Genomic DNA, 54445 nt, shown 5'->3' on the forward strand with positions numbered 1-54445 from the left:
TTCGCGCAGGCATTCGTCGATCAGGCTCTTGGCGGCCTGCAGTTCCGGGCCGAGTTCAAGCTGGTCCGCGACGGCGACCTGCACCTTGGCGCGCCCGTCGTATGCCGGCAGCGTGATGTTGCCCTTCTTGCCGCCAATGGCGGCGCCATAGTCTTGCGCCAGCAGCGCCTGCAGCTCGCCGACACGTTCGAAGGTGCGCTGCTTGAATGCGGAGAGGGCTGCCGACACGGCGTGGGCCTCATCCAGCGTCGTGCAGACTAGTTCGTCGATGAGGAGGTCGATCGGCTTCACCAGCTCGATCGGGACGAGCGCTCCCTTGGCATCGCGCAGGTACCAAGCACCATTGACGTCGATCGCGGCGGGATGGGGCTTGCCGGTCATGCCTGGACTGCCTGTTCCGGCAGGATGAGGCTTAGCCCCGCCAACGCCAACGCGGCCGATTGCCCCACCTCGACCACATCAAGGAGCCTGCGCACGTGGTCTTTCTCCATCGCCACCCTGTTGCCAGGTGCGGCTTCGAGCAATTTGCGCATGCTCTTGGTGTCGATGGTCATGTTGATCCCAATCAGTGTACGCCGGGATCTTCCACGATAAGCGGCAGCAACGGCAGCTGCTCAATTGTACAGTGGGGAGGCTGCAGGGCACCGAGCGGCTGCGCGATCCAACAGCCACGCTGCCCAAGTGCTTCGCCAATGACTTGGCGGCAGCGTGCGAGATCGCGGATACGGATACCTCGGCGGGAGGCGGGCGGCCGCTCTATCAGGCCGAGCTCGACTAGTTGGTCAACCAGCTGCCGCGCCCGTGTACGGACTACGCGAGGCTCAAGCGCCAACCCGATTTCGCCGTAGCTCGGACTGGTGCCAGATCGCTGGATCCGCTCGACAATATAGGCAAGCGCCTCAACCCGCCGCGGTGGCGCTGCAACAACCCCCGTCATGCTGCGGAACATAGAGGGAATTGCTCTGGGGCGCTAGAGTCCCGTGTGACATCGGCGCTTAGGCTGTGAGTTCTGCAAAGCGTGGATATTTGTCCGGAACGATGCGGCTTTTTGGATGTTTCGCGTCGCCCTCCCCTCTGCGCGCATTCGCGCTTTGTGGGTCTGGCCTAATGTCGAGCGATCAGGCAACGCGACGCCATGTCGGACATCTCTCTTCCTCCACGTGACCAGTTCCTACGCGAGGAAACGATCCGCGGCGGGATGGACCTGCTCTTCTTCGCTCATACGCGCCATCTGAAGCACGCGGACGAGACGCTCGCAGCACTGGGCCTCGGCCGTGCTCACCATCGCGTCCTGTACTTCGTAGCACGGCGTCCAGGGATTAATGTGTCTGAACTGCTCGCGGTCCTGGATATTTCCAAGCAGTCATTCGGACGCGTGTGTCAGTACCTGGTCTCCAAGGGCTTGATGGAACAGCAGCCCAACGAGCGTGACCGCCGCCAGCGTCTGCTCCGGCTTACCCCCGAGGGCGCTGAGTTGGAAAAGACGATCTTCGATGGCCTGCATGACAACATTGCACGCGCGTATAAGGCTTCGGGTAGCAACGCCGTGACAGGATTTTGGACTGTTCTGCAGCACCTGATGGGGGAAGACGCCCGGGCCCATTTTCGCTTTGTGCAGGGGATCTAAAGCACCCTGCGACTGATTGTCGATTGTGAAGCAGTCTATACTCCATCCCGCCGTTGCCAAGCTTTTTGCGTCTTTTAAGCCCCTAATGCTTCCAAGTACTTCAACAAATACCCCGCCGACCAGTCATTGGCATTCGCTCCCAGCACGTGCTCCGCACTCCACTGGCACTAGCGGGATCTGTTCCAGATACTCCCGCATGGCGGCAACGCCGCTTGGCGCCAAGCTTAGAAAGACACGCCTTCGATCCACGGTATCAGCAACACGGGTGACGTAGCCGTGCTGCTCGCAAATCTGGATATGTCTGATCGCTGTAGCTCTTGGCGCCAATGTACCGTTGCAGGCCTGGATAACCGTCGCTCGTTCACCCCGCCCCTGCGCGATGAACAGGAAGAGGAGAATATCCCAGGAGGGGTCGACAACCACGTTAGCCAACTTGGTGAAGGCGACAGCGCGCGCGTGACTCGCTGCCTGCACCGCTTCCGCTAGCGACAGAAGATCAGCCGCGCCGGTAGGCAGCTTAACGCGCGAAGACTTACTCATCACGCTTCGTAAATCCGAGACTGTGAGCGGTGCAAGGCCCTTTGCCGCTAGGGAGCAGGTCTGCGCCCTCCGCACAGCGGGTAAGCTCGATCGCTCTGTCGATCAGATCAGCCGCGAGCGGCGGCGACGTCACCACCGCCAGCACCACGCAATTGGAAGCATGCACCCGCGCCCGCTCAGCCTGATCCGCCCTCGCCTCATCAGGCCCGAAAGCTGAGCTTACACGCTCGGTCAATGTACGTTCGGGAATGAAATTTATGTTAGAATTGGTCATGAACGCCGCATGGCAGGCAATTGGTAAAAGGAGCTTACCGGCCCTGCCAAGCGACTGAAAAGAAGACGACTTGTGAGATTTAGCCGATCGATGAAGATAGCTAGCTCGGTGAGCCTGCCGGTACATTGGCTGGGCCTGCTACCGCCAGAGACAGCTTACTCGCGGAGGACGCGGAGATACCCGCCGTCGGCGGATACCACATCCCCCGCGGTCACGCATTTCTGCCGCTTTCGTGCCCTCAATACCCTGTATTTTCTCAGATTGTACCCAGTCGACTGAACCAGCAAATGCCCCAGCTCGTCTAGTAAGCCAGCCTGGCGGCGCATCCCCCGCACCGTCCGCTCGTACCTCTCAGCTCATGCGAGAGACGAACGGAGCGACCTTGGCTGAATGTCTTAATTACGCCGATTACGAAGAACTAGTTGAAGCCCAGCTTGAAGCCGCGGCAAGTGCATCGACTCCGGAGCAGCGCGACGCACATTTAAATCGGGCTGCAGTGTTGGCAACGGAAGGCGAAGCTTCCCAGCGCGAAGGCGGAGAGTAGGGCAGCTAATTTGCAGGGTGGCAAGAGGCGGGCTTCCCCCCCAATTGCGCAAACCAGACATGACAGGCTGATTTCCGCCGGCCGTAAGGGAGTGCACGGCATGACCATGCAGCCCCTCCCGCAGATAACACTGCTTGTAGCATCGGGCTCTGCCGTGCCAGGAGGCGTTATGAAAAAGATGACGCTGGTCGCATTGACGTTCGGGCTGGCCGTATGCGCCTGTTCTTCGTCAAAGACCGTAGAATATTATAAAGGTCATCAGGACGCTCTCCAAAAGCGGCTCGATGAGTGCGTCGCTTATGGCGAAGATTCGCAGGATTGCCGCAACGTAAGACAAGCTTACTCTGAGTTGCATCACCTGCCTGCTCGCTAACTAAAGCGTTAGAAAGGCGGCGGAGATACCCTCCGCCGTAGTCACGCATCTTCGGGCTTGGCGAGAGCAGCGATACCCGATGTGGAGGATCTGATACCCATCCGCTACAGCCTAAATCATCATGCGCCGCTTACCTTAACGATCGGCCGCGCGTTCATATGCGTCCAATATTGCAATTGCCGTCTTGCATACGGTTTCGACATGGCGTTCCAGATCAACGCTAACTAGAGCAAGACGCTGCCCCACATCGGCCTTCTCACCAGTTTTCTTCAGGTAGTCATGATCGATAACGCCGCGCCGGTGCACCACCAAGTGTCGGCGTTGATTTAAAAGCCATAGGTCTGGCCCTTTAAAGCATTGCTGCACGTCATCGTCCTCAACTAGCGAACATATCAAATCAGCTAGACTCGATAGGCTATCTAGTCTCTTGCCCTCGAGAAGAACGTATCCCATGGAAGAAGCGACGTTAAACCCGAAGCGCTCCAACGCCTCTACGGCCACGCCGCTCTTTGGAAAAATTCGTTTACCGATTTCGCTGCGCAATATCCTCCCGACCCATTCAGGTCGATCGTTTAGAGCTGCCGTGGCGAACGACGAGGCGAACACCTCAAACGCGCCCCAGACGCCAACCAAAGATTGCAGCAGCAATTCTTCCGAGGTCCGGACCACGTCGTCAGACATGAGACCTCGACCTAACTCTGCCAGAATCCTGTCACGGAGGTAATCTGCTCCCTCAGCCGATTTCACAAAGTCGTGCATTCGTATGGACGCCGAGGCGAATGCAGCCGCCTCATCCACCTCATGATCACCCCCGCTAGAGGTGCGCGCAAGCGACCTAATGCGCTCTGCTGAGAGAACCTGCTGAAACCGCATGTCTTGGACAAAAGAGCAGGTCAGCTTGAACGGGACGCTGGCGGCGTCCAACACGCTTGAAAGCGCTGAATGCAGGTCCTCTCGGAGGCTTTTGCATGTCGAGGAGGACCACCTCTCCGGGCTTAGAGGCGCCAAGATCTCGTCCTTGTTCAGGATCAAATACGCGTTGGTCACCGCTGCCGCTGCGGCCAACTGCTCGGAATTCAAGGCTGCCATAGCGTCTACTAAACACTTCTCGGGATCTTCGACATCCACCAGGAGACATCGGCAGCGGATTCGATGCCGTTTAAGAGGCAACGCAGCGGAGCTGCCCTTCGCCATGGTGGCATCAGCATGGCCGCTCCCGCCAGTTCAGGCGCTGATCGGCGATACCCAGCTGATACTCTAGCGGCATGCTCATCCCACTGCTCAGTGCCGTGGATCGCCCGACCTTCTCCTGACTTGCCGACAGTCAAAGAGCATGTTCTGTCAGCAACCTCGGTTGATGCGAGCAGGCTGACAGCGAACCGGCTTGATGATAAAAAGGACGCCATTTCTGTTGCCAAGCCACTTTGTCGTCAGTAGGCAACGACCAACACCCGTTGGTGACAAAGCGAGCCCCTAAATGAGCATCAAACCGTACGATCTCTCGGATGCCGTCTCCTACCACACGGGCGCCTTCCCTCCAGAAGCTTTCGACTACGCAGCTCTGCTGGGCCCGTTAGAAGAGGCTGCGGCGTCGTTGGCCCGGTATGATGCCAAGATGGCGAACATGGTGAATAGCGAGCTGTTTCTTGCGCCATTACGCCGGCAGGACGCCGTGAGTTCATCTAGGATGGAAGGGACGATCTCTACGATCGAGGAGCTGTATCGCCTTGAGGCAGAGGAAGATGCAGGCGCAAGTGACCCGTACCGAGAAGCTCGTAACGACGACGTCGAAACATACTTGTACTCTCGCGCGCTCCGCAACGCACAGCAGGCGCTTGCCGAGGGGGCGCCCCTAAGCGAGCATCTAATCAGGACGGCTCACCAGCAGCTGCTTTTCTTAGGGCGGGGTGCAAGAAAGCGCCCAGGGTCGTACAAAGTAGAGCAAAACTATATCGGCGATGATCGTCGTGGCAAAATTTACTACGTGCCAATAGCGCCTGAGCAGCTCGCTCCTGCTATGAGCGGACTACTACAGTTCATTAACGGCAGCACAATGCGTCCATTAATTAAGACTGCCCTAACTCATGTAGAATTTGAGGCACTTCACCCGTTTGAGGATGGGAATGGAAGAATTGGACGAATGCTTATCACCCTGATGCTCTGGAAGCTCGGGATCATCTGCCAACCAAATTTCTTCGTGTCCGGATATTTTGAGAACCACAAAGACGAATATATAGAAAGGATGCGAGCTGTCTCAGCTAGAGGCGATTGGACAGGATGGGTCGTCTTTTTCCTTCAAGCGATGCATGCTCAGGCATCCGTGAACATTGAAACTGCCGACAAGATCTTTGCACTCCACAGCGACATGAGAGAACGGTTCCGCGTGGCCCTAAACTCGCAGTTTCATGATCAAGCACTCGATTTTGTGTTTGCCAGTCCGATTTTCCGAAATGACCGGTTTGTAGATCGGTCCGGCATCCCGGCATCATCGGCGCGATCCCTTTCGCGGCGTCTCTCAGAGACAGGGATGCTTCGCACAATTGAACCTGCGGCCGGGCGTCGCGCTGCTCTTTACGCCTTTGATCCTCTACTCGAAATCTTGAAGGTGTAGGTCGGAGGACGTGGCGGAGACACCCTCCGCCGTCGCTCCCGGTAAAAGCGATATCGGCCGCTCCCGTACCACACGATACCCATAAGCTGATCCACGAAGACATGGTGACCTGGTTGCTCCTGGCGTGGTAAGCTCCAGTCAATCGGATGAACGGGAAATTGCCTATGGACCGCAGTGAACAACAGGACCTAGCTGCCGAGGCGCTTCCTCTGCTCCGAAAGGCTCTTGCACTCCTAGACGAAGCGGGTCGCGCAGTGGAAGCAGCGAACTTAGATTATGTAATTCAGGCGCTCGAGAGCGATTTCGGTGGGTAGGATGCAGGCCGAATAGCTGCGGTCAGCAAGGCCTCCATTTTCAATACCCCCTCGGCGGTAAGCTGCACCGTTCTAGCCCCTTCATCGGACACACACAAAAGCCCGCGTTTATCCAGGGCAGTGGCCCACCGTTCGGTGGTGCGAATGCTGATGCCAACTCCCTTGGCGATATCTTCGATGCGAACGATGCGCCCCTCTGCCTCTGCTAAATAAGCGTGAAGTAGTATTGCGCCGATGAAATCCCCGAACAGGTCGGCCCCGAGTTCCTGCATCCTGCATGAGTAGAGGTGTCGCACGTGGACGGCCACACTCCACAAAGCTCTAGGTGAGGCAAGAAAGCGATCATCGTCATTCCACCACAAGGTGGTGACTATCCGTCCCTCCTTGTCGAACTTGGATACCAGGATTTCGGCTCGAACAACGCTTCTATCTGGGCGGACATATCGCTTGCTCATTCTAGTCGGCGCGTCGCGATCGGCTAGGCCGCTCAGCATCTTGGCACTCTTGTCGATGTCCGACGCGAAGGTAAGTGCTTTGTAGGACATGCCGATCAGGTCCGCCTCAGCCCGCCCCATCAGTAAACAGAAATTGTGGTCGACATGTAGTATGGTTCCGTCGGGCGTACCGACGCAGTGAGCAGTTGGCATGGTCGCTCCTTCGATTTGCCATATGCCAGTGTATGTAATCCAGTGTCTTCTATGATGGGCCCACTTACCGCACCTTTGACATTTGAGCCCGCAAATGTGGCACGAACGATCGTGCCCTACTCAAATTTGGGGAGACCGCAGGGCGGATACCCCATCCGCCGCGGGCCACCGAGACCCGCAGAAATGCTAGGGTTTGGGCACGCGATCGGCGCCCGATACCCCTGCGATACCCCCGTATTTGTTACCCCCTGTAACTGCGCCGGGTAGCGGCTGTTAAGTGGCGCCGTCAGGCGCCCTTAATGCAAATGAGTTCGGCTGGCGCGGCCAGCACCCTGACTATCAAGGTAGCGGTTCATCAAAGTCCGACCAGCAGCCTGAAGTGCCACCACGGGTCCGAAAGTTTCGTCGTTGTCACTCATGAGCGCGAGGCCGACGGACACCATCCACTGAACGTATGGAGTGGCGATTTCCGCATCCACGCCGGCCGCTCTAACCAACTCCGTCAGCGGGATCTTCTGCTGCACCGCATCTGCGACATACAGGCGCAGAAGCATATCCCAGCCCGGTTCACCGAACCCTGTTCGGGCCGGTCCGAAGATCTTATCGCGTTCCCGACGTGCGGCGTAGAGTTCGGCTGCGAGCTGCGCCCGTTCCTTCTTCATCGACGGGATCCCATGGTTAGGCGAGAGCCGGTTTCCAGGCTGGTTCGATCACACCAGCTCGCAGACGCCGCCGAAAGCGCCAGGCGCCGATCGCTGCCAACGGCACCATGGGATACGCCCAGATCTGCGCTTGAATCGCATAGCCGGTCGCCTGCATGGCAGGATCGACTAGCTTCACGATATGGCTCAGCACAGCCGTCAGTTGGCAAGCGGCCATCCATAGCGGCCAGAACCGTGTCGATCGCCAAGCCAGCACGATCAGCGCGCCGAGGAGCAGGACGTCGATCGCCACCGCGCTCAGCGCGGCCGATCGATAGCCGGCCGCTCCGAACGCCATGTGCACGGGGATCCCGGCTGCAAACGCCGCCACCATCAATCCCGCAGCTACCCGCTCGGGCGGGCCGCCGCGGGTTAGCGCGTAGCCACAGCCGAGCGTCAGCCACAGGAGGAAGAACAGAAAGCTCACGGTTCCTTCCGTCCTCCTGTGGAAGCATGTCCGTCAAGCCCGAGCTATCAGGCGGCACGAACGACGGTCAGCGCCGGCAGTTCGGCCGGCTCGGTCAAGGTCGCCTCGCGAGGCGTGTCGCCATAGTCGCCGAACGACACCGGTCCGACGCGCATACCGTCCTGGACGTCGCGGAACGACAGGTGGGCATCGTGGATCGCCTTCCGTGCCGCAATGAGGCTCGCGGCCGCTACGGCGAGCTTCTCGAGCCCTTCCTGGCCGGCATGGAGCGGCAGCTTTGCCTGGCGACGGCCCTCAATAGCCGCGGCCTGCAGCCCGGCGAGGTTGACCAGGGCCGTGTCGACCTGTGCCTCGAGTTCGATGTGCTTAAAGCCAACGCGCTGGACGACGTTGCGGCGGGTGTTGAGCATGGAAGTCCCCTTTGCGGGGCTTCCCCCGCGGCTAGTGTGTCAGCCGGTCGAAGGCATGCAGCATCGGCAAGGCGATGGGCGGGAGCCCGTTACCTATCGCCATCACCAGCGCCAGCGCAGCGAGGAGGCCGATCGCGATGATCGAGACCCAACCTAGCGTCTGCACAAACGACAGCGTGTTCAGCGGTCGGCCCCGTGTCCTCCAGGGACGCGACGCCGGCATTGCCTCCGTCGACGGAGCCGCTGGTGGCTCAGCCGAGGCCGGCGCCGTAACCCGAGGCGAGTACCCCCCCGATCCCGCACGGGGGCTGTTCGCGAACGCCAAGGCGGCAGCATCGCGCCGATCGCGCGCGCCCAGCTCCTCAACCGCTTCGCGGATGTACCCGTCGACGGTCGACTTGCTGATGCCCAGCTCGACCGCAATTTCCTTGGAGGTGGCTTGGCGCTCCCAAACCAGGCGCAGGCAGTCGCGCTGGCGCGGGCTCAGCCGCGCAACCATAGCTTCATTCATGCGCGAGGGCCGACCGTGAGCGTCGAGGTGTACCGATCAACGCCAGGCTGCCTCGACGCATGCCCGGCCTGCGATCCCGCTTGTGCCGTCACAGTCGCGATCCGCGATCACCGGTGGCGAGCGCTACGTCGGCTTCTGCTGACGCCTCGATCGGGAGTGGAGGCGTCGCCGTCACGAAGCGCAGATCTCGCAGCTGCGACAGCCCTATGGGAAGCAGCTCTGCGAGCTGCTGAGCAAGCTCGTCCCGCGTCATTGCCGGATCTAGAGTCGCCAGGAGGCCAGAGAACATCCGTTCTAGGGCCACCGTAGGGGGTAGCTTCACCTCCAGCAGGATCCGGGGCGGTGGTGGAGGCGGAAGTGGCGGCGCATTCTCGTCGGGATCGTCGACTTCGCCGGCCAGGTAGGCGGGAGTTGTGCGCAGTTCGCGAGCGATCTTGTGGAGGTATGTGGTTGTACGCGATCGGCCTGCGATCAGGTTGACCATGCCGCTCTGGCTCATGCCGACACGGCGAGCGACTTCCGCCTGGCTCAGCTCAGGCATCTCCGACTGCAATGCCGCTAGGCGGGCTTTGATGCGTTGGCCGACGATCACAGGTTGAGGTCTATCTCAATTGAAATAGCGCACCATGCTTCGATTAGGCTTGCACGGTTATTTGTATTAAAATAGGCAATGGGTATGGCCATCGAGCACACCCTCGAATCACCCCTCGCCCGCGCGGTCCGCGCTGCGAAAGGCCAATCGGCGTTTGCCCGCGTCATCGGTCGCAGCCAGTCGTACGTTCACAGCCTTATGCGAGATGGCAAACCGCTCCCGGCCGAGGAAGCAATCCTCGCTGAAGCCGCCACCGGCATCCCGCGGGGAGTGTTGCGACCAGATATCTTTGGTCCGCCTCAGAGCACCGGCGCATCCGAGGTTCCGCCCCAAGGCGGCCTGGAACCGGCACGATGAACGCGCCGGCTTCAGCAGCTGTGCTACGCGTTACCGCCGAACCCGGAAGCGGCAGGGCCGTTATAGTTCTTGAGGGCTTCTTCTGCGTTCCAGGTACCGTCCGGCACGAGATTGTACCTGCGGCCCATGATCTCGACGTAACCGAGCGCGCGACCAAAGTAGTCGAGCAGTTTGACAGTGCTCTCGCCGCCGCCAAGATCAAACTTGACGCTGCCGCGCAGACCGAAGTTCTCGAAGGTGACGGGGCCACCCTCATGCACGAGGGTACAGTTCTCGAAGGTGCAGTTCTTGAACGTATTACCGTCGAGCGCAACGCGCTCGTCAGTAAAGGTATGGTCAACGTAGTCCATTCATCAGTTCCGGTGGTTGTTCGCACCAACACCGTAGCCGACGCCACCGGGGAGTCTATCCCCGGTGTCCAAGGCCTCACGGGCGGCACCCATGAGCGTTGATTCTTCTTTGCACCAGTTCGGCTGCTCGCAGACCGGCCGGAGTCCGATTCAGTGCCACGATCGGACACGCAGTCTGCTCGCCTCCCAAGCGACGATCGGCGTCGGCTTTTCTCTCCCTTTAGCCGGCGCCGATTACTCGCGCGGGGATCCATTCGCTCGATCGCTGGCAGGCCGGTCGAGCGCACGTTGTATGATGTTCGGGGCGCCCGGGGCTGCCGGCACACGGCACGTGAACCAGTCTGCCACCTATTCTGATCGGGCGGCGGGTCGCCCTGGGCTGCAGTGCGTTCCCGCGCGCTCGTCCGAAGCTGGTGTGGAGCAAACGTCAGCAGCAACCCGTCCCCTTTCCCTGCGATCACGGCGCGACCTTCTCACCGATCGGGCAATCATGATGCAGCCAACGTCATCTCGTTTTCAGGCAGGTGCCGCATGACCAAGCTGCGTGACCCGATCACGGTAGAAAACACGCTCCTGATTGTGATGGGGACGATCACGGTCGAGCGCGCCGCCGAGGTGACGGAACGATCGCCTGGTTATATTCGGGCGCTGTCCAACCCTGACACCCGCGAGCGGCTGGCTTTCGAGGACGCGATCAAGCTCGACCTTGAGTGGCGCGCCCAGGGCCAGGAGGGCTATCCCCTCCTCGAGACCTACGAGCGGATCCTGCAGTCGCAGGCCGAAACCCGCTTCGCCAGCGCCGCGGCGATCGGCCGCCTCGCGTGCATCGTCGCAAAGGAAGCCGGAGAGGCCACGGCCGCTCTGGTGGAAGCCTCCATGCCAGGCGCGACGCGCGCGACGTGGAAAGCAGCACTCCGCGAGCTGGAGGAAGCCGACCAGGCCAACGGGCCGGCGATGGCCCTGCTGCGCGAGCTTATCGATCCGCCCCACGTAAGCGCACTGGACCAGCCCCCCTGATCTAGCCCCCTCGCCCATCTGCAATCGCCAACGTTCTGCCGCCCCACAGCTCCATCGCAGTGGGAACGGTAAATTGCTGCCTGAGAGAGCCGCGATGCCGTCGCCATCTGACGCCCAGCCAACCTACTCGATCGGCGAGTATCTCCGCGCGCGCCGCGCAGCCGCGGGCCTGTCGCTCGACGAGCTAGCGCTGCGGCTGGAGACCTCGCCGCCGGTTTGTGCGCGTGAGCGCGCAGAGCTTCTCGGCGAGGTCGAGGCGGGCACAGCGCAGATCTCTCTCACCGACGCCGCCGTCATCGATGACGCGATCAACATCGATCTGCTGACCTTTGCATGGCTGAGCGCGGCGCCGCCCTCCCCTTCGGAGAACGATCAATGATCCAGCCGACCATCACCCGCGCCTACCGCCTCGCAGCACCGAAGCCGCTGTTGGTTGAATTCCACGCCATGGGCTGCCGCTGCGACGCTTGTGAGCCGTATGCCCCGAGCGTCGCGCCAGAGTTCGACGCGGTCGTGATGGGCAAGCTCGCCGTCGCCGCGTTCGTGGTGACGAGCCTCGCCGTGTTCCTGGTCGATCCCGCCGGCGCCGCCCACGCGCTCGCCGGCATGTTCACGGTGGGCCGGTAGATGGCTGAAGATCGCGCCGAGGGCATGGGTGGTGGCCACGTCGCCGCCGACGAGCTGCGCCTGCTCATCGAGCGCGCGGAGCGCCTCGAGGAGGAGAAGGCCGGCATCACTGACGACATCAAGGACGTGATGGCTGAAGCCAAGGGGCGCGGATATGATCCCAAGGCCATCCGCAAGATCCTGTCGATCCGCAAAAAGAAGAAGGAAGAGTACCAAGAAGAGGAAGCCATCCTCGAGGTCTACATGCAAGCGCTGGGGATGGTGTGATGATCACGGCGAGCGCGCTCACCTTACTTGTGATCGCCGGTCTATTTGCATGGGCTGGAGTCGACCCCGTGTGGCGATCAGGCCTGGAAGACGCTGCCGCTGCTCGTGCGGATCTGCGCGGCGCACACGTGTTGGCGCTGTGCGGGCTCGCCACCGCCTTCGCTGCCGGATTGATGCTGTGATCCGCCTGACAACCCTGGTCACCCTGGTTGGCATCCTCGGCTGCGCGCTGGTGATCGCTGCTGCCATAACGGCCGCTGTCACCAATCGCCGCCGCAGGCAGCGTCTCGTCGACTCACGGCGCTATCGCACCCTGGATCGTCACCGGTGAAGCCGAACCCCGGCTATCCACTGCGCTGGCCAGAGGGGCGACCGCGGTCGCGGGAGCATCATTCTGCTCTCTTCCGCGACAACGGAAGCCGTATGACGCTAACCACTGCACGGCGCTGGCTTGTCCGCGAGGTCGAGGCGATGACCAAGCGTGGTCACAACTGGCGGGTCACCAACATGGTGCTCTCGCTCAATATCCGGTTCACCGCGTCTGGTGCCCGAGACCAGAACGTCAGCCGACGAGATCCTGCGGATCCTGGCGTCGCGTTCTACTTCGATCTCGATCGTCGGCCTCACGTCCTGGCGTGCGACCGGTGGGACACCGTCGCCGACAACATCGCGGCGATCGCGGCGCATGTGGACGCGTTGCGAGGCCAGGAGCGCTGGGGTGTCGCGGATTTGAGCCAGGCTTTCGCCGGTCACCTGGCGCTGCCGTCCCGCAGCTTGCCGGCCGCGCGGCCGTGGTGGTCTGTACTTGAGGTCAGCGCCTCAGCGTCGATCGACGAGATCGACCGCGCGTACCGGTCCAAGGCCAAGGCCGCTCATCCCGACGCTGGCGGCGGCCGTGAAGCCTGGGACGATCTCGTTGCCGCCTACGACCAAGCCAAGAAGGAGCGCACGCAGTGAACGCCCCCTCCGTTGTCCACCTGGACAAGCGGGTCAGCCGCGCTGCCGAGGTTGGCCGCGGCGTCGACCTTACCGCCGCCGACCTCGATCTGCTTGTCAGCCTCGGCCTCATCGATCTTCTACACGAGGCCAAAGTCAAATTTCTCAAGGAACAGACCCAATGCAGGGTGATGCGGCGCCAGTGTATCGACGGGGGAAATACTGGCTCGACAAGCTCCGCCGGGAGGACGGCGCCGAGCGTTCGCCTCGCTGGTACGTCTTCTGGTACGATCCCACCGCGCGACGCGAAGCAAGCGCGAGCACGGGCACAGAGGACGTCGATCAAGCCATCCTCGCGCTCGATCGGCGGTACCTGAGTGACAAGGATGAAGCCCCGGCCTTCTGCTACGCGTGCGGCCAGCCGCTCGCGTCTGCCGAGGCATATCTGCTGACCGACGCGATCGCCGACTATCGCCTCGAGCACGGGGATCTGAAGGACTCGTCCGACAGCATCCAGGCGCGGCTGAAGCACGTCCTCGACTTCCTCGACGCCGAGGAAGAGCGCGGCGGCACCTTCGGCATCGAGACGAGCTGCGCGGTCTCATGCGGCACGCCGTTCATCGCCGCGTTCCGCGCCTGGTCGAAGGATCAGCCGGTCACCTGGAAGAACAAGAAGGGGGAGATCACCGCCTCGCGCCCGCGCGCCGCGGCGACGACCGAGGAGTCGGTGCTGCAGGTGGCGGCCGCGCTCAACCACGCCGCCGATGCGGATCCGCCGCGCTCCGAGCGCCGGCCGATCTACAGGCCACTGCCGCGCAAGCAGGTGTCCCGCCCGCGCCGGGTGCGCGTCGATGTGCCGGTGCTGGCCGACATGGTCGCCTATGCGGCCGAGGCGGACAAGAAGCGCGGCTCGCTGCACGCGTTCATTGTGGCATCGCTCTGCACCGTCGCGCGTCCTGACAGCGTCGTCGACATCTGCGTCGCTCCCGATCGGGAGCAATGGTATCCGGGCGCGGCCGAGCTGGACCTCAACCCGTTCGGCCGCGCGCAGACGAACAAGTATCGGCCGATCATCCCGGTCGTGCCAGTGCTGGGGGAGTGGTTGGCGGCTGAGTTCGCCGCCTATCAGCGCCTAGACCAATCCGCGCGCATCGGCGCCGGCTACCTGGTCAACTATTACGGCCGCTCGGTCCTCGACGTCGATCGTGCCTGGAGCACGATGCTGGCGGGGCTGAAGCTGCCGAAGGGGCGCGAGTGGAAGCCCTACCTGATGCGTCACAGCCTGGCGACGATCCTGCGGAACCGCGGCGTCGCCAAATGGGACCTCGAGGGCTTCATGGGTCACGACGTGACCGGCTCGACAGAAGTGTACGCGATCGGCCGCTTTGCGACCGTGGCGCGCGCGCTCACTGACATTCTGGGGGAGATTGAGCTGCGCGCTCCAGGCGCTTTGCGCCGAAAGTGCGCCGAAGTGGCTCTACCCGGTTCTCTACCTCAGGAGGTAAAAATGACCGGATAGAGCCATTTATCTGGTGGGCGTGGCAAGGATTGAACTTGCGACCCCTGCGATGTCAACACAGTGCTCTACCACTGAGCTACACGCCCACGAGAGATGGGCCGATTAGCCGGGGTGCCCCGGGTGCGCAAGCCCTCAATTCAATTCGGTGATGCTTCCCATCGCGAACAGGCGATCGATCTCCATCACCAGCTCGCGCAGGTGGAAGGGTTTGGAGAGTACGCGGGCGTTGGGCATCTCGCGTTCCACCTTCAGCGTCACCGCGGCGAAGCCGGTGATGAACATCACCCGCAGCCCCGGCACCATCTCGGCGGCACGGCGCGCCAGCTCGATGCCGTCCATCTCCGGCATGACGATGTCGGTGAGCAACAGGTCGAAGCGCTCGCTCTCCAGCAGCGGGATCGCCGCAGTGCCGCGATCCACCGCGCTGACGCCATAGCCGGCACGCTCCAGCGCGCGGGTGAGGTACTCGCGCATCACCTGGTCATCTTCGGCGAGCAGGATTCGGATCATGACGCAACAGTCCCTTCAGTCATGCTCCCTATGGCTGGCGCCCCAGCATTTTTCCAGCGCGCGCGCGGCCTGATGCGGCTAAGACGTGCCATAGATGGACGGATCGTTCGAGCTCCTGGGGAGTGCCCCCCCGGCCAGCCCTCTGGTGCTGTCGGTGCCGCACGCCGGCCGCGACTATCCGGCGGCGCTGTTCGCGGCGCTGCGGGTACCGATCGCGGCGTTGCTGCCGCTGGAGGATCGCCATGTGGACGCGGTGGCGCTGGCGGCGCGGGGAGTCGAGACGATGCTGGTCCAGCGGCGTCCGCGCGCCTGGATCGATCTCAACCGCAGCGAGGCCGAGCGCGACCCGCGCATCGACGAGGGTGCGCTGCCGAGCGCGCAGCCGAACCAATCCGCCAAGCTGCGCGGCGGCCTCGGCCTGGTGCCGCGCCGTACCGGCGGGTCGAGCGAATTGTGGCGGCGCCGGTTCGGCGCGGACGAGATCGCCGCGCGGATTGCCGAGGATTACCGGCCCTATCATGATCGGCTCGCCGGGCTGCTGGCGGCGGCGCGCGCGCGCTTCGGCATCGCCGTGTTGCTCGACGTGCATTCGATGCCGCCGCTCGCGAGCGGCGCGCAATTGGTGTTTGGCGACCGGTTCGGCCGCGCCGCCGCGTCGCGCTTCGTCGGCCGGCTGGAGGCAGAGGCGATGGCGTTCGGGATCAGGAGCGCGATCAACACGCCTTATGCCGGCGGCCATATCCTCGAGGCCCAGGCCGCGCCCGCGCGCGGAATCCACGCGATCCAGCTCGAGATCGATCGCAGCCTGTATCTCGATGGCATGCTCGAGGCGCTCGGCCCGGGCTTCGCGCGCACCGTGGCGGTGCTGCAGCGGATGCTGGCGGCGCTGGAAGACGAGGCGCTCGGCGCCGGCGAGGCGCTCGCCGCCGAATAAAAAAACCACCCCGTGTTGGAAGCACGGAGTGGCCAAGGTTCAGGGAGGAGGCACACCCGGAGGTGCGCCATACAGGCTCGCGAAAGGGGGGACACGAGCGCTGTACGAACAGTAAATAGGTGAGCCCTCGATTGGTTCAACCCAAACGCCGCGCCGCCCCAGTTTTTTTGATTCGCGCTGGCCGAGCCGCTCGTGCGCGCAACGACAACCGCCGGCGAGGGCCCTCGCCGGCGGCCATGATCCCGACAATACGGGCCGGAGACCGGTTTAGTTGAACTGCTGCTGGATCTGCGGCTGCGGCGCCTTGCCCTGCTGCACCTGGCGCGCGAAGATGTCGCGCATCAGCGACAGCGAGAACAGGTGGGCGTAGAGCAGCGGCAGCATGCCCGACTGCGACATCTTGCGCAGCTGGTCGCCGCGCAGCCCGGCGAGCTTCTCCTCGTTGACCATCTGGAAGCCGCGATAGATGAACGGCGGCTGCCCTTCCTGCACCTGGATGCTGACCTCGCCTTCCATCAGCAGCTCCGCCTCGCGCAGCTCCTTCATGAAGTTCTGGGTGCGGGCACCGGCCTGCTCGAACTGCTCGGCGAAGCCGAGGATCGACTTGGTGAGCTCGCTCGGCTGACCGTTCTCGAACAAGGGATCGCCGTCGTCGAACGCACCGATCGTCTGAGACGTCGGATCGAAGCACAGCGACAGCTCCTCGGCGTCGGGGCGCAGCCGGGCGAGCATGTACGGGTAACGGCGGACATAGGCCGGCACGTAGAAGTTGTTCTCGGTGAGCTTGCCCTCGTCGTCCATGAACACGTTGACGCCCTCGTTGAGGCCCATCAGCGCGAGCGGGATGGCATCGTCGCCGACCGAGAAGACGATCGGCATGAATCGCTGAACCAGCGGGAATTCGTCAACCGTGATCGGGATCGCATGCTGGCCGATCAGGAACGGCGCGGTCTGCTGCTGGCGGACCTTCCAAGTGCCGTGGGTATCGCTCGAGAGCGGCTCGAGGCCGTTGTAGAAAAGCGGAAGCGGCGCGCTGGCCATGAGGAAACTCTCCCATCGGGTGGATCGCGGCGCTGCTCGCCGATTGGCGCGAGGCTCTATTGCGCGCCGAGCGAGGGCGCAAGCGTCACGAGCTTGCCGGGGTTGAGGATGCCGAGTGGATCCATCGCCGATTTGACCGCGCGCAGCGCCGTCATCCGCGCCGGCGACGCCAGCCGCTCGAGCTCGGCGCGCTTCATCTGGCCGATGCCATGCTCAGCGGCGATTGAGCCGCCGGCGGCGACCACCAGATCGTCGACGAAGCGGGTCACCACCGGCACGTCCTCGGCATACCAATGCGCCGGATCGGTGCCGGGCGCGGCGCGGACATGGAAGTGGACGTTGCCGTCGCCGAGATGGCCGAAGCCGCTGGCATGGGTACCCGGGAAGCGCGCCTCGCACGCCGCCGCCGCGTCGATCATGAACCCGGGCATGCTGTCCACCGGTACCGAGATGTCGTGCTGCGACGCCGGGCCCAGCGCACGCTCCGAATCGGAGATCGATTCGCGGATCCGCCAGAACGCCTCGGCCTGGCCGTCGCTGGCGGCGATCGTCGCATCGGCGATGAGGCCGTCGGCGAGCGCGGCGGCGAGCAGTTCCTCGAGCAGCGGCTGCCCGCGCGCATCGGTCAGCTCGATCAGCAGGTGCCAGCTGTGGTCGCCCGCCAGCGGCGCGCGCGCGCCGGGAACATGCGCAAGCACCGCGGCCAGCGTCTCGCGCGGCAGGATCTCGAAGCTCTCCAGCGCGTCGGTCCGCGCCTGGATGCGCCGCAACAGCCGCAGCGCCGCGGCAGGATCGCCGGTTCCCGCCCAAGCCGTCGCCCGCGCCGCCGGCAGCGGCACCAGCCGTAGCGTTGCCGCGGTGATCACCGCCAGCGTGCCTTCGGCGCCGACCAGCAGCTGGGTGAGATCATAGCCGCGATTGTCCTTGCGCAGCGGCGACAGCCCGTCGTGGATCGCGCCATCGGCCAGCACCGCTTCCACCCCCGCCACCAGCCCGCGCATCGAGCCGAACCGCAGCACCTGGGTGCCGCCGGCGTTGGTCGAGACCAGCCCGCCGACCGTGGCATTGCCCTTGGCGCCGAGCGTCAGCGGGAAGCGGCGCTCGACGCCGAGCGCGGCGGCGTGGAGATCGGCGAGGATCACCCCCGCGTCGGCGACCGCAAGATGGGCCTCGGCATCGATCGCGCGGATCCGGTTCATCCGCCGCAGCGACAGGATCAGCGCCGAGCCGTCCGCCGGCGGCGTTGCGCCGCCCACCATCGAGCTGTTGCCACCCTGCGGCACCAGCGCCACGCGATGATGGGCCGCCGCGGCGACGATCGCCGCCACCTCGCGCGTGCTCTCCGGCGCCAGCAGCGCCGGCGCGCAGCCATGGAAGCGCTGCCGCCAATCGGTTTCCCAAGGCGTGATGTCGCCGCGCTCAGTGACGATCGTGCGCGGCCCCACCGTGCCGGCGAGCGCGTCGAGCAGCGCGCGCTGGGCGGCGGTCAGGTCGGATGGCGGCGGATCGATCACGGCCATCGCCGCTAGAACAAGTTCATCGCCCGTTCAACGATCGGCCCTACCAAGGTGGACGCCCGTGATGATCCACCCTGCCCTCCCCGTCCTGCTGCTCGCGCTGGCGGTGCCCGTCGCCGCGGCGCCGGAGGGGACGTTGGACCAGGAGCAGCTGGCGCAGCTGACCATCCACGAGCGGATCGTCATCCGCGTCCCGCGGATGCTCGGCCGCCGCGCGCCGGCGCCTGCCGCCACCGCGTGGAAGGAGAAGAAGGGCCCCAAGTGCATCGCCATCGCCGACCTCGGTGGGGCGATGGTGTCGCAGCCCGGCAGCGTCGACCTGGTGCTGACCGGCAACCGCCGCCTGCGCGCCAAGTTCGACGGCGATTGCGGGCCGATCGACTTCTATTCAGGCTTCTACCTGCGGCCTGCCGCCGACGGCCAGGTCTGCGCCAAGCGCGACGTGATCAGGATGCGATCGGGCACCAGTTGCCAGATCGATGCGTTCAAGATCCTCCGCCCCGAGCCATAACAGCGGCGGGATTTCGCGTTTTCTTGACTTTTGTGGCTAAATCCGCGAGCGCCGCAGGCGGTGCAGCGCGCTAGACGCTGCCATTTTTCGGACATTTGCATGAACTTCGCCGATCTCGGCCTTTCCGACGAACTCCTCAGCGCCGTCACGGAGGCTGGCTATTCAGAGCCGACTCCGATCCAGGCGAGCGCTATCCCCTCCGTGCTGATGATGCGCGACATCATCGGCATCGCCCAGACCGGCACCGGCAAGACCGCCGCCTTCGTGCTGCCGATGATCGACATCCTTGCCCACGGCCGCAGCCGCGCGCGGATGCCGCGCTCGCTGATCCTCGAGCCGACCCGCGAGCTTGCCGCACAGGTCGCCGAGAATTTCGAGAAATATGGCGCCGGCCACAAGCTGTCGATGGCGCTGCTGATCGGCGGCGTCTCGATGGGTGACCAGATCAAGGCGCTGGAAAAGGGCGTCGACGTGCTGATCGCGACACCCGGCCGGTTGATGGACCTGTTCGGCCGCGGCAACATCCTGCTCACCGGCTGCTCGATGCTGGTGATCGACGAGGCCGATCGCATGCTCGACATGGGGTTCATCCCCGATATCGAGGAAATCTGCACCAAGCTGCCCAAGCAGCGCCAGACCTTGCTCTTTTCGGCGACGATGCCGCCGCCGATCAAGAAGCTCGCCGACAAGTTCCTCGACAATCCCAAGACCGTCGAGGTGTCGCGTCCCGCCTCGACCAATCTCAGCATCAAGCAGGTGCTGGTGCCGGTCTCCGCCGTCGCCGCCAAGAAGCGCGACGCGCTGCGTCAGCTGCTCGGCCGCGAGGATGTGCGCAACGCGATCATCTTCTGCAACCGCAAGACCACCGTGCGCGAGCTCAACAAGAGCCTCAAGCAGCATGGCTTCAAGTCCGGCGAGATCCATGGCGACATGGAGCAGGCCCAGCGGATCGCCGAGCTCGACCTGTTCAAGGACGGCAAGATCAACATGCTGGTGGCGTCCGACGTCGCCGCGCGCGGGCTCGACATCAAGGGCGTCAGCCACGTCTTCAATTTCGACGCCCCCTGGCACCCTGACGACTACGTCCATCGCATCGGCCGCACCGGCCGCGGCGGTGCGACCGGGACCGCCTATACACTGATCACGCCCGACGACGCCGAGAATATCGCCAATATCGAAAAGCTCACCGGTCAGAAGATCGAGCGGCTGACGCTTGGCGACGATGCGCCCGAGGCCACCTCAGCCGCCACCGGCGCCGACGAGTGCCGCCGCGGCCGCCGCGAGCGCACGCCGCGCGGCGACGCGGGCCGTGCCGCGCCCGTCCCTGCCGAGGCCGCCGCCCCGGCCGCCGACGCCGCGCCTGCCAAGCCCGGCCGTGCGCGTCGCCGTCCCCGCCAGGCCGACGCCGAGGCGCCTGCTGAGATGGTCGCCGCCGCCGTGCCCGAGATCGATGATCGCGCCGAGGCACCCGCGCCGGTCGCCCGCGTGCCTGAGCGCGCTCCCGAACGCACAGCGGCACGCATGCCTGATCGAGTCGCCGCCCCGCGCCACGACGAACCACGCCGCCGCCCGCGCCGCGACGAGCGCGATGACGGGCCGGATGTCGGCTGGAACGGGCCGATCCCGGACTTCCTCAACGCGATCATCAACCCTTAAGCGATCGGCAGTGGTTGCGCGCGCCGCCTGACGATGCCGCAACCACCGTCCCCCCGGGCCGTGGCCGCCCCCTATCGCTAAACTTCGCCGGTTATCGGGTGCACATTCTCTTTGTCGACACGCCCGCGCGCAGGGCTATCTAGCCTGATGGCTGCAAAGGAATTCTGCTTGATGCGCTCGATCTTCTCTCGCCCTGCCCTGATCGCGGCGGCATGTGCCGCGGTGGCGGTCCCCAGCCTCGGCGCCGATGCCGCCGTACGGGCGCCCAAGGTAGCGGCCAGCTTCGACCAGCTCGCCAAGCCGCTGCCGCTGCCCTATGACGAGGCCGCCAACGCCGATGCCAAGATCGCCGCCGCGCGCGCGCGGGCGATCCGCGGCCACAAGCGGCTGCTGATCGATCTTGGCGGCAACTGGTGTCTCGATTGCCGGCTGCTCGCCGGCGTGATCGACCTGCCCGCCGTCCACCGCTTCGTTGCCCAGCATTATGAGGTCGTCACCGTCGATGTCGGCCGGTTCGACAAGAACGGCCAGGTGCCCGCGCGCTATGGCATCACCGGGCGGCTTGCCGGCGTGCCGGCAGTGCTTATCGTCGATCCGCGCACCGATCGGCTGGTCAACAAGGGTCATGAGACCGCGCTTGCCGATGCCCGGTCGATGACGCCGCAGGCGCTTGCTGACTGGCTGGCACAATGGGCCGCCTGATCGACGGCTCGCGGGCTCGTTGATCGCGCCGTGGCGCCCCCATCAACGGGGGCGCCACGCCATCGCCCCGTGGTTACGCCGTCGTTATGCCGCCGCGGCGATGGCGGCATCGTCCAGGCCGGACGCACGCTGATAGGCGGCGCGCGCCGTTAGTCGCTCGGCATAAGCGGCAAATGTGTCGCGGCTCGGCAGCGAGCCGAACTGGAGCCCCCAGATCACCTGGGCGCCGACATAGACATCGGCGGCGGTGAACCGGTCGCCGGCAATGAATGGATGGGCCGCCACCGCGGCCTCCAGCACGTCGACCACCGAGTCATAGGAGCCATAGCCGACGAACCGCTGCTGCCGGTCGTCCGGCACCACCCCGAGCGAGCGGTTGGTGACCGCCGCCTCGACCGGCCCTGCGGCGTAGAACAGCCAACGGAAGTAATCGGCCCGCTCGTCGTCGCGCGGCGCGAGTTCGGCGTCGGGGAAACTCTCGGCGAGATAGGCGCAGATCGCGGCACATTCGGTGACGACCTTGCCCCGGTGGACCAGCGCCGGCACCTTGCCCATCGGGTTGATCGACAGATACGACGGCTGTTTCATCGCCTCGGCATAATTGAGCAGCACCACCTCATACGGCGCGCTGACCTCTTCGAGCATCCAGCGTGCGATCCGGCCCCGCGATTGCGGGTTGGTGTAGAGGGTAAGGTCCGTCGCCATCATCCGTTTCCCCGAGTCGATGGAACGAAGGTGGAACGGAACGGCGTCAGCCGTCAAGCCGCTGGTGGAGGAAAGCGATCGTTCGCTGCCAGGCCAATGCCGCCGCGGCCGCGTTGTAGCGATCCGCCGACGTGTCGTTGTTGAACGCGTGATCGACATCCGGATAGGTGAAGGCTTCCACCGATTTGCCGGCTGCCTTGAGCGCTGCGGTCCACGGCACCCCGCCCGCATTCACCCGGGCGTCCTTGCCGGCATAATGAAGCATCAGCGCCGCCTGCACCTTGGCGGCCTCCGACGGCGCCGGCGCCGGGCCATAATAAGCGACACCGGCGGTGAGCGCGGTGCCCGCCGCCACGGCGAGGCGGTCGACGAACGCCCCGCCCCAGCAGAAGCCCACCGCGCCCACCTTGCCCGAGCTGCGCTGCCGGCTGCCCATCTTGGCCATCATCGACTGCACCTGCGCGAGCGCGAGATCATAGTCGGCGGTGCCGATCAGCGTCCGCGCGCGATCCTCGTCGACGGGGGTGCCGCCCTGCGGCGCGAGCAGGTCGGGCGCGACGGCGATGAAGCCGGCCAGCGCGATCCGCCGCGCGACATCCTGGATATGCGGGGTGAGGCCGCGATTCTCGTGGATTACCAGCACCAGGCCGCGCTTGGTCGCTGCCCCCTGGCGCGCCATTGCCAGATAGGCGCGGCTCGGTTTGCCAGCATCGGTGCCGGTGAGCATCCGTGTCTTGAGCCGCGGATCGGCGGGATCGATCAGCGCCGCCGCGGCCGGCGAGGCGGCGATGCCGGCGATCAGCGCCTCGGCCGCTACCGCCGAGCCGGCGAGCGCGGTCATCTGCTTGAGCAGGGTCCGGCGATCGTGATGCTCATGGGTAAAGGCATCGTACAGCTGGACGGCGGCATCGTGCAGGTCGGACATGGCGGCTCCCGTTCGTGCAAAGGCACGCGGAGGCTAGATCAGCCGGGCGGTGGGAGCCACCCCGTTTGTCGGCCGAGCGGCCATTTCCACTCGGCCGGCGCCAATCAGCGCTTGAACGGGTCCTCGAACAGCGCCCGTGCCTCGGCGGCGGGGTCCTGCGGGCCGGCCTCGGGATCGCGCAACGCCGCTTCGCGCTCGGCGCGCAGCTGGGTGAGCAGCGCCTCGCGATCGCCTTCGAGGCGGGTGTCGGTCGGCGCCGCCTCGATGCCCGCCGACTTGGCGGCCTTGGCAACGGCCGCGTCGAGCTCGCGCTGGGTGGTGAGGCCCAGTGTCACCGGATCCTTGGGGGTAATGTTGGCGATGTTCCAATGGCTGCGGTCGCGGATCGCCGCGATCGTCGTCCGCGTGGTGCCGATCAGATTGCCGATCGCGCCGTCGGTGATCTCCGGATGGTTGCGGATGATCCAGGAGATGCCGTCGGGCTTGTCCTGCCGCTTGGATACCGGCGTGTAGCGCGGGCCCTTGGTACGGCGGACCTGCTCGGGGCCCTTGATGATCTTGAGCCGGTAATCGGGGTCGGCCTGACCTTTGTCGATCTCTTCCTGCGCCAGCTCGTGCGCGCGCACCGGATCGCGCCCGGTCAGCTTGGCACCCGCGGTATCGTCGGCGATCGCCTGCACCTCGAGGATGTGCAGCCCGCAGAATTCCGCGATCTGCTCGAACGAGAGCGAGGTATTGTCGACCAGCCAGGAGGCGGTCGCATGAGGCATGAGCGGCTGGGCCACGGGCGAACTCCGTCAGAAATAAATAGGGCCGCCCCATTCGGAGCGGCCTCGCATGGCACCCGATGTACCGCGGGCGTTGCCCAAGAGCAACCCGTGGCAAGATTCGTCGGCGATTGATGCAACTGTCACAAAACTGATTTAAGCGGTCTCATCTCGTTACAGGGGAATAGTATATGACGATCATCAAGGGCGCTGCTGCCGCCATCACCGGGCTCGCGCTCCTCGCCGCCCCCGTTGCCGCCGTCGCCGCCTCGGCCAACCCAGCCGCCAGCCTGTCGGTCGCGCGCACCCGCGCCGCTGCTCCAAGCGCCCATGCCAGCAAGCTTGGCGCCTCGGTGCCGACCACCACGCTGATCAGCATCGGCATCCTCGCCGCGCTGACCGGCATCGTGCTCGCGGTCACCGGCGGTGACGACGACGATTCGGCCGACAGCAACTAAGCGCGCGGCGCTGCCGCACGGCAGCCCCGCCTCGACGGTCACGGCCCCGCATTCCGCCGGATGTCGGGGCCGCTGTTTCGTCGGTGTCAGATCACCTGCAGCACGATCTTGCCGACATGGTCGCCGGCCTCCATCCGGGCATGCGCCGCCGCCGCCTCGCCCAGCGGGTAGACCTGGTCGATCACCGGTCGCAATCGCCCGCCCTCGACATGCGGCCACACGGTGCGCACCAGTTCGTCGGCGACCAGCGACTTGAACGCACTGTCACGCGCGCGCAGCGTCGAGCCGGTCAGGGTGAGCCGCCGCGCCATTACCTGCCACAGCGGGATCGTCGCCTCGGCGCCGCGTTGCACCGCGATCGAGACGTGGCGGCCATCGTCGGCGAGGCACTGGAGGTTGCGCGGCACATAGTCGCCGCCGACCATGTCGAGCACCGCGGCGACTCCCTTGCCCTCGGTGATCGCCTTTACCCGCTCGACGAAATCCTCCGTCTTGTAGTTGATCGCATGCGCGGCGCCGAGCTCGAGCGCGATCTGCGCCTTGGCATCGGAGCCGACGGTGACGATCACCGTCACGCCGAACAAGGCGCCGAGCGCGATCGCCATGGTGCCGATGCCGCTGGTGCCGCCATGCACCAGCACGGTATCGCCCTCGGTGGCGAAGGCGCGCTCGAACAAGTTGGTCCACACCGTGAACAGCGTTTCCGGGATCGCCGCCGCCTCCACCATCGACATGCCCTCGGGGATCGGCAGGCACTGGCCGAACGGCACCGCGACATATTGCGCATAGCCGCCGCCGGCGAGCAGCGCGCACACCGGCTGGCCGATCAGTTCGGCCATCATGTCCTCGCCGACTGCGACGACGGTGCCGGCGACCTCCAGCCCGGGGATCGAGGGCGCGCCGGGCGGCGGCGGATATTTACCCTCGCGCTGGATCACGTCGGGGCGGTTCACCCCGGCGGCGGCGACGCGGATCAGCACCTCGCCCGCCGCGGGCTGCGGCACCGGCCGCTCAACAAGGCGGAGTACTTCGGAGCCGCCGTTCTCCTCCGGATCAATCGCGTGCATCGTCTGGGGCATCGCATTCATCCGGTCGCATCCTGGATTTGAGGGCTGTCGGCTTATTGACATCACCGGGGCGAGGGTCAACGTAGTAAGGTAATGGAATTGGACGACGCCCGCCCGCGTCCCGACGACGCTTTGACCGAGCTGATCCGCCAGGACCTCGATCCGCTGTCGGTCGCCGAACTCGAATCGCGCATCACCGTGCTGGAGGGCGAAATCGCCCGCTCTCGCCTCAAGCTCGAACATGCCGTTAAGCATCGCGCAAGCGCCGACGCGCTATTCAGACAGTGACGCTGCGGGGCACCTCGTCGCGACTCGCAACGGTGCCGTGTGACGCCCGATCAGGGGCCCGGATTGCCTGCTTTCAAGTGCTTGATGCGCGTGACCATCGTCCCGACATTGCAGAAAAGGGCCCGGCCGCTGCTAGGACCCGACTGGAGTAGATTGAATGCCCTCATTCGCCCCCGCGCTCGAGACGACGCTGCACAAGGCGCTCGAAGCCGCATCGTCCCGACGCCACGAATATGCCACGCTGGAGCATCTGCTGCTCGCGCTGATCGATGACGATCATGCCTCCAAGGTGATGGAGGCCTGCAAGGTCGATCTCGGCGAGCTCAAGACCACCGTTGCCCATTATCTCGACACCGAGCTCGATGCGCTCAAGGTCGATGCCGCCACCGATCCCTCGCCCACCAGCGGCTTCCAGCGCGTCGTGCAGCGCGCGATCCTCCACGTCCAGTCGTCGGGCCGCGACGAGGTGACCGGCGCCAACGTGCTGGTGGCGCTGTTCAGCGAGCGCGAGAGCTACGCCGTCTATTTCCTGCAGCAGCAGGACATGAGCCGCCTCGACGCGGTGAGCTTCATCAGCCACGGCGTCGGCAAGGGCGCCACCACGGGCGAGACCTCGACGCCCAAGGGCGCCGATGACGAAAAACCCGCCAAGGGACAGGAGAAGGGCAAGACGGAAAGCGCGCTCAAGCAATTCACCGTCGATCTCAATGAGAAGGCCAAGATCGGCAAGGTCGATCCGCTGATCGGCCGCGGGCCGGAGGTGGATCGCACGATCCAAATCCTGTGCCGTCGCTCCAAGAACAACCCGCTGTATGTCGGCGATCCCGGCGTCGGCAAGACCGCGATCGCCGAAGGCTTGGCGCGCAAGATCGTCGAGGGCGAGGTTCCCGATGTGCTCAAGGAGGCGGTGATCTACAGCCTCGACATGGGCGCGCTGCTGGCCGGCACGCGCTATCGCGGCGATTTCGAGGAGCGGTTGAAGGCGGTCGTCAACGAGCTCGAGAAGATGCCGCATGCGGTGTTGTTCATCGACGAAATCCACACCGTGATCGGTGCCGGCGCCACCAGCGGCGGGGCGATGGACGCCTCCAACCTGCTCAAGCCCGCGCTCAGCGGCGGCTCGATCCGCTGCATCGGCTCGACCACCTACAAGGAGTTCCGCAACCACTTCGAAAAGGATCGCGCGCTGCTGCGCCGCTTCCAGAAGATCGACGTCAACGAGCCGACGATCGAGGATACGATCAAGATCCTCGCCGGCTTGCGCTCGGCGTTCGAGGATCACCACAAGGTGAAGTACACGCCCGAGGCGATCAAATCGGCGGTGGAGCTTTCCGCGCGCTACATCAACGACCGCAAGCTGCCGGACAAGGCGATCGACGTGATCGACGAGGTTGGCGCGATGCAGATGCTGGTGCCCGCCAACAAGCGCAAGAAGACGATCACCGCCAAGGAGATCGAGGCTGTCATCGCCACCATGGCGCGGATCCCGCCGAAATCGGTCTCGACCGACGACAAGGCGCAGCTCGAGAGCCTGGAGACCGATCTCAAGCGCGTGGTGTTCGGCCAGAACAGCGCGATCGAGAAGCTCGCCTCGGCGATCAAGCTCGCCCGCGCCGGCCTGCGCGAACCCGAAAAGCCGATCGGCAACTATCTGTTCACCGGCCCCACCGGCGTCGGCAAGACGGAGGTCGCCAAGCAGCTGTCATCAATCCTCGGCATTCCGCTGCAGCGGTTCGACATGTCCGAATATATGGAGCGTCACTCGGTCAGCCGGCTGATCGGCGCGCCTCCGGGCTATGTCGGGTTCGACCAGGGCGGCCTGCTCACCGATGCGGTCGACCAGAACCCGCATTGCGTGCTGCTGCTCGACGAGATCGAAAAGGCGCATCCGGACCTGTTCAACATCCTGCTGCAGGTGATGGACAACGGCCGGCTCACCGACCAGCACGGCAAGACGGTCGATTTCAGGAACGTCATCCTGATCATGACCACCAATGCCGGCGCGTCCGACATGGCCCGCGAGACGGTCGGCTTCGGCAATCTCACCCGCGAGGGCGAGGACGAGCAGGCGGTGCAGAAGATGTTCACGCCGGAGTTCCGCAACCGGCTCGATGCCATCGTGCCGTTCGGTTACCTGCCGACCGAGGTGGTCGCGCGAGTGGTGGACAAGTTCATCCTCCAGCTCGAGCTCCAGCTTGCCGATCGCAACGTCCACATCAACCTGGACGATGCCGCCAAGAGCTGGCTGACCGAAAAGGGCTATGACAAGCTGTACGGCGCACGCCCGATGGGCCGCCTGATCCAGGAGAAGATCAAGCAGCCGCTCGCCGAGGAACTGCTGTTCGGCAAGCTGGTCCATGGCGGCGAGGTGACGGTGAGAATGAAAGACGGTGCGCTGTCGTTCGCGATCGAGCCGGCCGCCCCCAAGAAGCCCAAGAAAAAGGGCAAGGCGGAGCCCGTCGACGCCAAGTAAAGCGCCGGCGCTCCCTCGATTGTTGCCTCCGAAACGGATCGGTCCCAGCGGGACCGGTCCGTTTTCGTGTTAATTCGCCTGGGTGTCTCGTTCAGACGATCCCGATCAGCCACATGCCATCGGCGGCGATGCGCCGGGCGTGTTCGGCCACCCGGCGGCGATCGCTGCGGCCGATGCGCGCGCGTTTGCCGAGATAGCCGCGGCCCGCGTGATCAGCGATGCCGCGGTCCGCTTCTGGATCGGCGGCTGGGGTGGTGCCGTGCCGAGCCGACCGACCGTCGAGCCCAGCCGGCCCGGGCCCGCGCCGTCGCTGGTGTGGAGCGAGGGCGCAATCGCCGATCTCGAGCATATCCGCCGCTACCTTACCGCCTTCGATCCCGCGGCAGCATGCCGCTTCGCCGATCGGGTGACGGCGATGGCCGCGGCGCTGGAGCGGGACGCGGCAGTGCTGCCGCCCGGCATCGGCCGGCGCGACACGCTCCGCCCCTTTACCTTACGCTATCACCTTGCCCACGGCGCCTTGGCGGTCATGTGGATCAGGCAGACTCACGATGGCAGTCGCTAGGTCGACCGCGGTCCAACGTGACCCGAATGGTGCGGCGCCGACGTGACCAGCAAATATTTCTCAAGCGGCTTAACGCGCTGATTCGGTCCAGCAGCGCTAAGACGTTGAACTTGCGAGCGCCCGCAACAAGTCGCGCCGCTGCCACGGTTAACAATTACCCTGCGGTTTTTACCATTGATTGGGAACCGTTGCGCTAGAAGCGCGGCATGCCGGATGCGGGATGGGTACGGGCGATTGCCACAATAGCCTTGGTGCTGCTGGGATTTGTCGTCGCGCCGGCTGCATGGGCCCGGGGCGGCACGCCGCTCGCGACCTGCATCGCACGGGTACAGCCCGGCGACGCGGCACGGGCGATGTTCGCCAGCCCGGCCCGGTTCGATTGCCGCACGCCGCAAACGTCATTCGGCGGCGGTGATTATTGGGTGCTCGCCCCCCGCCTGCCTCAAATGGCAAGCGCCGGCACCAGCGTGCGCACCGGCAGCGTTTGGCAGCATCGCGTCACTCTCTACATCCGCTATGCCGATGGCGCGGTCCGGCAAACCGGCTTTACCAGTCGGACCACCGGGCGGCACCTGCGGCTCGGCGCGATCATCCAACTTCCCCTGCCTGCCCATGCCGCGCCGCCGGTGCAGTTGCTGTGGCATGTCGAGCGCTCGCTCAACCTGCGCGGCATCGTTATCGGCGCAACCCTGGTCGACGATGCCGATGCGGCCCGCGGCGAGGTGGTCACGGCGGCGCTATACGCCACCTTCGCCGGCATGTGCCTGGCGCTGCTGATCTACAATCTCGCGCTCTGGGCGGCGCTGCGCCAGCGCTTCCAGCCAGCCTATTGCCTGATGGTGCTCTGCCTGCTCGCCTATACCTCCACATCGTCGGGGCTGGTCGGGCAACTGACCGGCATCGACAACAACGATCGGCTGCGGCTCAACTACCTGTTCCTCGCCATGTCGGCGGCAACGGCGCTGGTCTTCGCCCGCGCCTTCTTCGAACGACGCGTATTCGACGGCTGGCTGCGGCCGACGAGCGATGCGGTGATCGCGCTGCTGCTCGGCACCGCCGGCGCCTATGCGCTGTGCGCGCCCCGCTTCGCGGCCATCATCGATCCGCTCGCGACCAGCAGCTATCTCGCGCTCGTCCTGCTGGTGGTCCCGATCCTGTGGCGCGCCGCACGCCAGCGCAGCAACTATCTGTGGATCTTCGCCCTGGCCTGGGGCGGGCCGGTGATCCTCGCCATCTTCCGCATCGCCGCGGCGTTCAACCTGATTCACTGGAACTTCTGGATCGACAATTCGACGCTTGGCTCGATGGCGATGGAGGCGGTGCTGTCGTCGCTCGGCGTCGCTTATCGTATCCGCCTGCTCAGCCTCGAGCGTGACGACTGGCGCCAGCAGGAGAGCGCGGCACGGACCCTGGCCGACACCGACCCGCTCACTGGCCTGCTCAACCGCCGCGCCTTCCTCGATCGCGCGATCGGCCGCGAGGGCGAGCAGATGCTGCTGATCGCGGACATCGATCATTTCAAGGCGATCAACGAGACGATCGGGCATGACGGCGGCGACGAGGTGCTGCGCACCATCGCCCGCGCGTTGCGCGCCGCGGTGCCGCCTGACGCGTTGGTCGCCCGCATCGGCGGCGAGGAGTTCGCCATCGTCGCACCGCTTCCGTCCGGCCTCAAGGCTGCCGCCGTGCTCGAGCGGTTGCGCCGCGAGCGGATGCCGCATGATGTCGCCGTCACCGCCAGCATCGGCGCCTGTTTCGGCGCGCTGCTGCGCGAGGCGGACTGGCAGGCAATGTACCGCTGCGCCGATCAGGCGTTGTTCGAGGCCAAGGCCAAGGGTCGTGATCGTGCGCATGATGTCGGCGCGCTCGCCCGGGCCGCCTGAATCGCTGGATAGATCGGCAATGTTCTGTTAAAGTCCTTGCCAGGAAGGCGGTGTGGCTGATGAACGATCGACGGAAGATTGCGTTGGCGGTCATCGCGGCCGTTGCAGTGCTGGCGGCGCGCCATCCTACCGCCAACATCAGCCTGGTCACGCATGACATCGGCGACCCCACGCCGCATCGCATGCAGGCGGCGGTCGACCTTGGGCTGGTCGGCGTCTCCGTCCTTTATACCTGGACCAGCCGCCAGCTGCACTGATGGCCGTCAGGCAAGCAAGGGCGATCGGCTGGGCAGGCTGTGCCAATTAGGCGAGGATTTCAGCCATTCCGCATCCTTGCCTCCCCGCCGCCCCTGCCCCATAGCGTCTGCCATGGACACGCCCATCGACACCCTGTCGTTCGAAGACGCCCTCAAGGAACTCGAACGAATCGTATCGCGCCTGGAAAGCGGCGAGGCGACCCTCGACGAATCGATCGGGCTCTACGAGCGCGGCGATCGTCTGCGCCAGCGCTGCGCCGAGCGGCTCGATGCCGCCCAGGCTCGGATCGAGGCGATCCGGCTTGACGCCGATGGCAAAGCCGCCGGCACCCGGCCCTTTGCTGCAGCCTGAGCCGCGCATGACCAAGCTCGCCGCCGCGCTGGAAGAGGTCTCCGCGGAGATCGATCGCCGTTTCGACCTGCTGTTGCCGGTACCCGACGACGCTCGCGCGACGCTGTACCAGGCGATGCGCCATGCGGCGATCGGCGGCGGCAAGCGGCTGCGTCCGCTGCTGATCTACGCCACGGCCGATCTGTTCGGCGTCGATCGCGATTGCACCGGCCGCGCCGCCACGGCGCTGGAGGCCATCCACGTCTATTCGCTGATCCATGATGATCTGCCGGCGATGGACGATGACGATCTGCGCCGCGGCAAGCCGACCGTCCACAAGGCGTTCGACGAGGCGACCGCGATTCTCGCCGGTGACAGCCTGCATGCCTTGGCGTTCGAGTGGCTGGCCCAGCCCACCACCCACCCCGATCCGTTCGTCCGCGCCGAACTGGTGATGGAGATCGCGCGTGCCGCCGGTCCTGCCGGGATGGCCGGCGGGCAGATGATGGACATCGTCGCGGAAAGCTCGCGATTCGATCTCGCCACGGTGACGCGGCTTCAGCAGATGAAGACGGGCGCGCTGATCTCGGTCGCGGTGGAGGTGGGCGCGATCCTCGGCCGCTTGCCGATCGAGGGGCGCACCGGCCTGCGCGGCTATGCCCACGATCTCGGCCTCGCCTTCCAGATCGCCGACGATCTGCTCGATGCCGAGGGTGACGAGGAACTCGCCGGCAAGAAGCTGCGCAAGGACGGTGATGCCGGCAAGGAGACCTTCCTGTCGCTGCTCGGGGTGGACCGCGCACGCGCGCAATGCCTGATGCTGGTCGAGCAGGCGATCGAGCATCTTCACAGCTTCGGAGAGCAGGCGGACCTGCTGCGCGAGATCGCGCGCTACGTCGTCGAGCGCGACCGCTAGAGCCCGCGGGAGGAACAGCAGCGATGAGCCAGCGCATCGGCGTCTATCCCGGCACCTTCGATCCGGTCACGCTCGGCCACATGGACATCATCCGTCGCGGCGCCAAGCTGGTTGACCGGCTGGTGATCGGGGTGACCACCAACCCGTCCAAATCGCCGATGTTCAGCATCGAGGAGCGGCTGGCGATGGTCCGTCGCGAGGTGGAAGGGATCGACGGCGACATCGAGGTGGTGGCGTTCGATTCGCTGCTGATGGATTTCGCCGAACGCGAGGGCGCGCGGGTGATCGTGCGTGGGCTGCGCGCCGTCGCCGATTTCGAATATGAGTATCAGATGGCCGGGATGAATCAGCAGATCAATCCGCGGGTCGAGACGGTGTTCCTGATGGCGGATGTCGCGCTGCAACCGATCGCCAGCCGGCTGGTCAAGGAGATCGCGCTGTTCGGCGGCGCAATCGCCAAGTTCGTGCCGCCGCGGGTGTGCGAGGAAGTGGTCGCGCGGGTCGCGGTGCTCGGGCGCAAGGGCTCCTAAGCACGCGCTCGCCACGTTCAGTTTGGCGACACGGCGGATTTGCTCTAAGCCGCCATCGTTCCAGCTCGGTTGGGGATTCCATGCGCTTTTTTGCCCGTTTGTTTGCGCTCGTCGCTTGTCTCGCCGCCGTGCCCGCCGCCGCGCAGGTCGTTACGCCTGCCATCCCCGGCCGTGCCGCGCCGCCGGCGACCACCGACAAGGAAAATCTCTGGCTGCTCGACCTGTCGGATGGCGGGCGCGTGCAGATCTGGCTGCGCCCCGATGTCGCCCCCAAGATGGTCGAGCGGGTCAAGACCCTCACCCGCCAGCATTTCTACGACGGGCTCGCGTTTCATCGCGTGATCGATGGCTTCATGGCGCAGGGCGGCGATCCCAAGGGTGACGGCACCGGCGGCTCGACGCTGCCCAACGTCACCGCCGAATTCAACTATCTGCCCCACGTCCGCGGTGCTGTCTCGGCGGCCCGCGCCGATGACGAGAACAGCGCCAACAGCCAGTTCTTCATCGTCTTCCAGCCGCGGCTCAGCCTCGACAAGAAATATACGGTGTTTGGCCGGGTGCTTGACGGCATGCAATATGTCGACGCCATCGAGCGCGGCGAGCCGCCGGCGAACCCGACCAAGATCGTCCACGCCTATATCGCCGCCGACAATCCTCCCGCTTATGCGCCGATGGTCGCCCCGGCGCCTGTGACGCTCGGTGCGCCGGTGACGCTGCCCGGCGCCACCCCCACGGCCAAGCGCAAGCCCGCCGGCACCGCCGCGCCCAAGAAGGCGTCCGCGCCCGCCCAATAATGAAGGTCGACCTGTTCGATTTCGTGTTGCCGCCGGAGCGCATTGCGCTGCGCCCGGCGGCACCGCGCGATGCGGCGCGGCTGCTGGTGCTCGATGGCGCCGGCAGCCGCGACTTGGTCGTGCGCGATCTGCCCGGCCAGTTGCGCCGCGGCGATTGCCTGGTGTTCAATGATACCAAGGTGATCCCGGCGCAGCTCGAAGGCCGTCGCGGCGAGGCAACGGTTGGCGCGACGCTGCACAAGCGCGAGGGTCTGCGCCGCTGGCGCGCGTTCATCCGCAACGCCAAGCGGCTGCGCGAAGGCGACACGATCGATTTCGGCCATGGCGTCGCGGCCGTTGCGCGCGACCGTGCCGATGATGGCAGCTTCGCGCTCGACTTCGTCGGCGACGAGCCGGTGGAGGTGCTGCTCGAGCGCGCCGGGCGGATGCCGCTACCCCCGTACATCGCCGCCAAGCGCCCGACCGATTCGCGCGATGCCGACGATTACCAGACGATGTTCGCAACCGAGGCCGGCGCCGTTGCCGCCCCCACCGCGGCGCTGCATTTCACCCCGGCGCTGATGGCGAGCCTTGCCGAGGCAGGCATCGCTCATGAAACGCTGACGCTCCATGTCGGCGCCGGCACCTTCCTGCCGGTCAAGGCGGACGACACGAACGCGCATCGCATGCACGCCGAATGGGGCCGCATCGACGCCGCCACCGCCGATCGCCTCAACGCGGTGCGCGCCGCCGGCGGCCGCGTAATCGCCGTCGGCACCACCTCGCTGCGGCTGATCGAAAGCGCCGCAGACGAGGATGGTACGATCCGCGCCTTCGATGGCGATACCGCGATCTTCATCACCCCGGGCTACCGCTTCCGCGGCATCAATGGGCTAATGACCAACTTCCACCTGCCGCGATCGACCCTGTTCATGCTGGTATCGGCGCTGATGGGACGGGAGCGGATGAAAGACGCTTACGCTTATGCCATCGAGAATGGCTATCGTTTCTACTCTTACGGGGATGCCTCGCTGCTCCTTCCATAGAGCGCTTTGCGATGGCCTCGATCTCGCGACAAGCCGACCAGCGTTCCTAAGAGAGCTTACCGGTTAGCTTCCGCTGGTGACGATCAATCGCCGTTCGCAGCAGCTTCCGCAGTCGACCTGCCTCAGTGACGATTTTCGCCTTATCAAAACAGGCTACCGCACCGAGCCTCAAGGCTTCTGCCACTACATCTGACCCCAACGTGGCGGATGATGACAGCACGATCACTGGAGCATGGGGTGCCGCGCTGAGTTCGCTAAGGAACTCGAGTCCGCCCATGCCCGGCATATTCAGATCAAGCGTGATGAGGTTCGGTCGGCGATCGCGGATGAGGACCCGAGCCGTTGGAACGTCGGGCGCTACCCCGACGACCTGGCAATCAGGATCAGCATCAGCGATCTGCTCCACCAATGCCCGGATGGTCGCAGAGTCGTCGATGACGAGAAGACGTATCATGTGCACGGCGGTCGGGCTTTCGCTTCAGCGCGGACCGCGCAAAACCAATATAGGGTGATCTACCGCGCGGCCAATGGGCTGAACCGGTTGAGCAGCCAACGCGAGCGGTGAAGCGCCTACTACTCCGTCGATCGCGCCAGGCCGAGCGGACTAAGATGATAAGCCGAGCAAGCCTGCTCGCGGCTGGAGCGTGCTGCCTGGCCAAGCGGCGAGCGTTTGCTGCACTGCTCGCCGTTCTGCGCTGCGCCTTTAGGCTGCGTCTATGCTGATCATGACCCTTGCCATTGTGGCTGCCCAGTATGTTCCGCCACCGACAGTAGTCGGCCAACCGAGCCTCCCCCGCCAATCAGCGCAGGAGGCGTTCTACCAGTATGAGATGTGCGTCAGGAATTACTCGGCACGCTTGGGGCGCAGCAGCAGCGATCCAGTAGGTGTTGTCGTCGCCGCTGCCGAAGCGGCTTGCGATGATAAATGGAGGCAAGCCCGCACCACCTGGTGGGCATCTGACGAGACGGTATTTGTCGGTATGCGGGCGAGGATTGAAGATCAGGCTCGCCGGGATCTCACATCCACGCGGGACCGAGTTTGGCGACCAGGCACCACGCCGGGTCGTCGCTAGCACTTCTTGTCAGGAGCAGGCCTATCGTCCGTTCCGGCGTTCAACGCGTCCAACGCGTCGGCAATAAGCGCTGCGGCGAGCGGATGCTCCATTGCATCGGCTTCAGCCAAGGCGTCCTCGAGATGCTCTCGGAGGCGCTGTCGTGGGCTAAGAGCGCTCTGGGGCATGGTCGTAGGAGAACACGGACGGGCCATGCCCGCAAGCGGCAGGTGTTGCCGGCATCACCGTCATGTTCATGGCCAGCCTGCACTGCCAACACACAGGCGAGCGGAACCGCGCGATTACCTTTATCGGCGGATCGCCGCAAAGCTTTCGAACGTGGCCTGCACGCCCGGTGCGCAGTTTTTGACGAGGCGCGAGACGCGGTCCATGAAGTGCCGCTCGTCCTCGCCGGGCAGGCGTTGCGCCATCGCCCAATCGCCGAATTCACGTTCCTCGACCTTACGGCTTGAAAGCGTCACAACTGCTTGGTGCCTCGGATCCGTCTTGATGCGGGCATAGGCACCAGACACAGCCTCCTCAGGCCCTTCGAGCGCTTGAAGAAAACGCTTTCCGTCGGTGTACAGCGCTCCTGTCACGCCATCACGGCTGTTGTTGATCCTCGACACGTGGAGGATGCGCGCAACCGTACTGGGATCCGCACCGCTCTCACCGCGCGCGCTGCTGACATAAACTAATTGAAGCATGGTCCTCTCCTAAACGTCAGTATCGGACCAAATCGTTGCTGAAGCGTTGCAAGCGCGGAGGGTTATAGAGCGAAGGAGGGTGTCCAGCACAGCTGGATGTTAACGGTTCAAGCGGTAGGAACAGCTTGAGGCATAAGGCCCCGGCGCCCCGCCAGCTTCTGTGTCACTACGGATGGCGGGGCGTCACTTTTATCAAGAACCCCGTAGAACCGCGGCATTGACGTTAACGGCTATACACGTGAGCTTGCATATGCGGCCGAAGTCGGATGACCTCCGCTGTTTTCCCGCCCGATCCACATAAGGGCGGGGACCTTCTCAAACCAACATCGTTTAGGGTGTTTCAAGCGGCGCCGCTGCCGTCAGCATTATTGCGCCATCATCCTGGCGACGTTCTGGATCGCCTTAGCCTCTGCTGCTTCTCTCGCTGATGACGGAACGTCGTCGATCTGCGCCGCAGCGTAGGCTTTGGCAGCAGCCTCATATGATCCGGTGCACTTGGATCGTGCTGCTTGGACGAGCGAATCGGCCTTCTGAGACGATCCTTTCCCAAGAAGGATCGCCTGGCTGGTCAGGCAGTCCGTATGTGCATTCAGCGCAGCCACAATCTTTTCGCGCTGCTGCTCGGTGAGCGCCTCCAAGAGAACGGGTGCCGCCGTCAGCAGAGCAATCGCAGCAAGGCAGTGTATGGCCCCTCCATCGGCCAGAACGTGGCTTCAACCGCTTACCATCCGCAACAGCGTCTTAGAAGCCGGGCTGGCGACTGGTGAAGCCTCGTTCCAGGAGCCCGCGATTTGATTGCCGTCGGCGGACTGGGAAACTGTGTTGATCCAGGTTGAGCAGAAATCTCGACGCGTGCTTATCCGCTTGCCAAGGATAGATCCGCGACGGCACATCGCGGCATGAGCGATCCCAATCTCGTCAGCGTCACCGAGCGCGCTTTCCAGCTTGCGCGGACGGGCACTTGCCGCACGGTGGACGACATCCGGCGCCATCTTGTCCGTGAACGCTACGACGGGATCGGCCAGCATCTGGCCGGCCCAAGCATAAAGGCGCAACTCAAGAGATTGCTGGCGGAGCGAGCCAACCTGTCGGATGTGTAACCGAGCCCGCAACCTCGGGAGCCTGAAACCCTGTTCGCGCGCTTCGGCGCCGACGCGGGCTGGTTGAACCCCAAGCCCGAGGACAACCGGTTCAACCCGGTCGAGCTGACGCCGCGATCGCGCGCTTGCGTGGTGCGTGAGGAGGGCGGCCGGCGCAAGCTCGACGTGATGAGCTGGGACGTGCTGGGCGGGGCCGCGGCCTGGCCGATGACCAACGTCCGAAACCTCGGGCTCAGGCAGTGGCAGGCGCTCGCGGCCATGCCCGCGAACCGTTGCCTGATCCCGCTGATCCAGCTTTGCGAGTGGACGCCCGAGGCGCATGACTCGGTGGTGGCAAGAAGCCGGTGAAGGGCGAGATGTGGTTCGACGTTACGGACCAGGACGTGTTCGCCATCGCCGGGTTCTGGCAGCACACGACGAAGAAGCCGGGCTTTGCCATGGTCACTTGCGATCCGAACGAGCTAGTCGCCCCGATCCACCCAAAAGCGATGATCACGATCCTGCATGAGAGCGACTGGGACACGTAGCTGCGGGAGACCTATCACAACGTGCTCGCGCTGCAGGAGCCTTACCCTGCGAACAAGATGACGGTGCGGGGGCCTGAATTCCCCACAAGGGCAGCCAAGCCTAAGCGCCCGCCGCTCGGGCCGGAACTGCCCCAATACCACGCAGCGCCCCCGACATCAGCTGATAACACCGCACAGGATCGTCAACGTGCCCAATCCAACCGACAGCGGTACCCGGAGCGACATCCAGCTAGTTGGTGTGAGCTCCCAGGCGACAAGCTGCCGATCAACGAGCAATGTCGTCAGTATCACCGAACCCAGCGCCACGAGCCCCCAATTCAGGGGGATCGTCCCTGCAATGAGCAGCAGGATCAGCAATGCGGCGACCAGCGACGGTACCACTGCAATCGATGACACGGCGGTTTGCGGATGACTGTCTTCCTCCGCCGGTGGCGTGCGCATGGCGAAGCCCCACCAGATGCCGCCGATAAAGCTCAGGATCAGCACGCCATAGCCAAAGGCGAACCTGGCTCCTACCGACGCGCCCGAGTCGAAAAAGCATGTGGCCAAAGCGGCGATCTGCGGCAGCAGGCCGGCATATCCCAGTATGAGCGGCACTTCGCCAACCCTGCCCCGACGATCAAGCATCAGGACCACCAGCGTTTTGGATTGTCTGAGAGCATCATAGCTTGAACAACGGACTTTTGTTGTTGAGGAAGCGACCGAAGCGCCTCGGAAGGGCCGCTGTTCCGATGGCCGCAGAATTTCTATCGCGATCGTTCGCACCGATACGTCCCTGCCAATTTACAGGGACCCCTCCAGCTCTGGGCAGCGGGCGAGCGTCGGGTGTAGAGGCGCCATATGCAGCCGATGCCCTGACGCAGTCTTAACCTTGTTATCCGTCGTGGCACCGACCCATGTCTCAGCGGTTCAACCCTCAAGGCCCACCGCGCCTGAGGACAACATCATGCAATTGACAGCGAAATTCGACACACGGCGCGAAGCCGAGATGACCGTCGAGCGGCTTGTTCAGCAGTTCGAGATCGATCGTAAGGCCGTGTCGGTCACGGCGGATGGCGACATCAACACCGCCGGAACCGAAGAAGCAGGCTCTGACAACGAGGCAGGCGAGCCCAGTCCAGATGCACGCGGCGACGCCGCCTTGAACGGCAAGGTAGTCGTCACCGTTGATATTGCGGACGCAGTCGCCGCCGACGAAGTGCGCGCCGCCTTCAGCGAATTCGATGCGTCCGAACAGGAGGCGATTTGATGACTGGCGACACTGCTACTCAGGCGAGGCAGCGCGAGATCGCCACCGAGCATCTGCTGTTCAAGCTCATGGAGTACGTCGAGGATCGCCATAGCGGGCTGCTCGACTTCATGGAGCGCAGCCTGGATCACCTCGGCGACCCCGCGGCGGATGAGACTAAGGACGACGAAGCCGTTCGAACGATCGCCAGAAAGATGATCGCTGGCGCGCGGAAGCAGGGCGTCGCCTAAGCGCGAACCGTCGGCACCTGCGAGATGTCGGTCGTCCACGCTGGCGACCGCATCACCGACCGGGCTTTCCACTCGCGCTTAAACCCCTGCGACGCCGTCACGGCGGTCCATGTCCCGAAACGGCCGTTGATGTCGTCGAGAGCGGCCATCAGCCGATCCCGCTTGTTCGTATTCACCCCGAACAGCGTCCGCGGTCGCTGATCCTCGAGGAGTAGATCGTCGAGCATGATCCAGGCCTTGGTGTAGGCGTAGCCGTCCAGCCATACCTTGGTCGCGCCACGTCGGGCGGCTTCCTCGCGATGTCCATGGCAACGCGCGGGATCCTCTCAGTCAGCTGCGGCCAGTCTGCGTCGTAAGTCGCGATCTCCCGGCGGCAATGGCTCCGATGTCGCTGCTCCTTTCTTGCGCACAAAAGAGCGCCGCTTTTTGGCTCGGGAGTCGAACAGCGTAGCAGTTGTGAACGTGACCAAAAGGGTGATGAGGGCTGATGCGAGGTACGTACGATACCCCCCTCCGAAACGGCCCCACGCCTCTGCCAGGACGTATGTCAACCAAGCGCTGGCCAAGTAGCAGTACAGAGTCTGCCTTCCGACACAGGCGAGTGCGCGCATTGGAGGCAACATCGGCAGTTTTGGAGAAATAGCAAGAACGCCGCAGTAGAACGTGACAATAACATATGAATGTATGAGGTGCAGTGCCCCCATGTCGCCCTTGGAAGTAAATAACCAGTAGCGTGGAATGCCGTGCTCAACGTGCAGCAGCTTAGTGATAGAAAAAAGGGCGACGACCACGGCTAGTAGAGCCGTGATCCATCTGTTTTTCCCAAGAACGTCGAAGATGCGTTCGTGGCCCCGAACGGCTCCAATAATAAGCGGGATGAAGAATAGGATCTGCCAGGATGCAGGGTTGAACCAGAAAGAGGGATGCGGCTGGTCGCCTCGCACTATCCAGACCGCGATCTGGCTGGCAAGCCAAACTAAGAATGAAAGCGCTCCCAGTGCGAGTGAAGATCGACGATACACCCATAATGCGGCCGGCGTGAGCAGCATTAAGATGACATATAGCTGGAGCACGTCCAGCAAGGGTGGCGCTTTCAGCAGCAGAAGAAACTTCGGAATTCCCGACAGCGGACTGCCCATGATGAACCGCGCTTCCCAAGCAGTCTGCTCAGCCGACGACATCACATACAAGATTGGTAGCACGGCCAGTAATAAGAGCACATTGCATAGGTAGAGGCGACGGGCACGAGACAGGACGGCCTTAGTGGGGCGCGGCTTGTGCAGGTAAACCATGCCAACCATGTAGCCAGACATCATAACGAATACGGATGCCGACGTGGAATATCCCAGGGCAGTCGGCGTGAGTATCGACGCGCCTTTCAAGCCGTAGAGTCGGAAGGACACGGTTATGTGGTTTATCGCTATGACCACCATCGCTAAACCGCGAACGATGTCCAACCGTGTTTCCCGTTGGCTGGCTTCCGAGCTCATCGTCGCCCACTTCTCCAATACTCGGATTACACGACGTTAGCGTCCGTTGATTGATGAGGTGTCGCATAACGGGGGTCTTTCGACCCGTCACCCATCACGTAAGGGTGTCTGCCGTTCATTACGGGACTCAAGGATGAGCTGGCCGATCCTTGCGACATGCGGTCTGTGATGATGCATCCGCGAGCCAGTCGGTCGTGTAGTGCCGATCATGGCACGTGAGCCTCCCGCGGGGACCATGAAAGCGACCCACCTGAAGGTGATTTACGCGATGCTGCATATTGACCCTTGGGGTCGCCGCGAGCTGGTCCTGCAACGCAGTCAAGAAGTTGAGCTGGTATCGGCATCCCTTTTCCCAATTTAACCGGGCACTTTGGCAAAAATCGGGAGGAGGATTTGCTACCAGGCCTCCGTGCTGCTCACGATCCCGCTCAGCACGGCCGATTTGAGGAAGGCGCGCGTGGTCAGTACGCAAGCTGCAGGGGACCTATCACAACATGCTGGTGCCTCAGGTGCCTTGCTCGCCAATCGCGGGCGGGAGTTTCCGACCAGAAGCGCTAAATTATAACCCATGTATGAACGATTGTCTGGGCCGATCCAAGTTGAGATCTGTTGTCCTAGCATGACGATTTACGGATTTATAATTCACGACGGATCTAACGCCGTTCAGCCCGACGAGATCGATCTTAACAACATCATTGAAGCGCAGTCCCACGCGGTGAACCTTGCAGGACAAATGCTGAAAGAGGGCAAGGCAGGATTTTGGACGAGGGTCCTTGGAAGTTTCAAGTCACCGACGCGAGCGACTTGCTCCTTTTTTTAAAAACATTAGCGGAACGATCGAGCCGCACATTTGAAGTAGCTCTCTGACAGCGCAGACCACGACGTTTAACGCACGATGCGCGAATGAATATGCGGCCGCGATTTACTACAGATGTCGTGCACGCGATTGATACAGGCATCCTCTCGCCTTTTCGTTGGCGCTCACGACCGATACCGCGAGACCAGCTTCCTCCAAGTTCTCTGATCCGGGTACGGCGGCCGCTTCTCATCGGGCTGTTCCCGAGTGATCTCCACCTCGGGACGGACAACCTTGCCGGCGCTGGCTCGGCACGCTTCGCAATACAGCCGCCGCAACGCACCCGGCAGTCGATCATTCCAGCCCTTGCACTCGTACATCCACCACAGCGCCACGGCATCGAACCGTCGCTCGCGCTGGCAGGCGGAGCATGTCAGCTTAATGGTGCGCCGGTGCAGGGCGCAGTGCTGCAACGTACGCAGCCGCTGGCCCACGTGGGTCAGCTCGTCGCCGGGCGCCACCGTCAGTCGACCACGACGGTGCTGTCGCCAATCGACGCGATCAGATCACCAGCGCTGATGCTCCAGGCTCGGGCGAGCGCATCCAGTTCGGCGCGAGACAGGCGGTCGCCGGCCGCGATGGTCATCAGCCGGGCGCCCGTGATGCCGGTCCGCTTTGACAGCAGCGCGATCGGCGTCGCCTTCTGCCCCAGCCATGCGTCAAACCAAGGCGTGCCCGACGCGATGACATCAGCCACAGGATGATCGGCAGACCACGTGTCCAGCAGCACCGCGACCGCGCGCTCGCCCTTTCGATATGTCAAAGCGCGGCGACCAGTAGCAGCCGCTCCTTGGTGGTGAGCACTCGCGCTGCTTGTTGGGCGGCACCGATGGCTTGGCGGTAGTGAACCGTTCCGAACCGCTCGGCCTCGTCGAACGTGCAAGGCGCCCATTCCTCGTTCGAATAGCAGGCGTCGTAGATCGCGCGCGCAGCCGCACGCAGCTGGAGATCATGCTCCATGCTCAGCTCCATCCATGTCGAGGCACCGTCAGCGGCGCCCGCATAGCTAGGCGCATGGCTCCATGATTCGCAAGAACATTGCGAGAACAAACCGAACGAGGCATGGAGCGCGTTCAACGATTTAGCGGGTGCTCGATGGCCGATTACGACGATGATGTGGAACAGCCCAAGGTGGCGTTCGGGCGCTGGTTGCTGACCCAGAAGGACCGTGGCGATTGGGTCGACGACATTGCCGATGCCGCTCGAGCTGACCGCACGTTTCCGCGGGACGGTGACCCGGAAGCCGTGCGGGCTCACCTGCGCAAGCAGCAGGCCGACGGCGACGCCTTCGCGGCGGTTGACGACGCCGAGGGCGACTGGATGGCCGCCTAGTCCATGCTCCTGGCAATGATGCTCGCTGTCGGTGCCGGGCACCCATTCTCCTGTACCGTCACCCACGTCCACGATTGCGACGGCCCGCTGTGGTGTTCAACCGGCATCAAGGTACGGGTAGCCGGCGTCCGGGCGTCGGACTTCACCAGCGCCGAGCCATGCCGGCGAACTGATGGGCGGCGGGTGAACTATACCTGCGACGATTGGGCGGCAGCGCGCAGCCAGCAAATCGTCGAGCGGCTGTGCTCAACCGGACGCTGAGCTGCCAGCCTGTGGGCAAGGGCTACAGGCGGGTGGTTGCTCGCTGTACCTTGCTGGACGGGCGTTCACTCTCGTGCGCCACCATCGCGGCCGGCGCAGCCGTGCGGTGGGATCGGTACTGGCGGCAGTATGGGTTGGGAGAGTGCCGCTAGCGAGCCGTCGTACTACCGCCGGAAAGCGCCTCTTCGCGTGAGTTGACTAGAAGCAGAGATCGGTCAAGTTGTTGTCGCGAAGCCGCGGCAAGAGGCAGACATGGTTCAGACGCTGAACATGTGATTGAAGGACAACACCGCCGCAGCAGCCGCCGCAAAGGGCTCGATTGGCAAGAGGCTTTCAGCAAGCGTGACCGCGTTCATGCGGGGTGCAAGCCCGAGGTGAACTTACGAACCGTTGCCATGGGGGAGCATCCGAAGCGAGTGGCCGATGGTAGGCGACTTCGCGTGATTCAATTGAGCCAGAGTGCTTTGGCTTGGACCTCCACGATAAGGCTACTCGCTTTGATTAGGTCGTTCGTGGGTTATGTGAAAAGCCAGGGCCCGATTGAACCATAAACGCATGTAATATATGCCGAAAGCCACGATCGTGACTGAATCTGTTCATACTGGTATCGGCGCTGATGGGCCGGGAGCGGATGCAGGCGGCCTACGCCCATGCAATCGCCAGCGGCTACCGCTTCTATTCCTACGGGGACGCCTCGCTGCTGCTGCCATGACGATGGATGACAAGGTCTTCATTTGACGCGAGACTTTTGGCCGATCAGCTTGGCCGGCCCCCTCCCGACCAAGGACAAGAGTTCATGCGCAAGATGTTGTTCACGGCGGCCTCGCTCGCCCTGGTGGCCGTGACTGCCCCCTCGATCGCCGCGCCATGCAAGGATGCCAAAGGCAAGTTCGTCAAATGCCCGCCCAAGGGGCCGGTCAAGCCGGTCAGGTGCAAGGCCGCCAACGGCAAGTTCACCAAGTGCGGCACGCCGGGCGCCAAGCCGATGTGATCGTGGCGCCCCGCGCGTCTTGGGAACAGCGGGGCGCCGAGCCGGCCTTGTGGTCCGGCTGAACACAGGCTGGCACACCCTGCCGAGTCGCGAAAGCAATAGCTGCGGCTTGAAGGCGCCCCGCCGACCCGTAGTGACACAGAATGAGGCGGGGCGCCGAGGCGCGCGTCTGGCGACGGCGCCTCTGCCGAACACCCTAACACACTGTCGGTGACGAGCGTGCGTTTATCGCGACGCAGCGGACGTGGCACTCCGGGCCGCCGAGCGGCCGTTTCCGGATCGTCGCTGGACGGCTATACCGGCAGCATGACGATCCGCCCCATCCTTCTCGCCATGCTGCTGTCGGCAACCTGCGTCGCCGGATGTTCCGCGGCGGATCCGGTCTCCGGGCCGGTGACGATTGGTCAGACAGCCTATGTAAACGCCCGACCGTCCGCCCCGATCATGTCGTCGAGGATAGTCGCTGCCCGCTCGGCACGACCTGCGTCTGGGCCGGCCGCGTCGTGGTCCGCGCGACCGTGTCGGGGGGGAACTGGTCCAAGCCGGTCGATCTGATCCTGGGCGTGCCCGTGCAAGTGGCCGACGGCATGCTCACGCTGACCGCTGTGACGCCGGGCCGCAGGCCCGGGCAGTCGGCAAGGATCACGCCCTCGCGCTTCGCCTTTTCGTTTCAGGGCAGCCTGTAGCTGCCCCGATCACGCTCGGCGCGTGATCGGCGAGGCCCCATAGCCGCCGAGCAACGCTGCGACATCGTCGTACAGCGCGATCGCGCCTGAGCCGCGCAGCACCTCCTCGGAGAAACCGCCCGAGCGCACCGCCACCGCGGCGATGCCGCATTTGGCCGCGGCCTCGACGTCATAGGGCGTGTCGCCGATCACCAGCGCGGCAGCAGGATCCACCTTGGCCTTGGCAAGCGCGGCGGCAAAGATATCGCCGGCGGGCTTGGAGGTGCTGACATCGTCGGTGCTGGTGGTGGCGTCGACGAGCTTCTCCGCGCCGAGCAGGCGACGATAGTGATCGACGTCGCCCTGGTTGGCCGACGACGCCAGGATTACCTGGCGGCCATCGTCATGGACCTGTTGCAGCAGCGCGGTGGCGCCCGGGAAGGGCTTCACCTTCGCTCGGTAGCGGCTCTTGAAGATCTCGCCCTGCCGCTCGGCAAGCGCCTCCTGCTGGTGCTTGGTGGTATGTGGCAGCAGCGCCGGCACCAGCATGTCGCCGCCCTTGCCGATCTGCCCGCGGATCGCCTCGACCGGGACGACATGGCCGCCCTCGCGGAACGCCGCGTCCCAGGCCTGGACGTGGAAGTCGTTGCTGTCGACCAATGTGCCATCGAGGTCGAACAACACCGCCTGGATCGCGCCCGGCGCGCCGCGCTCGCGGGTGAACCAGGCCACGGCCGCCGCGGCGCCGAGCACGGCCGCGCCAGCGCCACCCTTGCCGCGCTTGCGCAGCAGCCGCAGCCCGAGCGTCGCGGCCGCCGAGCTCAGCAGGCCGGCCTTGCCGATCCCGGCGAGCTGCCCGCCACGCGCGGCGGCGCGGCTGGCGGCGAAGGTGGAGGCGATCGCCGGCGCCTGGCTGGGTGGCGGCGGGCCCTCGAGCGCCGGCGCGCCCTTGCCGCCGTCCGCCGGCGTTTCGGCGACATGATCGGCCACCCAGGAGCCGCGACTGCCGAGCGGCTTGGCCACGCCGGTGGTGGTGTCCTTGGCGGTCTGATGCTCGAGTTCCGAGTTGAGCTCGGCGCCGAGGAGCAGCAGATAGGCCGACAGGTACAGCCAGGTGAGCAGCACCACCACGGCGCTGAGCGAACCATAGGTGGCGTTGTAATTGCCGAAATTGGCGACGTAGATGCCAAAACCGAGGGTCAGCAGCAGCCAGCCGACCGCGGCGAGCAGCGACCCCGGCGTCAGCCACGCCCAGCGCGCCTGCCGACGCGACGGCCCGTAGCGATACAGCGTCGCCGCGGCGCCGGCGCCGGCGAGCAGCAGCACGAGGTAGGAGACGATCTTGCCGATCGCGACCAAAGCGTCCGGCGCCCAGGGCAGCAGATCCTCGAGATGCCCCAGTGCGGCAATCGCCACTGTCGCGAGCAGCGCCACCGCCACGGCCGCGGCGGTGATCCCGAGCGCGAGCGCGTTGACGCGGATGAAGCTGCGCTTCTCCGTCTCTTCATAAGCGACGTTGAGCGCGGTGATCACCGCGCCGGCGCCGTTGCGCGCGCCGAACAGCGCCAGGCCGAGCGCGACCAGCAGCCCCAGCCCCTTCTTGCCATCCGATGCTTGGACCACGTTCAGCAGCTGCTCCGCGATCAGCTTGGCGGCATCGGCCGGCATCACCGAGGTGAGCTGCCGCATGTCGCCGATCACCGTCTGTGGATCGGCGATCAGCCCATAGCTCAGCACCATCGCACCGAGCAGCGGCACCAACGCGAGAAATCCGTAGAAGCCGACCCCGGCGGCGATCAGCCCGATGTTGTCGCTGCTCGTCTCCTGCCACGTCCGCCACGCAACCGCCTTCCACGCAGCCAGCGGCATCTTCCACGGGCTGGTCGCCTCGTGCTCCTGGTCGGCCAAATTGCTATCTCCCTGTTATATCAGCGCGAACGAGAGGGCGGGCTGCGGGGTTCCGTGAGGGCGTGCGCATCGGCCGTGGGCTTACCCGGCCCAGGCCATCCCGGATTGATACAGCGCCCCCGCCAAGCAACGACTTGGCCGGGCGCCCGGCTGGCGCCACAGGGTTCGTTCCCGGGACGACACAGGCAACAAGGAGCGACAGGCTTTGCCTCCCGATTCACATCCGGCCGGTTTCACGGTAGCATTTGGCGCCGTGCAGTCCCCCATTTCGCCCAGCCCCACGAATGCCGCCGAGCGCATCCACACGCTCGACGTGCTCCGCGGGGTCGCGATCTGCGGCATCCTGCTGATGAACATCTGGACCATGGGCGGCGTCGCCGAGCACCCGCTGAAGGCGTTTCCGGCCGGCTGGACGAGCGAATGGATCAGCTGGGCGGTGCAAACCATCCTCGCCCAGGGGTCGATGCGCGGCCTGTTCACCTTGCTGTTCGGCGCGGGCATGGTGCTGATGCTGCGCCGCGCCGAAGGTGCCGACGGCAAGGCGACGTCGCTCGACATATGGGCGCGGCGTTGCCTGGCGCTGATGGCGTTCGGCACCGCGCAATGGGCGCTATTCCTGTGGCCGGGCGAGATCCTGTGGAATTACGGCGTCACCGGCCTGTTTCTGCTCGCCTTCCGCACCGCGCGCCCGCGCACGCTGCTGATCGCCGCGGGGCTGCTGATCGCGGCGCTCAGCGCCAACAATGCCTATTGGACCCACGAGGAGGTGGTACAGCTGCAGCAGGGTAGCGCGCTGCTGGCGCATGGGACGGCCGCGCGCCTGTCGGACGACCAGACCGCCGCGATCCGTGCCGAGCGACAGGCGCGGGGCAACATCCATCCCACGGTGGAGACGCACCGCGCCGAGATCGCGCGCCGCACCCATTGGAGCTCGCTGATCCGCTGGAGCGGGCGCTATTGGGCGACCGAAAACCTTTCGGTGACCGGCTGGCTCGATGTGGTGGAGAGCCTCAGCTTCATGCTCGTCGGCATGGCACTGTTCCGCCTTGGGGTGCTCACCGGCGAGGCGCCCGACGCCACCTACCGGCGGCTGATGCTATGGGGCTATGGCCTTGGCCTCGCCTGGCGCGCACTGCCGGTAGTGCTTGGAATCCGCAGCGGGCTCGACATGGGATCGCCGCTGGTCGCGCCCTTCTGGTGGACGCTCGATGAAGCGGCGTTCGAGCCGGCGCGGCTGTTGATCACGCTCGGCCATGCCGGGCTGATCGTCACCCTGCTACGCGCCGGCTGGCTCGGCCGCGCCGTCACCTTGCGCGCGCTCGGCCGGATGACGCTCACCGTCTACTGCCTGCAGTCGATCCTCGGCTCGACCCTGTTCTACGGCTTCGGGCTGGTCGGCAGCTTGACGCTGCTCGAGCTGTGGCTGATCGCCGCCAGCATCTGGGCGATCACCGCGCTGGTGTGCCGCGGGTGGCTTGCCCACTTCGAGATGGGGCCGGGCGAGCAACTGCTCCGCGCCATCGCTTACGGCACCCTACCGGCGTGGCGCCGCCGGGATCCGGCACCGGCGCAACCCGCGGGGCTGTAGCGATCGCGCGAACGACGGGCGGGAACGACCGAGAGGGCCGTCCGTTCGACGTGGCTCCCTTGATGAAAGTATCGTTCAGCCATGCCGGCGTCACCGTCCGATCCTGCCGCCGCCCCGCTCGGCATCGCCGACACCGCGGCGGCACTCGCCGATCTGCTCGGCAAGGATGACATACTGTTCGCCGCGACCGATGAGCCCCGGGCGATCGCGATTGCCCAGGCGCTCGCTGCCGCCGTGCCCGACGCTGCCGTGCTGTTTTGCCCCGGCAGCGACGCGCTGCCCGGCGACGGTGCCCCCGCCTCGCCCGCCAACGTCGGTCATCGCGTATCGGCGCTGCGGCAGATGCGGTTGCTGATCGCCGGGGGGGATCGCCCGAAGATCGCCTGCATCACCAGCGGCGAAGCCCTCGGTCGCGCCTACCCCCTGCCCGCGGCATTCGAGACCGCACCGCCGAAGGTGACCAGCGGCGAGCCGGTGGACCTTGGTGCGCTGTTCGAACAGCTGCAGGCGCTCGGTTATGTCGTCGACGAGCGGGTGGACGAGCCCGGCGAGATCGCGCTGCGCGGTCAGGTGCTCGATGTGTTTCCCGCCGATGCCGAACAGCCGCTGCGGATCGAGGCGGCCGATGGCCATATCGCGGCGGTGCGCTGCTACGATCCGGCCGATCAGCGCGCCACCGGCGAAATCGAAACCCGCGAGCTCGGCCGCGTGTCCGAACCCGCGCTCGACGGCAAGGGTAAGACGCTGCTCGCGCATCTGCCAGACGCGGTGCTGGTGGTGGAGCCTGCCGCCGACGAGCGTCGCCGCCGCTTCCTGGCGCTGGCGGCCGATGCCGCCAAGCGCCGCCCCAAGCGCGCGATCAATGACGTGCTCGACGAGCGGCGCTGGGCCAAGGCCATCGAAGCTTGTCGCGTGGAAGCGTTGGCGCCAAGCGGCCCGCCGCCGCCGCGGTTCGTCGAAGGCAAGTCGCCGCTACGTGCCTTCGCCAAGCTTGCGCGCGAGGAGCTGGCGGACGGCCGGGTCGCGCTGCTCGGCAGCGCCCGCGACCTGCGCTTCCTCGGTCGTCGCGTCGCCAAGACGCTCAAGCTTGCATTGGTCGAGGCGCGATCCTGGGCCGATGTGGTCGCCGCACCGGTAGGATCGCTGTGCACGCTCGCCATCGCCGCCGATCGGGGGTTTCGCCGCGACGGCGTGCTCGCGATCGCCGCGGCCGATCTGCTCGGCAGCCGCGCCGAGCGCGGCGACAGCCATGCCGCCGTCGTCGACACCGCCCTGTTCGACATGGGCGAGATCCGCATCGGCGACGTGGTGGTGCACGAGGACCATGGCATCGCCGTGGTCGCGGGACTCGATCGGATGCCCGCGGCCGCGGAGGAGGAGCCCGGCGATGCGATCGCGCTGACCTATGCCGCCGATGGCGTCCGCCTGGTGCCGGTGTCCGAGGCCGATCGGCTGTGGCGCTACGGTGCCGATGCCGAGGCGGTGACGCTCGACAGGCTCGACGGCAGCAGCTGGCAAAAGCGCCGGGTGGAGATCGACGCCGCGATCGCCGAGAGCGCGAGGGGCCTGACCGCGCTCGCGGAAGAGCGCGGCAAGCGCACCGCACCGGCGTTCGAGCCGGACACTGCCGCCTATGAGCGGTTCGCCGCCGGTTTCCCGTTCACCGAAACGCCCGATCAGGCCCGCGCCATCGCCGCGGTACGCGACGATCTCGCCTCGGGCCGGCCGATGGACCGGCTGGTGATCGGCGATGTCGGCTATGGCAAGACCGAGGTCGCGTTGCGCGCGGCGGCGATCGCTGCGCTCGCCGGGCACCAGGTGGCGATCGCGGCGCCCACCACCGTGCTCGCGCGCCAGCATCTCGACAGCTTCACCGATCGCTTCGCCGATACCGGCATCGTCGTCGCCGGCCTGTCCCGCCTGACCAGCGCGGCGGACAAGAAGCGGGTCAAGGCGGGGCTTGCCGATGGCTCGATCCAGGTGGTGATCGGCACGGGCGCGGTCGCCGCCAAGGGCATCGCTTATGCCAAGCTCGGGCTGGTGATCGTCGACGAGGAGCAGCGCTTCGGCGCCGCCGACAAGACGCGGCTGCGCGAGCTCGGCGCGGGCCATGTGCTGACGCTGTCCGCCACGCCGATCCCGCGGACGCTGCAGACCGCGCTGGTGGGCTTGCAGCAACTATCGGTGATCGCGACGCCCCCGGCGCGACGCCAGCCGATCCGCACCACCGTCGGCACCTTCGATCCCGAGACGGTGCGCACCGCGCTGCTGCGCGAGCGCAGTCGCGGCGGCCAGAGCTTCGTGGTGGTGCCGCGGATCGAGGACATGGCGCCGCTCGCCGCGACGCTCGCCAAGCTGGTCCCCGAACTCGAGATCCTCGAAGCGCATGGCAAGATGCCCGCGGCCGAGATCGACGAGGCGATGGTGCGCTTCGGCCGTGGCGAAGGCGACGTGCTGCTCGCCACCAACATCATCGAGGCGGGGCTCGACGTGCCGCGCGCCAACACCATGGTGATCACCCGCGCCGATCGCTTTGGCCTGTCGCAGCTCCATCAGCTGCGCGGCCGGGTGGGGCGCGGCGGCCGCCGCGGCCAGGTGCTGCTGCTCACCGAGCCTGATGCCGACATCGCGCCGCGGACACTGAAGCGGCTGCGCACGTTGGAGGCGTTCGACCGGCTTGGCGCCGGCTTCGCGATCAGCGCGCGCGACCTCGACATGCGCGGCGCCGGCGACCTGCTCGGCGAAACCCAGGCCGGGCACATGAAGCTGATCGGCATCGACCTCTACCAGCATCTGCTCGAGGGCGCGCTGCGCACCGCGCGCGACGAGACGGTGGAGCGCTGGAGCCCGGCGCTTCACCTCGGGCTGGAGGGCCGGCTGCCCGACAGCTGGATGCCCGAGGAGGAGCTGCGCGTCACCACCTATGCCCGCCTGGCGCGGCTCGAGGATGCCGCGGCGCTCGACGCGTTCGCCGACGAGATGGAGGACCGGTTCGGCGCGCTGCCCGAAGAGGTGTTGTCGCTGCTCGCGGTGGCGCGGGTGCGGGTCGCCGCGCGCGCCGCGGAGGTCGCGCGGATCGATGCCGGGCCGGGCGCGATCGCCCTCACCCCGCGACGCGGCTTTGCCGGCGATGCCGCGGCGCTGGGCTTGACCGAGAAGAACGGCCGCCTGATCCTCGCCGAGCGCATCGACGATCCGCACGAGCGGCTCGAGCGGATCGAGGCGCTGCTGGAGCAGATCGGCTGACAGACACGGGACCACAGCTCGCCGCCGCCTTTTTCGACCGCGACGTCGAGACGGTGGCACGGACGCTGATCGGCGCGACGCTGCTGGTCGACGGCATCGGCGGCGTGATCGTCGAGACCGAGGCCTATGATCCTGCCGACCCGGCCTCGCACAGCGCCCGCGGGCCGACCCCGCGCAACGCCGCGATGTTCGGGCCCGCGGGCCATGCCTATGTCTACCGCAGCTACGGGCTGCACTGGTGCCTCAACTGCGTATGTCGCCCGGGCAGCGCGGTGCTGATCCGCGCGATCGAGCCGACCGCGGGGATCGAGCGGATGATCGAGCGGCGCGGCCTGGCCGATCCGCGGCTGCTGTGCGCCGGACCCGGCCGGCTCGCCCAGGCGCTCGGCATCGACAAGAGCCTCGATGCAGCGCCGCTCGACGCCGCGCCGTTCGCGCTCCTGGCCGCGGTAGGCGTGCCCGCGGTGCTGGCCGGTCCGCGGATCGGCATCAGCGTCGGCGTCGACACGCCCTGGCGCTTCGCCGCGGCAGGATCGCGGTTCCTCAGCAAGCCGATGCGCCGAGCCTGAGCGGTTCCGCCCAAGAAAACCGTCGTCGCGGGAGCTTAGCCCCGGCCCCGGCGTTCTCGCCGTCAATCAGATCCTTGGGGAACTATCATCGATGTCGCTGCCTGACCGGCTAGAGCCGGGCACTCCTTACCCGCTGGGCGCCACTTTTGACGGCATGGGCGTCAATTTCGCGGTCTTCTCCGCCAATGCCGATGCGATCGAACTATGCCTGTTCGATCCCTCGGGCCGCCGCGAGATCAAGCGCTTCACCCTGCCCGAATGCACCGACGAGGTGTGGCACGGCTATTTGCCGGACATGGAACCCGGCCTGCTCTACGGCTATCGCGCCCATGGCCGCTACGCGCCCGAGGAAGGGCATCGCTTCAACCCCAACAAGCTGCTGCTCGACCCTTATGCGCGCAAGCTTGCCGGCCAGATCAAATGGACCGACGCGCTCCACGGCTATCGGGTCGGCAGCGCCAAGGAGGATCTTTCCTTCGACAAGCGCGACAGCGCGCCGGCGATGCCCAAGGCCGTGGTGGTCGACGATCACTTCGATTGGTCGCGCGACACGCGGCCGAACACGCCATGGTCGGAAACGGTCATCTACGAGGCCCACGTCAAGGGCCTGACCAAGCTGATGGAGCTGGTGCCGCCGCGCGAGCGGGGCACCTATGCCGCGCTCGGCCACCCCGCGGTGATCGCGCACCTCAAGCGGATCGGCGGCACCGCGCTCGAGCTGCTGCCGATCCAGGCCTTCACCCAGGACCGGTTCCTGCAGGAAAAGGGCCTCAAGAACTATTGGGGCTATAACACGCTCGGCTTCTTCGCCCCCGAACAGGCCTATTTCTCCACCGACCGCCAGGACGAGCTGCGCCGCGCCGTCCACCGCCTGCACAAAGCCGGGATCGAGGTGATCCTCGACGTCGTCTACAACCACACCTGCGAAGGGTCGGAGAAGGGCCCGACGCTGTCGTGGCGCGGGCTCGACAATGCGAGCTACTATCGCCTGGTCAAGGATCAGCCGCGCTACACCATCAACGACACCGGCACCGGCAACACGCTCAACCTCTCCAAGGCGCGCGTCATCCAAATGGTCGCGGATTCGCTGCGCTACTGGGCGACGAGCTTCGGCATCGACGGCTTCCGCTTCGATCTCGGGCTGACGCTCGGCCGCGAGGAGACCGGCTTCGATCCGGGCGCCGCCTTCTTCGACGTCGTCCGCCAGGATCCGGTGCTCGGGCGCTTGAAGCTGATGGCCGAGCCCTGGGACGTCGGCCCCGGTGGCTATCAGCTCGGCAACTTCCCGCCTGGTTTCGCCGAGTGGAACGACAAATATCGCGACACGGTGCGCCAGTTCTGGCGCGGCGACGAGAGCCAGCGTGCCGACCTCGCCGCGCGGCTGTCCGGCTCGGGCGACCTGTTCGACCGGCGCGCGCGGCGGCCCTGGGCGAGCATCAACCTGCTCTCCGCGCATGACGGCTTCACCCTCGCCGATACCGTCGCCTACGAGCAGCGCCACAATGAGGCGAACGGCGAAGACAATCGCGACGGCCACGACAACAACCATTCGCGCAATTGGGGTGTCGAGGGTCCGACCGACGATTCCGCGATCAACGACGCGCGCGGCCGGGTGCAGCGCTCGATGCTGACGACGCTGCTCGCCTCGCTCGGCACGCCGATGCTGGTCGCCGGCGACGAGTTCGGGCGCACGCAGGGCGGCAACAACAACGCCTATTGCCAGGACAATGAGATCAGCTGGCTCGACTGGACGGCGGCGGCGAGCCCCGCTGGCGAGGCGCAGATCGACTTCACCGCACGCCTTGCCGAGCTGCGCCGGCGCTATCCGGTGCTGCGCGCCTCGGCCTTCCTCTACGGCGAGAATTCGCCCGGCCATGGCATCAACGACATCGAATGGTGGGACGAGCAGGGCCACCAGCTCTCGCCCGAGGATTGGAACAACCCCGAGGGCCGCGCCCTGATGATGCGCCGCGCGGTGCAGACCGACAGCGGCGAGGTGGAAGCCGTGTCGCTGCTGGTCAACGCCGCCGAGACGCCGATCACCTTCAAGCTGCCGCCGCCCGAATCCAAGCGGATCGTGCTGATCGACAGCGCCAAGCCCGAGCAGGGCGAGGTGGAAATCGACGACGAATATGAGGTTGGTCCGCAAGGCGCGGTGCTGCTGACCTGGACCAG

General features: G+C 65.2%; 66 protein-coding genes, 1 tRNA gene and 1 pseudogene (1 of these 68 cut by a window edge). 40 read left to right on the top strand and 28 right to left on the bottom strand.

All coding sequences use genetic code 11. The features are described from left to right. Both OXR60_RS08010 and OXR60_RS08015 read right to left on the bottom strand, forming a co-directional pair. The coding region (locus tag OXR60_RS08010; protein WP_267395322.1) for a DUF3164 family protein at positions 1-381 on the bottom strand (381 nt) is incomplete at its 3' end. Continuing rightward, positions 378-554 (bottom strand): hypothetical protein, encoded by a 177-nt coding sequence (locus OXR60_RS08015; RefSeq protein ID WP_267395323.1) that lies wholly within the window; start codon positions 552-554, stop codon positions 378-380. The genes OXR60_RS08015 and OXR60_RS08010, both read right to left, overlap by 4 nt. 581 nt (positions 555-1135) lie before the next feature. On the opposite strand from OXR60_RS08015, the gene OXR60_RS08020 reads away from it, so the two are divergent. After that, entirely contained in the window at positions 1136-1627 is a 492-nt protein-coding gene (locus OXR60_RS08020; RefSeq protein WP_267395324.1) for a helix-turn-helix domain-containing protein, read from the top strand. A gap of 1458 nt (positions 1628-3085) precedes the next feature. Then, positions 3086-3358, top strand: coding sequence for an EexN family lipoprotein (locus OXR60_RS08025; RefSeq protein WP_267395325.1), 273 nt, complete (start codon positions 3086-3088; stop codon positions 3356-3358). A 135-nt stretch (positions 3359-3493) separates the two neighbouring features. On the opposite strand, the gene OXR60_RS08030 is transcribed toward OXR60_RS08025, so the two are convergent. Next, positions 3494-4486: a hypothetical protein gene (locus OXR60_RS08030; protein ID WP_267395326.1), complete on the bottom strand. Its 993-nt coding sequence runs from the start codon at positions 4484-4486 to the stop codon at positions 3494-3496. Positions 4487-4835: 349 nt separating this feature from the next. Here OXR60_RS08030 and OXR60_RS08035 point away from each other — a divergent pair, with 349 nt between their 5' ends. Next, on the top strand, positions 4836-5969 hold the full coding sequence (locus OXR60_RS08035; protein ID WP_267395327.1) for a Fic family protein: 1134 nt from the start codon (positions 4836-4838) through the stop codon (positions 5967-5969). 283 nt (positions 5970-6252) lie between these two features. Here OXR60_RS08035 and OXR60_RS08040 read toward each other — a convergent pair whose 3' ends face one another. From OXR60_RS08040 to OXR60_RS08070, 7 genes are all read right to left on the bottom strand, one after another. Continuing rightward, complete coding sequence (locus tag OXR60_RS08040; protein ID WP_267395329.1) at positions 6253-6930, bottom strand: PAS domain-containing protein; 678 nt, start codon at positions 6928-6930, stop codon at positions 6253-6255. A gap of 296 nt (positions 6931-7226) precedes the next feature. Continuing rightward, positions 7227-7592, bottom strand: coding sequence for a hypothetical protein (locus tag OXR60_RS08045; RefSeq protein WP_267395330.1), 366 nt, complete (start codon positions 7590-7592; stop codon positions 7227-7229). A 16-nt stretch (positions 7593-7608) separates the two neighbouring features. Then, positions 7609-8058, bottom strand: coding sequence for a hypothetical protein (locus OXR60_RS08050; RefSeq protein ID WP_267395331.1), 450 nt, complete (start codon positions 8056-8058; stop codon positions 7609-7611). A gap of 47 nt (positions 8059-8105) precedes the next feature. After that, the gene (locus OXR60_RS08055) at positions 8106-8468 is read right to left on the bottom strand and encodes a hypothetical protein (protein WP_267395332.1); all 363 of its coding nucleotides are present in this window, start codon (positions 8466-8468) and stop codon (positions 8106-8108) included. A 31-nt stretch (positions 8469-8499) separates the two neighbouring features. Continuing rightward, positions 8500-8967, bottom strand: coding sequence for a helix-turn-helix transcriptional regulator (locus OXR60_RS08060; protein ID WP_267395334.1), 468 nt, complete (start codon positions 8965-8967; stop codon positions 8500-8502). Between the two features lie 100 nt (positions 8968-9067). Continuing rightward, on the bottom strand, positions 9068-9571 hold the full coding sequence (locus tag OXR60_RS08065; RefSeq protein ID WP_267395336.1) for a helix-turn-helix transcriptional regulator: 504 nt from the start codon (positions 9569-9571) through the stop codon (positions 9068-9070). A gap of 380 nt (positions 9572-9951) precedes the next feature. Beyond that, positions 9952-10278, bottom strand: coding sequence for a hypothetical protein (locus tag OXR60_RS08070; RefSeq protein ID WP_267395337.1), 327 nt, complete (start codon positions 10276-10278; stop codon positions 9952-9954). Between the two features lie 531 nt (positions 10279-10809). On the opposite strand from OXR60_RS08070, the gene OXR60_RS08075 reads away from it, so the two are divergent. The 8 genes from OXR60_RS08075 to OXR60_RS08110 all read left to right on the top strand — a co-directional run bounded on the left by OXR60_RS08075 (position 10810) and on the right by OXR60_RS08110 (position 14644). Then, positions 10810-11295: a hypothetical protein gene (locus OXR60_RS08075; protein WP_267395338.1), complete on the top strand. Its 486-nt coding sequence runs from the start codon at positions 10810-10812 to the stop codon at positions 11293-11295. Positions 11296-11389: 94 nt separating this feature from the next. Then, the gene (locus OXR60_RS08080; RefSeq protein ID WP_267395339.1) at positions 11390-11674 is read left to right on the top strand and encodes a helix-turn-helix transcriptional regulator; all 285 of its coding nucleotides are present in this window, start codon (positions 11390-11392) and stop codon (positions 11672-11674) included. Then, positions 11671-11922: a hypothetical protein gene (locus OXR60_RS08085; RefSeq protein ID WP_267395340.1), complete on the top strand. Its 252-nt coding sequence runs from the start codon at positions 11671-11673 to the stop codon at positions 11920-11922. The genes OXR60_RS08080 and OXR60_RS08085 overlap by 4 nt, the downstream gene beginning before the upstream one ends. Beyond that, positions 11923-12189 carry a DUF2312 domain-containing protein gene (locus OXR60_RS08090; RefSeq protein WP_267395342.1) on the top strand — a complete coding sequence of 89 codons (267 nt, stop codon included), beginning with the start codon at positions 11923-11925 and terminating at the stop codon, positions 12187-12189. After that, positions 12189-12371 (top strand): hypothetical protein, encoded by a 183-nt coding sequence (locus tag OXR60_RS08095; protein WP_267395344.1) that lies wholly within the window; start codon positions 12189-12191, stop codon positions 12369-12371. Before OXR60_RS08090 ends, OXR60_RS08095 begins: the two co-directional genes overlap by 1 nt. After that, on the top strand, positions 12368-12520 hold the full coding sequence (locus OXR60_RS08100; RefSeq protein WP_267395345.1) for a hypothetical protein: 153 nt from the start codon (positions 12368-12370) through the stop codon (positions 12518-12520). The genes OXR60_RS08095 and OXR60_RS08100 overlap by 4 nt, the downstream gene beginning before the upstream one ends. A 92-nt stretch (positions 12521-12612) precedes the next feature. Next, the gene (locus OXR60_RS08105) at positions 12613-13146 is read left to right on the top strand and encodes a DnaJ domain-containing protein (protein ID WP_267395346.1); all 534 of its coding nucleotides are present in this window, start codon (positions 12613-12615) and stop codon (positions 13144-13146) included. Positions 13147-13306: 160 nt separating this feature from the next. Further along, positions 13307-14644, top strand: a complete 1338-nt coding sequence (locus OXR60_RS08110) for a hypothetical protein (protein ID WP_267395347.1) — start codon at positions 13307-13309, stop codon at positions 14642-14644. A gap of 11 nt (positions 14645-14655) precedes the next feature. On the opposite strand, the gene OXR60_RS08115 is transcribed toward OXR60_RS08110, so the two are convergent. After that, positions 14656-14730 (bottom strand) — tRNA-Val (locus tag OXR60_RS08115). A 46-nt stretch (positions 14731-14776) separates the two neighbouring features. Continuing rightward, positions 14777-15154, bottom strand: a complete 378-nt coding sequence (locus tag OXR60_RS08120; protein ID WP_267395348.1) for a response regulator — start codon at positions 15152-15154, stop codon at positions 14777-14779. 94 nt (positions 15155-15248) lie between these two features. Here OXR60_RS08120 and OXR60_RS08125 point away from each other — a divergent pair, with 94 nt between their 5' ends. Next, positions 15249-16088: an N-formylglutamate amidohydrolase gene (locus OXR60_RS08125; protein WP_267395349.1), complete on the top strand. Its 840-nt coding sequence runs from the start codon at positions 15249-15251 to the stop codon at positions 16086-16088. Between the two features lie 267 nt (positions 16089-16355). Here the strand turns inward: OXR60_RS08125 and OXR60_RS08130 are convergent, their stop codons facing one another. Continuing rightward, complete coding sequence (locus OXR60_RS08130; RefSeq protein ID WP_267395350.1) at positions 16356-17129, bottom strand: SapC family protein; 774 nt, start codon at positions 17127-17129, stop codon at positions 16356-16358. Positions 17130-17185: 56 nt separating this feature from the next. Continuing rightward, positions 17186-18649 carry an FAD-binding oxidoreductase gene (locus OXR60_RS08135; RefSeq protein ID WP_267395351.1) on the bottom strand — a complete coding sequence of 488 codons (1464 nt, stop codon included), beginning with the start codon at positions 18647-18649 and terminating at the stop codon, positions 17186-17188. Between the two features lie 61 nt (positions 18650-18710). On the opposite strand from OXR60_RS08135, the gene OXR60_RS08140 reads away from it, so the two are divergent. The 3 genes from OXR60_RS08140 (at position 18711) to OXR60_RS08150 (ending at position 21515) form a co-directional block, all read left to right on the top strand. Then, the gene (locus tag OXR60_RS08140) at positions 18711-19157 is read left to right on the top strand and encodes a hypothetical protein (protein ID WP_267395353.1); all 447 of its coding nucleotides are present in this window, start codon (positions 18711-18713) and stop codon (positions 19155-19157) included. 99 nt (positions 19158-19256) lie between these two features. Continuing rightward, positions 19257-20813: a DEAD/DEAH box helicase gene (locus OXR60_RS08145; RefSeq protein WP_267395354.1), complete on the top strand. Its 1557-nt coding sequence runs from the start codon at positions 19257-19259 to the stop codon at positions 20811-20813. A 171-nt stretch (positions 20814-20984) separates the two neighbouring features. Then, positions 20985-21515, top strand: coding sequence for a thioredoxin family protein (locus OXR60_RS08150; protein ID WP_267395356.1), 531 nt, complete (start codon positions 20985-20987; stop codon positions 21513-21515). A gap of 84 nt (positions 21516-21599) precedes the next feature. Here the strand turns inward: OXR60_RS08150 and OXR60_RS08155 are convergent, their stop codons facing one another. From OXR60_RS08155 to OXR60_RS08165, 3 genes are all read right to left on the bottom strand, one after another. Next, the gene (locus OXR60_RS08155) at positions 21600-22220 is read right to left on the bottom strand and encodes a glutathione S-transferase family protein (RefSeq protein ID WP_267395359.1); all 621 of its coding nucleotides are present in this window, start codon (positions 22218-22220) and stop codon (positions 21600-21602) included. Between the two features lie 46 nt (positions 22221-22266). After that, positions 22267-23145, bottom strand: coding sequence for a dienelactone hydrolase family protein (locus OXR60_RS08160; protein ID WP_267395360.1), 879 nt, complete (start codon positions 23143-23145; stop codon positions 22267-22269). A 104-nt stretch (positions 23146-23249) separates the two neighbouring features. Next, a complete protein-coding gene (locus OXR60_RS08165) occupies positions 23250-23930 on the bottom strand; it encodes a DUF1013 domain-containing protein (RefSeq protein WP_267395361.1) in 681 nt (226 codons plus the stop codon). 173 nt (positions 23931-24103) lie between these two features. Between OXR60_RS08165 and OXR60_RS08170 the strand changes: the two genes are divergently transcribed. Continuing rightward, positions 24104-24370 (top strand): hypothetical protein, encoded by a 267-nt coding sequence (locus OXR60_RS08170; protein WP_267395363.1) that lies wholly within the window; start codon positions 24104-24106, stop codon positions 24368-24370. 86 nt (positions 24371-24456) lie between these two features. On the opposite strand, the gene OXR60_RS08175 is transcribed toward OXR60_RS08170, so the two are convergent. Next, positions 24457-25458, bottom strand: coding sequence for an NAD(P)H-quinone oxidoreductase (locus OXR60_RS08175; protein WP_267395365.1), 1002 nt, complete (start codon positions 25456-25458; stop codon positions 24457-24459). A gap of 72 nt (positions 25459-25530) precedes the next feature. Here OXR60_RS08175 and OXR60_RS08180 point away from each other — a divergent pair, with 72 nt between their 5' ends. The 10 genes from OXR60_RS08180 (at position 25531) to queA (ending at position 34499) form a co-directional block, all read left to right on the top strand. Then, positions 25531-25725, top strand: a complete 195-nt coding sequence (locus OXR60_RS08180; protein WP_267395366.1) for a DUF1192 domain-containing protein — start codon at positions 25531-25533, stop codon at positions 25723-25725. Between the two features lie 157 nt (positions 25726-25882). Beyond that, positions 25883-28198, top strand: a complete 2316-nt coding sequence (gene clpA, locus OXR60_RS08185; protein ID WP_267395367.1) for an ATP-dependent Clp protease ATP-binding subunit ClpA — start codon at positions 25883-25885, stop codon at positions 28196-28198. Between the two features lie 82 nt (positions 28199-28280). Continuing rightward, positions 28281-28763 (top strand): type II toxin-antitoxin system RelE/ParE family toxin, encoded by a 483-nt coding sequence (locus OXR60_RS19975; RefSeq protein ID WP_267395368.1) that lies wholly within the window; start codon positions 28281-28283, stop codon positions 28761-28763. Between the two features lie 251 nt (positions 28764-29014). Further along, positions 29015-30646, top strand: a complete 1632-nt coding sequence (locus tag OXR60_RS08195) for a diguanylate cyclase (RefSeq protein ID WP_267395370.1) — start codon at positions 29015-29017, stop codon at positions 30644-30646. A 59-nt stretch (positions 30647-30705) separates the two neighbouring features. Then, positions 30706-30903: a hypothetical protein gene (locus tag OXR60_RS08200; protein ID WP_267395371.1), complete on the top strand. Its 198-nt coding sequence runs from the start codon at positions 30706-30708 to the stop codon at positions 30901-30903. Between the two features lie 112 nt (positions 30904-31015). Further along, positions 31016-31255 (top strand): exodeoxyribonuclease VII small subunit, encoded by a 240-nt coding sequence (locus OXR60_RS08205; protein WP_267395372.1) that lies wholly within the window; start codon positions 31016-31018, stop codon positions 31253-31255. 7 nt (positions 31256-31262) lie between these two features. After that, a complete protein-coding gene (locus OXR60_RS08210; RefSeq protein WP_267395374.1) occupies positions 31263-32150 on the top strand; it encodes a polyprenyl synthetase family protein in 888 nt (295 codons plus the stop codon). A gap of 23 nt (positions 32151-32173) precedes the next feature. After that, a complete protein-coding gene (coaD, locus tag OXR60_RS08215) occupies positions 32174-32680 on the top strand; it encodes a pantetheine-phosphate adenylyltransferase (protein ID WP_267395375.1) in 507 nt (168 codons plus the stop codon). Positions 32681-32760: 80 nt separating this feature from the next. After that, positions 32761-33474: a peptidylprolyl isomerase gene (locus OXR60_RS08220; RefSeq protein WP_267395376.1), complete on the top strand. Its 714-nt coding sequence runs from the start codon at positions 32761-32763 to the stop codon at positions 33472-33474. Further along, the gene (gene queA / locus OXR60_RS08225; RefSeq protein ID WP_267395377.1) at positions 33474-34499 is read left to right on the top strand and encodes a tRNA preQ1(34) S-adenosylmethionine ribosyltransferase-isomerase QueA; all 1026 of its coding nucleotides are present in this window, start codon (positions 33474-33476) and stop codon (positions 34497-34499) included. The genes OXR60_RS08220 and queA overlap by 1 nt, the downstream gene beginning before the upstream one ends. 46 nt (positions 34500-34545) lie before the next feature. On the opposite strand, the gene OXR60_RS08230 is transcribed toward queA, so the two are convergent. The 3 genes from OXR60_RS08230 to OXR60_RS08240 all read right to left on the bottom strand — a co-directional run bounded on the left by OXR60_RS08230 (position 34546) and on the right by OXR60_RS08240 (position 36896). Next, positions 34546-34953: a response regulator gene (locus OXR60_RS08230; protein WP_267395378.1), complete on the bottom strand. Its 408-nt coding sequence runs from the start codon at positions 34951-34953 to the stop codon at positions 34546-34548. Between the two features lie 906 nt (positions 34954-35859). Further along, positions 35860-36258 carry a BLUF domain-containing protein gene (locus OXR60_RS08235; protein WP_267395379.1) on the bottom strand — a complete coding sequence of 133 codons (399 nt, stop codon included), beginning with the start codon at positions 36256-36258 and terminating at the stop codon, positions 35860-35862. Between the two features lie 365 nt (positions 36259-36623). Beyond that, entirely contained in the window at positions 36624-36896 is a 273-nt protein-coding gene (locus tag OXR60_RS08240; protein WP_267395380.1) for a hypothetical protein, read from the bottom strand. A 261-nt stretch (positions 36897-37157) separates the two neighbouring features. Here OXR60_RS08240 and OXR60_RS08245 point away from each other — a divergent pair, with 261 nt between their 5' ends. The 3 genes from OXR60_RS08245 to OXR60_RS19985 all read left to right on the top strand — a co-directional run bounded on the left by OXR60_RS08245 (position 37158) and on the right by OXR60_RS19985 (position 37885). Continuing rightward, positions 37158-37358 (top strand): hypothetical protein, encoded by a 201-nt coding sequence (locus OXR60_RS08245; protein WP_267395381.1) that lies wholly within the window; start codon positions 37158-37160, stop codon positions 37356-37358. A 63-nt stretch (positions 37359-37421) separates the two neighbouring features. Further along, positions 37422-37706 (top strand): hypothetical protein, encoded by a 285-nt coding sequence (locus OXR60_RS19980; protein ID WP_346015420.1) that lies wholly within the window; start codon positions 37422-37424, stop codon positions 37704-37706. Further along, entirely contained in the window at positions 37703-37885 is a 183-nt protein-coding gene (locus tag OXR60_RS19985) for a hypothetical protein (protein ID WP_346015419.1), read from the top strand. Before OXR60_RS19980 ends, OXR60_RS19985 begins: the two co-directional genes overlap by 4 nt. A gap of 156 nt (positions 37886-38041) precedes the next feature. On the opposite strand, the gene OXR60_RS08255 is transcribed toward OXR60_RS19985, so the two are convergent. Continuing rightward, positions 38042-38650, bottom strand: coding sequence for a DUF3429 domain-containing protein (locus tag OXR60_RS08255; RefSeq protein ID WP_267395384.1), 609 nt, complete (start codon positions 38648-38650; stop codon positions 38042-38044). 181 nt (positions 38651-38831) lie between these two features. On the opposite strand from OXR60_RS08255, the gene OXR60_RS08260 reads away from it, so the two are divergent. Next, positions 38832-39134 (top strand): hypothetical protein, encoded by a 303-nt coding sequence (locus tag OXR60_RS08260; RefSeq protein WP_267395385.1) that lies wholly within the window; start codon positions 38832-38834, stop codon positions 39132-39134. Continuing rightward, on the top strand, positions 39134-39364 hold the full coding sequence (locus tag OXR60_RS08265) for a hypothetical protein (RefSeq protein WP_267395386.1): 231 nt from the start codon (positions 39134-39136) through the stop codon (positions 39362-39364). The genes OXR60_RS08260 and OXR60_RS08265 overlap by 1 nt, the downstream gene beginning before the upstream one ends. Here OXR60_RS08265 and OXR60_RS08270 read toward each other — a convergent pair. The 5 genes from OXR60_RS08270 to OXR60_RS08290 all read right to left on the bottom strand — a co-directional run bounded on the left by OXR60_RS08270 (position 39361) and on the right by OXR60_RS08290 (position 42670). Next, positions 39361-39591, bottom strand: a complete 231-nt coding sequence (locus OXR60_RS08270) for a DUF4113 domain-containing protein (protein WP_267395387.1) — start codon at positions 39589-39591, stop codon at positions 39361-39363. The genes OXR60_RS08265 and OXR60_RS08270 overlap by 4 nt on opposite strands. A 99-nt stretch (positions 39592-39690) precedes the next feature. Next, entirely contained in the window at positions 39691-40854 is a 1164-nt protein-coding gene (gene opgC, locus OXR60_RS08275) for an OpgC domain-containing protein (RefSeq protein ID WP_267395388.1), read from the bottom strand. A 981-nt stretch (positions 40855-41835) separates the two neighbouring features. After that, the gene (locus OXR60_RS08280; protein ID WP_267395389.1) at positions 41836-42171 is read right to left on the bottom strand and encodes a hypothetical protein; all 336 of its coding nucleotides are present in this window, start codon (positions 42169-42171) and stop codon (positions 41836-41838) included. Positions 42172-42173: 2 nt separating this feature from the next. Then, on the bottom strand, positions 42174-42440 hold the full coding sequence (locus OXR60_RS08285) for a helix-turn-helix domain-containing protein (protein WP_267395390.1): 267 nt from the start codon (positions 42438-42440) through the stop codon (positions 42174-42176). Between the two features lie 29 nt (positions 42441-42469). Beyond that, positions 42470-42670, bottom strand: coding sequence for a hypothetical protein (locus tag OXR60_RS08290; protein ID WP_267395391.1), 201 nt, complete (start codon positions 42668-42670; stop codon positions 42470-42472). Positions 42671-42805: 135 nt separating this feature from the next. Between OXR60_RS08290 and OXR60_RS08295 the strand changes: the two genes are divergently transcribed. The 5 genes and pseudogenes from OXR60_RS08295 (at position 42806) to OXR60_RS08315 (ending at position 44980) form a co-directional block, all read left to right on the top strand. Next, positions 42806-43042 carry a hypothetical protein gene (locus OXR60_RS08295; protein ID WP_267395392.1) on the top strand — a complete coding sequence of 79 codons (237 nt, stop codon included), beginning with the start codon at positions 42806-42808 and terminating at the stop codon, positions 43040-43042. A 15-nt stretch (positions 43043-43057) separates the two neighbouring features. After that, positions 43058-43303: a hypothetical protein gene (locus tag OXR60_RS08300; protein ID WP_267395393.1), complete on the top strand. Its 246-nt coding sequence runs from the start codon at positions 43058-43060 to the stop codon at positions 43301-43303. 574 nt (positions 43304-43877) lie between these two features. Beyond that, positions 43878-44015: pseudogene (locus OXR60_RS08305) on the top strand (S-adenosylmethionine:tRNA ribosyltransferase-isomerase); the annotation flags it as partial. 84 nt (positions 44016-44099) lie between these two features. Beyond that, entirely contained in the window at positions 44100-44294 is a 195-nt protein-coding gene (locus tag OXR60_RS08310) for a hypothetical protein (protein WP_267395394.1), read from the top strand. Between the two features lie 362 nt (positions 44295-44656). Continuing rightward, positions 44657-44980 (top strand): hypothetical protein, encoded by a 324-nt coding sequence (locus tag OXR60_RS08315; protein ID WP_267395395.1) that lies wholly within the window; start codon positions 44657-44659, stop codon positions 44978-44980. 9 nt (positions 44981-44989) lie between these two features. On the opposite strand, the gene OXR60_RS08320 is transcribed toward OXR60_RS08315, so the two are convergent. Then, positions 44990-46867, bottom strand: a complete 1878-nt coding sequence (locus OXR60_RS08320) for a YhjD/YihY/BrkB family envelope integrity protein (RefSeq protein WP_267395396.1) — start codon at positions 46865-46867, stop codon at positions 44990-44992. A gap of 253 nt (positions 46868-47120) precedes the next feature. Here OXR60_RS08320 and OXR60_RS19990 point away from each other — a divergent pair, with 253 nt between their 5' ends. The 4 genes from OXR60_RS19990 to glgX all read left to right on the top strand — a co-directional run. Further along, positions 47121-48455, top strand: coding sequence for a DUF418 domain-containing protein (locus OXR60_RS19990; protein WP_267395397.1), 1335 nt, complete (start codon positions 47121-47123; stop codon positions 48453-48455). Between the two features lie 81 nt (positions 48456-48536). Continuing rightward, positions 48537-51701: a helicase-related protein gene (locus OXR60_RS08330; RefSeq protein WP_267395398.1), complete on the top strand. Its 3165-nt coding sequence runs from the start codon at positions 48537-48539 to the stop codon at positions 51699-51701. Beyond that, entirely contained in the window at positions 51698-52270 is a 573-nt protein-coding gene (locus OXR60_RS08335; RefSeq protein ID WP_267395496.1) for a DNA-3-methyladenine glycosylase, read from the top strand. Before OXR60_RS08330 ends, OXR60_RS08335 begins: the two co-directional genes overlap by 4 nt. A 91-nt stretch (positions 52271-52361) precedes the next feature. Beyond that, positions 52362-54445, top strand: partial view of a glycogen debranching protein GlgX gene (gene glgX / locus OXR60_RS08340; RefSeq protein ID WP_267395399.1) — the 5' portion only. It continues 31 nt past the right edge of the window; 2084 of the gene's 2115 nt are visible here — the first part of the coding sequence; the start codon lies at positions 52362-52364; its stop codon lies off the right edge, out of view.

It is taken from the genome of Sphingomonas sp. GC_Shp_5 (assembly GCF_026540855.1).
Lineage (GTDB): Bacteria > Pseudomonadota > Alphaproteobacteria > Sphingomonadales > Sphingomonadaceae > Sphingomonas.

What these genes read in the sequence shown, in the direction of transcription:
- OXR60_RS08310 (WP_267395394.1), top strand. Translation starts at nt 44,100, where the DNA reads ATGCGCAAGATGTTGTTCACGGCGGCCTCGCTCGCCCTGGTGGCCGTG.
- OXR60_RS08170 (WP_267395363.1), top strand. Translation starts at nt 24,104, where the DNA reads ATGACGATCATCAAGGGCGCTGCTGCCGCCATCACCGGGCTCGCGCTC.
- OXR60_RS08245 (WP_267395381.1), top strand. Translation starts at nt 37,158, where the DNA reads ATGAGCGATCCCAATCTCGTCAGCGTCACCGAGCGCGCTTTCCAGCTT.
- OXR60_RS08315 (WP_267395395.1), top strand. Translation starts at nt 44,657, where the DNA reads ATGTTCCGCGGCGGATCCGGTCTCCGGGCCGGTGACGATTGGTCAGAC.
- queA (WP_267395377.1), top strand. Translation starts at nt 33,474, where the DNA reads ATGAAGGTCGACCTGTTCGATTTCGTGTTGCCGCCGGAGCGCATTGCG.
- OXR60_RS08235 (WP_267395379.1), bottom strand. Translation starts at nt 36,258, where the DNA reads ATGCTTCAATTAGTTTATGTCAGCAGCGCGCGCGGTGAGAGCGGTGCG.
- OXR60_RS08300 (WP_267395393.1), top strand. Translation starts at nt 43,058, where the DNA reads ATGATGCTCGCTGTCGGTGCCGGGCACCCATTCTCCTGTACCGTCACC.
- OXR60_RS08200 (WP_267395371.1), top strand. Translation starts at nt 30,706, where the DNA reads ATGAACGATCGACGGAAGATTGCGTTGGCGGTCATCGCGGCCGTTGCA.
- OXR60_RS08085 (WP_267395340.1), top strand. Translation starts at nt 11,671, where the DNA reads ATGATCCAGCCGACCATCACCCGCGCCTACCGCCTCGCAGCACCGAAG.
- OXR60_RS08175 (WP_267395365.1), bottom strand. Translation starts at nt 25,458, where the DNA reads ATGAATGCGATGCCCCAGACGATGCACGCGATTGATCCGGAGGAGAAC.
- OXR60_RS08075 (WP_267395338.1), top strand. Translation starts at nt 10,810, where the DNA reads ATGACCAAGCTGCGTGACCCGATCACGGTAGAAAACACGCTCCTGATT.
- OXR60_RS08035 (WP_267395327.1), top strand. Translation starts at nt 4,836, where the DNA reads ATGAGCATCAAACCGTACGATCTCTCGGATGCCGTCTCCTACCACACG.
- OXR60_RS08270 (WP_267395387.1), bottom strand. Translation starts at nt 39,591, where the DNA reads ATGCTCGACGATCTACTCCTCGAGGATCAGCGACCGCGGACGCTGTTC.
- OXR60_RS08095 (WP_267395344.1), top strand. Translation starts at nt 12,189, where the DNA reads ATGATCACGGCGAGCGCGCTCACCTTACTTGTGATCGCCGGTCTATTT.
- OXR60_RS08080 (WP_267395339.1), top strand. Translation starts at nt 11,390, where the DNA reads ATGCCGTCGCCATCTGACGCCCAGCCAACCTACTCGATCGGCGAGTAT.
- OXR60_RS08265 (WP_267395386.1), top strand. Translation starts at nt 39,134, where the DNA reads ATGACTGGCGACACTGCTACTCAGGCGAGGCAGCGCGAGATCGCCACC.
- OXR60_RS08230 (WP_267395378.1), bottom strand. Translation starts at nt 34,953, where the DNA reads ATGATACGTCTTCTCGTCATCGACGACTCTGCGACCATCCGGGCATTG.
- OXR60_RS08060 (WP_267395334.1), bottom strand. Translation starts at nt 8,967, where the DNA reads ATGGTTGCGCGGCTGAGCCCGCGCCAGCGCGACTGCCTGCGCCTGGTT.
- OXR60_RS08210 (WP_267395374.1), top strand. Translation starts at nt 31,263, where the DNA reads ATGACCAAGCTCGCCGCCGCGCTGGAAGAGGTCTCCGCGGAGATCGAT.
- OXR60_RS08290 (WP_267395391.1), bottom strand. Translation starts at nt 42,670, where the DNA reads ATGGAGCATGATCTCCAGCTGCGTGCGGCTGCGCGCGCGATCTACGAC.
- OXR60_RS08155 (WP_267395359.1), bottom strand. Translation starts at nt 22,220, where the DNA reads ATGGCGACGGACCTTACCCTCTACACCAACCCGCAATCGCGGGGCCGG.
- OXR60_RS08110 (WP_267395347.1), top strand. Translation starts at nt 13,307, where the DNA reads ATGCAGGGTGATGCGGCGCCAGTGTATCGACGGGGGAAATACTGGCTC.
- OXR60_RS08040 (WP_267395329.1), bottom strand. Translation starts at nt 6,930, where the DNA reads ATGCCAACTGCTCACTGCGTCGGTACGCCCGACGGAACCATACTACAT.
- OXR60_RS08150 (WP_267395356.1), top strand. Translation starts at nt 20,985, where the DNA reads ATGCGCTCGATCTTCTCTCGCCCTGCCCTGATCGCGGCGGCATGTGCC.
- OXR60_RS08025 (WP_267395325.1), top strand. Translation starts at nt 3,086, where the DNA reads ATGACCATGCAGCCCCTCCCGCAGATAACACTGCTTGTAGCATCGGGC.
- OXR60_RS08205 (WP_267395372.1), top strand. Translation starts at nt 31,016, where the DNA reads ATGGACACGCCCATCGACACCCTGTCGTTCGAAGACGCCCTCAAGGAA.
- OXR60_RS08125 (WP_267395349.1), top strand. Translation starts at nt 15,249, where the DNA reads ATGGACGGATCGTTCGAGCTCCTGGGGAGTGCCCCCCCGGCCAGCCCT.
- OXR60_RS08020 (WP_267395324.1), top strand. Translation starts at nt 1,136, where the DNA reads ATGTCGGACATCTCTCTTCCTCCACGTGACCAGTTCCTACGCGAGGAA.
- OXR60_RS08180 (WP_267395366.1), top strand. Translation starts at nt 25,531, where the DNA reads ATGGAATTGGACGACGCCCGCCCGCGTCCCGACGACGCTTTGACCGAG.
- OXR60_RS08145 (WP_267395354.1), top strand. Translation starts at nt 19,257, where the DNA reads ATGAACTTCGCCGATCTCGGCCTTTCCGACGAACTCCTCAGCGCCGTC.
- OXR60_RS08295 (WP_267395392.1), top strand. Translation starts at nt 42,806, where the DNA reads ATGGCCGATTACGACGATGATGTGGAACAGCCCAAGGTGGCGTTCGGG.
- OXR60_RS08160 (WP_267395360.1), bottom strand. Translation starts at nt 23,145, where the DNA reads ATGTCCGACCTGCACGATGCCGCCGTCCAGCTGTACGATGCCTTTACC.
- clpA (WP_267395367.1), top strand. Translation starts at nt 25,883, where the DNA reads ATGCCCTCATTCGCCCCCGCGCTCGAGACGACGCTGCACAAGGCGCTC.
- OXR60_RS08220 (WP_267395376.1), top strand. Translation starts at nt 32,761, where the DNA reads ATGCGCTTTTTTGCCCGTTTGTTTGCGCTCGTCGCTTGTCTCGCCGCC.
- OXR60_RS08070 (WP_267395337.1), bottom strand. Translation starts at nt 10,278, where the DNA reads ATGGACTACGTTGACCATACCTTTACTGACGAGCGCGTTGCGCTCGAC.
- OXR60_RS08260 (WP_267395385.1), top strand. Translation starts at nt 38,832, where the DNA reads ATGCAATTGACAGCGAAATTCGACACACGGCGCGAAGCCGAGATGACC.
- coaD (WP_267395375.1), top strand. Translation starts at nt 32,174, where the DNA reads ATGAGCCAGCGCATCGGCGTCTATCCCGGCACCTTCGATCCGGTCACG.
- OXR60_RS08055 (WP_267395332.1), bottom strand. Translation starts at nt 8,468, where the DNA reads ATGCTCAACACCCGCCGCAACGTCGTCCAGCGCGTTGGCTTTAAGCAC.
- OXR60_RS08120 (WP_267395348.1), bottom strand. Translation starts at nt 15,154, where the DNA reads ATGATCCGAATCCTGCTCGCCGAAGATGACCAGGTGATGCGCGAGTAC.
- OXR60_RS08140 (WP_267395353.1), top strand. Translation starts at nt 18,711, where the DNA reads ATGATCCACCCTGCCCTCCCCGTCCTGCTGCTCGCGCTGGCGGTGCCC.
- OXR60_RS08015 (WP_267395323.1), bottom strand. Translation starts at nt 554, where the DNA reads ATGACCATCGACACCAAGAGCATGCGCAAATTGCTCGAAGCCGCACCT.
- OXR60_RS08090 (WP_267395342.1), top strand. Translation starts at nt 11,923, where the DNA reads ATGGCTGAAGATCGCGCCGAGGGCATGGGTGGTGGCCACGTCGCCGCC.
- opgC (WP_267395388.1), bottom strand. Translation starts at nt 40,854, where the DNA reads ATGAGCTCGGAAGCCAGCCAACGGGAAACACGGTTGGACATCGTTCGC.
- OXR60_RS08135 (WP_267395351.1), bottom strand. Translation starts at nt 18,649, where the DNA reads ATGGCCGTGATCGATCCGCCGCCATCCGACCTGACCGCCGCCCAGCGC.
- OXR60_RS08105 (WP_267395346.1), top strand. Translation starts at nt 12,613, where the DNA reads ATGACGCTAACCACTGCACGGCGCTGGCTTGTCCGCGAGGTCGAGGCG.
- OXR60_RS08045 (WP_267395330.1), bottom strand. Translation starts at nt 7,592, where the DNA reads ATGAAGAAGGAACGGGCGCAGCTCGCAGCCGAACTCTACGCCGCACGT.
- OXR60_RS08130 (WP_267395350.1), bottom strand. Translation starts at nt 17,129, where the DNA reads ATGGCCAGCGCGCCGCTTCCGCTTTTCTACAACGGCCTCGAGCCGCTC.
- OXR60_RS08330 (WP_267395398.1), top strand. Translation starts at nt 48,537, where the DNA reads ATGCCGGCGTCACCGTCCGATCCTGCCGCCGCCCCGCTCGGCATCGCC.